Annotated in this window: 41 protein-coding genes, 1 tRNA gene and 2 pseudogenes (1 of these 44 running past the window's edge); 19 read left to right on the forward strand and 25 right to left on the reverse strand. The window is 70.0% G+C overall.

The genetic code is table 11. The annotated features are described in order from the left end of the window. Positions 1 to 118 precede the first annotated feature (118 nt). From ABT009_RS40960 to afsR, 3 genes are all read right to left on the reverse strand, one after another. Positions 119 to 250, reverse strand: a complete 132-nt coding sequence (locus ABT009_RS40960) for a hypothetical protein (protein WP_351306672.1) — start codon at positions 248 to 250, stop codon at positions 119 to 121. A gap of 208 nt (positions 251 to 458) precedes the next feature. Then, positions 459 to 620 (reverse strand): hypothetical protein, encoded by a 162-nt coding sequence (locus ABT009_RS40965; RefSeq protein WP_351306674.1) that lies wholly within the window; start codon positions 618 to 620, stop codon positions 459 to 461. 200 nt (positions 621 to 820) lie between these two features. Then, a complete protein-coding gene (gene afsR, locus ABT009_RS40970; RefSeq protein WP_351306676.1) occupies positions 821 to 3,772 on the reverse strand; it encodes an SARP-family global regulator AfsR in 2,952 nt (983 codons plus the stop codon). Between the two features lie 250 nt (positions 3,773 to 4,022). On the opposite strand from afsR, the gene ABT009_RS40975 reads away from it, so the two are divergent. From ABT009_RS40975 to ABT009_RS41000, 6 genes are all read left to right on the forward strand, one after another. Continuing rightward, on the forward strand, positions 4,023 to 5,249 hold the full coding sequence (locus tag ABT009_RS40975; RefSeq protein ID WP_351306746.1) for an amidohydrolase family protein: 1,227 nt from the start codon (positions 4,023 to 4,025) through the stop codon (positions 5,247 to 5,249). Positions 5,250 to 5,251: 2 nt separating this feature from the next. After that, a complete protein-coding gene (locus ABT009_RS40980) occupies positions 5,252 to 6,187 on the forward strand; it encodes an LLM class F420-dependent oxidoreductase (protein WP_351306678.1) in 936 nt (311 codons plus the stop codon). A gap of 56 nt (positions 6,188 to 6,243) precedes the next feature. Beyond that, the gene (locus ABT009_RS40985) at positions 6,244 to 7,023 is read left to right on the forward strand and encodes an SDR family NAD(P)-dependent oxidoreductase (RefSeq protein ID WP_351306680.1); all 780 of its coding nucleotides are present in this window, start codon (positions 6,244 to 6,246) and stop codon (positions 7,021 to 7,023) included. 103 nt (positions 7,024 to 7,126) lie between these two features. Then, positions 7,127 to 8,245: an LLM class flavin-dependent oxidoreductase gene (locus ABT009_RS40990; RefSeq protein ID WP_351306682.1), complete on the forward strand. Its 1,119-nt coding sequence runs from the start codon at positions 7,127 to 7,129 to the stop codon at positions 8,243 to 8,245. 45 nt (positions 8,246 to 8,290) lie between these two features. Beyond that, positions 8,291 to 10,030, forward strand: coding sequence for an N-acyl-D-amino-acid deacylase family protein (locus ABT009_RS40995; protein ID WP_351306684.1), 1,740 nt, complete (start codon positions 8,291 to 8,293; stop codon positions 10,028 to 10,030). A 20-nt stretch (positions 10,031 to 10,050) separates the two neighbouring features. Next, complete coding sequence (locus ABT009_RS41000) at positions 10,051 to 11,484, forward strand: aldehyde dehydrogenase family protein (protein ID WP_351306747.1); 1,434 nt, start codon at positions 10,051 to 10,053, stop codon at positions 11,482 to 11,484. 86 nt (positions 11,485 to 11,570) lie between these two features. Here ABT009_RS41000 and ABT009_RS41005 read toward each other — a convergent pair whose 3' ends face one another. Next, the gene (locus ABT009_RS41005; RefSeq protein WP_351306686.1) at positions 11,571 to 13,079 is read right to left on the reverse strand and encodes a CehA/McbA family metallohydrolase; all 1,509 of its coding nucleotides are present in this window, start codon (positions 13,077 to 13,079) and stop codon (positions 11,571 to 11,573) included. 264 nt (positions 13,080 to 13,343) lie between these two features. Between ABT009_RS41005 and ABT009_RS41010 the strand changes: the two genes are divergently transcribed. Continuing rightward, entirely contained in the window at positions 13,344 to 15,971 is a 2,628-nt protein-coding gene (locus tag ABT009_RS41010) for a bifunctional FO biosynthesis protein CofGH (RefSeq protein ID WP_351306688.1), read from the forward strand. Positions 15,972 to 16,045: 74 nt separating this feature from the next. On the opposite strand, the gene ABT009_RS41015 is transcribed toward ABT009_RS41010, so the two are convergent. Beyond that, on the reverse strand, positions 16,046 to 17,464 hold the full coding sequence (locus tag ABT009_RS41015; RefSeq protein ID WP_351306690.1) for an FG-GAP-like repeat-containing protein: 1,419 nt from the start codon (positions 17,462 to 17,464) through the stop codon (positions 16,046 to 16,048). 293 nt (positions 17,465 to 17,757) lie between these two features. On the opposite strand from ABT009_RS41015, the gene ABT009_RS41020 reads away from it, so the two are divergent. Further along, positions 17,758 to 18,876, forward strand: a complete 1,119-nt coding sequence (locus ABT009_RS41020; protein ID WP_351306691.1) for an ADP-ribosylglycohydrolase family protein — start codon at positions 17,758 to 17,760, stop codon at positions 18,874 to 18,876. 51 nt (positions 18,877 to 18,927) lie between these two features. Here ABT009_RS41020 and ABT009_RS41025 read toward each other — a convergent pair whose 3' ends face one another. Next, positions 18,928 to 20,493, reverse strand: a complete 1,566-nt coding sequence (locus tag ABT009_RS41025) for a sodium:solute symporter family protein (protein ID WP_351306693.1) — start codon at positions 20,491 to 20,493, stop codon at positions 18,928 to 18,930. A 348-nt stretch (positions 20,494 to 20,841) separates the two neighbouring features. Further along, complete coding sequence (locus ABT009_RS41030; protein ID WP_351306695.1) at positions 20,842 to 21,624, reverse strand: SDR family oxidoreductase; 783 nt, start codon at positions 21,622 to 21,624, stop codon at positions 20,842 to 20,844. A 95-nt stretch (positions 21,625 to 21,719) separates the two neighbouring features. Here ABT009_RS41030 and ABT009_RS41035 point away from each other — a divergent pair, with 95 nt between their 5' ends. Continuing rightward, positions 21,720 to 22,595, forward strand: coding sequence for a hypothetical protein (locus ABT009_RS41035; protein WP_351306696.1), 876 nt, complete (start codon positions 21,720 to 21,722; stop codon positions 22,593 to 22,595). 137 nt (positions 22,596 to 22,732) lie between these two features. On the opposite strand, the gene ABT009_RS41040 is transcribed toward ABT009_RS41035, so the two are convergent. From ABT009_RS41040 to ABT009_RS41050, 3 genes are all read right to left on the reverse strand, one after another. Continuing rightward, positions 22,733 to 22,942: a DUF397 domain-containing protein gene (locus ABT009_RS41040; RefSeq protein ID WP_351306698.1), complete on the reverse strand. Its 210-nt coding sequence runs from the start codon at positions 22,940 to 22,942 to the stop codon at positions 22,733 to 22,735. A 280-nt stretch (positions 22,943 to 23,222) separates the two neighbouring features. Next, positions 23,223 to 24,080 carry a helix-turn-helix domain-containing protein gene (locus ABT009_RS41045; protein ID WP_351306700.1) on the reverse strand — a complete coding sequence of 286 codons (858 nt, stop codon included), beginning with the start codon at positions 24,078 to 24,080 and terminating at the stop codon, positions 23,223 to 23,225. A gap of 374 nt (positions 24,081 to 24,454) precedes the next feature. Next, positions 24,455 to 25,195, reverse strand: coding sequence for a GOLPH3/VPS74 family protein (locus ABT009_RS41050; protein ID WP_351306702.1), 741 nt, complete (start codon positions 25,193 to 25,195; stop codon positions 24,455 to 24,457). Between the two features lie 193 nt (positions 25,196 to 25,388). Between ABT009_RS41050 and ABT009_RS41055 the strand changes: the two genes are divergently transcribed. Together ABT009_RS41055 and ABT009_RS41060 are read left to right on the forward strand one after the other, a co-directional pair. Beyond that, positions 25,389 to 28,541 (forward strand): D-alanyl-D-alanine carboxypeptidase, encoded by a 3,153-nt coding sequence (locus ABT009_RS41055; RefSeq protein WP_351306704.1) that lies wholly within the window; start codon positions 25,389 to 25,391, stop codon positions 28,539 to 28,541. A 579-nt stretch (positions 28,542 to 29,120) separates the two neighbouring features. Then, positions 29,121 to 30,791, forward strand: coding sequence for a DUF8823 domain-containing protein (locus ABT009_RS41060; protein WP_502990064.1), 1,671 nt, complete (start codon positions 29,121 to 29,123; stop codon positions 30,789 to 30,791). Positions 30,792 to 30,873: 82 nt separating this feature from the next. Here ABT009_RS41060 and ABT009_RS41065 read toward each other — a convergent pair whose 3' ends face one another. From ABT009_RS41065 to ABT009_RS41085, 5 genes are all read right to left on the reverse strand, one after another. Next, positions 30,874 to 32,292 carry an extracellular solute-binding protein gene (locus ABT009_RS41065; protein ID WP_351306707.1) on the reverse strand — a complete coding sequence of 473 codons (1,419 nt, stop codon included), beginning with the start codon at positions 32,290 to 32,292 and terminating at the stop codon, positions 30,874 to 30,876. Beyond that, positions 32,289 to 33,518 (reverse strand): GlnX family signal transduction membrane protein, encoded by a 1,230-nt coding sequence (locus ABT009_RS41070; RefSeq protein WP_351306709.1) that lies wholly within the window; start codon positions 33,516 to 33,518, stop codon positions 32,289 to 32,291. The genes ABT009_RS41065 and ABT009_RS41070 overlap by 4 nt, the downstream gene beginning before the upstream one ends. A 38-nt stretch (positions 33,519 to 33,556) precedes the next feature. Next, the gene (locus ABT009_RS41075; RefSeq protein ID WP_351306711.1) at positions 33,557 to 34,867 is read right to left on the reverse strand and encodes a vWA domain-containing protein; all 1,311 of its coding nucleotides are present in this window, start codon (positions 34,865 to 34,867) and stop codon (positions 33,557 to 33,559) included. 242 nt (positions 34,868 to 35,109) lie between these two features. Next, positions 35,110 to 37,569: a tetratricopeptide repeat protein gene (locus ABT009_RS41080; protein ID WP_351306713.1), complete on the reverse strand. Its 2,460-nt coding sequence runs from the start codon at positions 37,567 to 37,569 to the stop codon at positions 35,110 to 35,112. 152 nt (positions 37,570 to 37,721) lie between these two features. Beyond that, positions 37,722 to 39,818 (reverse strand): trypsin-like peptidase domain-containing protein, encoded by a 2,097-nt coding sequence (locus ABT009_RS41085; protein WP_351306715.1) that lies wholly within the window; start codon positions 39,816 to 39,818, stop codon positions 37,722 to 37,724. Between the two features lie 75 nt (positions 39,819 to 39,893). Between ABT009_RS41085 and ABT009_RS41090 the strand changes: the two genes are divergently transcribed. Continuing rightward, positions 39,894 to 40,202: a trypco2 family protein gene (locus tag ABT009_RS41090; protein ID WP_351306717.1), complete on the forward strand. Its 309-nt coding sequence runs from the start codon at positions 39,894 to 39,896 to the stop codon at positions 40,200 to 40,202. 169 nt (positions 40,203 to 40,371) lie between these two features. On the opposite strand, the gene ABT009_RS41095 is transcribed toward ABT009_RS41090, so the two are convergent. The 4 genes from ABT009_RS41095 to ABT009_RS41110 all read right to left on the reverse strand — a co-directional run bounded on the left by ABT009_RS41095 (position 40,372) and on the right by ABT009_RS41110 (position 42,576). Further along, a complete protein-coding gene (locus ABT009_RS41095) occupies positions 40,372 to 40,914 on the reverse strand; it encodes a glutathione peroxidase (RefSeq protein ID WP_351306718.1) in 543 nt (180 codons plus the stop codon). A gap of 104 nt (positions 40,915 to 41,018) precedes the next feature. Next, positions 41,019 to 41,384, reverse strand: coding sequence for a PH domain-containing protein (locus tag ABT009_RS41100; RefSeq protein WP_351306749.1), 366 nt, complete (start codon positions 41,382 to 41,384; stop codon positions 41,019 to 41,021). A gap of 67 nt (positions 41,385 to 41,451) precedes the next feature. After that, complete coding sequence (locus ABT009_RS41105) at positions 41,452 to 42,036, reverse strand: GrpB family protein (protein ID WP_351306720.1); 585 nt, start codon at positions 42,034 to 42,036, stop codon at positions 41,452 to 41,454. 90 nt (positions 42,037 to 42,126) lie between these two features. Next, entirely contained in the window at positions 42,127 to 42,576 is a 450-nt protein-coding gene (locus ABT009_RS41110; RefSeq protein ID WP_351306722.1) for an SRPBCC family protein, read from the reverse strand. Between the two features lie 155 nt (positions 42,577 to 42,731). Here ABT009_RS41110 and ABT009_RS41115 point away from each other — a divergent pair, with 155 nt between their 5' ends. Further along, a complete protein-coding gene (locus ABT009_RS41115) occupies positions 42,732 to 43,553 on the forward strand; it encodes a polysaccharide deacetylase family protein (RefSeq protein ID WP_502990065.1) in 822 nt (273 codons plus the stop codon). Between the two features lie 551 nt (positions 43,554 to 44,104). Here the strand turns inward: ABT009_RS41115 and ABT009_RS41120 are convergent. The 5 genes from ABT009_RS41120 to ABT009_RS41140 all read right to left on the reverse strand — a co-directional run bounded on the left by ABT009_RS41120 (position 44,105) and on the right by ABT009_RS41140 (position 51,077). Beyond that, the gene (locus ABT009_RS41120; RefSeq protein WP_351306726.1) at positions 44,105 to 46,585 is read right to left on the reverse strand and encodes a carbohydrate binding domain-containing protein; all 2,481 of its coding nucleotides are present in this window, start codon (positions 46,583 to 46,585) and stop codon (positions 44,105 to 44,107) included. A gap of 182 nt (positions 46,586 to 46,767) precedes the next feature. Beyond that, positions 46,768 to 47,625 (reverse strand): glycoside hydrolase family 43 protein, encoded by an 858-nt coding sequence (locus tag ABT009_RS41125; protein WP_351306728.1) that lies wholly within the window; start codon positions 47,623 to 47,625, stop codon positions 46,768 to 46,770. Positions 47,626 to 47,868: 243 nt separating this feature from the next. After that, a complete protein-coding gene (locus ABT009_RS41130; protein ID WP_351306730.1) occupies positions 47,869 to 48,819 on the reverse strand; it encodes a carbohydrate ABC transporter permease in 951 nt (316 codons plus the stop codon). A gap of 23 nt (positions 48,820 to 48,842) precedes the next feature. Continuing rightward, on the reverse strand, positions 48,843 to 49,715 hold the full coding sequence (locus tag ABT009_RS41135) for a carbohydrate ABC transporter permease (RefSeq protein WP_351306732.1): 873 nt from the start codon (positions 49,713 to 49,715) through the stop codon (positions 48,843 to 48,845). A gap of 93 nt (positions 49,716 to 49,808) precedes the next feature. Then, a complete protein-coding gene (locus tag ABT009_RS41140) occupies positions 49,809 to 51,077 on the reverse strand; it encodes an ABC transporter substrate-binding protein (RefSeq protein WP_351306734.1) in 1,269 nt (422 codons plus the stop codon). A gap of 438 nt (positions 51,078 to 51,515) precedes the next feature. Here ABT009_RS41140 and ABT009_RS41145 point away from each other — a divergent pair, with 438 nt between their 5' ends. After that, positions 51,516 to 52,538 (forward strand): LacI family DNA-binding transcriptional regulator, encoded by a 1,023-nt coding sequence (locus ABT009_RS41145; protein WP_351306736.1) that lies wholly within the window; start codon positions 51,516 to 51,518, stop codon positions 52,536 to 52,538. Positions 52,539 to 53,004: 466 nt separating this feature from the next. On the opposite strand, the gene ABT009_RS41150 is transcribed toward ABT009_RS41145, so the two are convergent. Beyond that, the gene (locus tag ABT009_RS41150; protein WP_351306738.1) at positions 53,005 to 53,850 is read right to left on the reverse strand and encodes an alpha/beta fold hydrolase; all 846 of its coding nucleotides are present in this window, start codon (positions 53,848 to 53,850) and stop codon (positions 53,005 to 53,007) included. An 18-nt stretch (positions 53,851 to 53,868) separates the two neighbouring features. Here ABT009_RS41150 and ABT009_RS41155 point away from each other — a divergent pair. The 5 genes and pseudogenes from ABT009_RS41155 to ABT009_RS41175 form a co-directional block, all read left to right on the forward strand. Continuing rightward, positions 53,869 to 53,946, forward strand: a tRNA-Ser gene (locus ABT009_RS41155). A 529-nt stretch (positions 53,947 to 54,475) separates the two neighbouring features. Next, positions 54,476 to 55,080: pseudogene (locus ABT009_RS41160) on the forward strand (aldo/keto reductase). Positions 55,081 to 55,333: 253 nt separating this feature from the next. Next, on the forward strand, positions 55,334 to 56,239 hold the full coding sequence (locus tag ABT009_RS41165) for an SMI1/KNR4 family protein (protein WP_351306740.1): 906 nt from the start codon (positions 55,334 to 55,336) through the stop codon (positions 56,237 to 56,239). 533 nt (positions 56,240 to 56,772) lie between these two features. After that, positions 56,773 to 57,279, forward strand: a complete 507-nt coding sequence (locus ABT009_RS41170) for an NUDIX hydrolase (protein ID WP_351306742.1) — start codon at positions 56,773 to 56,775, stop codon at positions 57,277 to 57,279. A 201-nt stretch (positions 57,280 to 57,480) separates the two neighbouring features. Further along, a pseudogene (locus tag ABT009_RS41175) lies at positions 57,481 to 57,671 on the forward strand (transposase); its annotated part runs 148 nt beyond the window's last position; the annotation flags it as partial.

Below are 57,671 nucleotides of genomic sequence, written 5' to 3' on the forward strand. Positions count from 1 at the left end.
GACAACACAACATGCCATCACTGCCGCACGACAGCGGAACTATGTCTGACCAGCAGAAACACAGCCGTCACTCTCGGAAAGACAACGGCTTCTTAGCCCCCGTTGCGAGCTGGCTTGATCAGCTGGCGTGCTCGTCCTGCGGGGTGACGACCGTGGCGTGGTTGTCCTGCGGGGTTGCGGTCATGTGCTCGTCAGCCATCGCGGAACCAGCCGTCCCGAGGGCTGCCGCCGCTGCGACGGCGACAGTCACGAGGATCTTCTTGGTGCGGTCATTCCAACTCCTTGGGGAGACGGGACTTCCGTGCGCAGAGGGACCGTAGCGACAGCAGTGGCAGCTGTTCGAGCTGCCTGCACGGTTCTCGCCAGTGATTAGGCCTGATTCTTTCCCCATACATGCATCGGCCGCGACGGCTCCCCTCCGCGCCGCCGCGGCCGATCCCCCGTAGAAGAGAGGTCTGCTAGGCCGTCTCGTCCGACATGTGGTCGTCCAGTGGCTTGACCACGCCCTCAGTGCCGCCCGACATGTGGTCGTCGAGCGGCTTGACCACGTCTTCGCCGCCACCCGACATGTGGTCGTCCAGTGGCTTGGGGTCCTGTACGGGCTTCTCGGTGTCACTCATCGTTGTCTCCGCAGGGTGTCGTCGTGATCGGCAAGGCCCGTCCGGCGGCTCCCCCGTGGGTCGCCGGACGGGCCACTCGGAGCCGTCCAACATAGTGGTGCGGCCTCCTGGACAACCCGTCTGCCCCCCGATGCGACGGATCGACACCGATGAGAATGGCGGTCGGCGATAAACGAACGATGAACGCCCGGGCGGCGGCGTCAAGCTGCGGCGGCTGGGGCGAGTAGGGCACGCACGTCGGCTGCCTCGACGGACCCCAACTCTTCGAAGATTGCGAGCGCTTCGCCCCAGCACGCGCGCGCTCGATCGACCTGGTTGAGGCCCTGCAGCGCCTTGCCCAGCACTGTCAGTACTGTCCCCCTGCGCCACTCTCCGCCGATGCCGCGCAGGGCGATCGCCTGCTCTGCATGCGAGGCGGCGAGGGCGTAGCGGTGCGCTGCCAGGTGCACTTCTGCCAGCCGGAAGTATGTGACGCCCTCCCAGAGGGGCTGCCGATTCTCGTTGAAGATGCCCAGCGCCTCGGTCAATTGGTCCAGCGCCTCCCCGAGACGCCCGGCCCCCGTCAGGGCGATGCCGAGGGCGTATCGGCCGTTGGCGAGTCGCAGGGAGAGTCCTTGGCGGTCGTAGATTTCGACGCCCTTCTTCGCCAGTTCAACGGCAGTAGGGGTGGAACCCATGGCCAGGTGTGCTCGCGAGAGATTGCACAGCGCGGCGGCCTCGCCGGGCAGATCCTTCTCCGCACGGAAGTTGGCGAGGGCCTGGCTGAGGTATTCCTCGGCCTCCCGATAGCGATTCTGATAGACCGCGATGAACCCCCTGATATTCGGGGCGACACAGTTCGGTATCGGATCGCCTTCGGCGCGGGCCAGTTCAATGGCCAGTGCTGCCTCCGTATCTGCCTGGTCAAAGCGACCAGTGACGTGGAAGACGTTCGCAAGGGCAGTGCGTGAGCGAGCTTCCGCTCGCGGGCTGCCGGCTTGCTGGGCAGCAGCGCGCATCGCCAGAGTGGCTCGTTCGTAGCGCAGTGAGTTTGCCCCGGACTCCGACAGGTCCTTCGCCGCCAAGAGGAGATCTGCGGAGCGATGCAGCAACTCGTCGCTCGTGGACTGCTGAGCGCAGGCGAGGAGGCAGTCCGCCTCAGTGTGCAGCCAATCCAGGGCCTCTTTGCGGTCGGCGAAACTGAGCCCCTGGTGGCTGGTCGGCGACAAGTGATCCACCAACCGATCCCCCGGCCGCTCAATCGCATAGACCCCCGCCGCCGTAGCCAGATAGAAATCCAGCAGCCGCGACATCGCCGCATCCCGCTCGCTCGGCGGCTGTTCGTCGCGTTCCGCGCACGCACGCGCGTAGAGGCGGACCAGGTCGTGGTAGCGGTAGCGGCCCGGTGCCGCGGATTCCAGCAGGGACGTGTCGACCAGGGACTCCAGCAGGTCCTCTGTGTCCTCGACCGGGAGGTCCAGGACTGCCGCCGCGGCGGCAAGCGAGATGTCCGGGCCGTCTGCCAGCCCCAGCAACCGGAACGCCCGCGCCTGCGCCGGCTCCAGCTGGCCGTAGCCCAGCTCGAACGTCGCCTTGACCGCCAGGTCTCCGGCCTGGAGTTCGTCGAGGCGGCGGCGCTCGTCCGCGAGCTTCGCCGCAAGCACCGACACCGTCCACGTCCGCCGCGACGCCAGGCGGGACGCCGCGATGCGGATGGCCAGCGGCAGGAAGCCGCACGCCGCCACCACGTCCAGGGCCGCCTCCCGCTCCGAAGCGACCCGCTCCTCGCCCACGATCTTCGTGAAGAGCTGGAGGGCCTCCTCGGGCGACATCACGTCCAGGTCCACCAGGTGCGCGCCCGCCAGGTCCACCATCCGCACCCGCGCCGTCACCAGCGCCGCGCAGCCCTCCGTGCCGGGCAGGAGGGGCCGGACCTGGGCCGCGTCCCGGGCGTTGTCCAGGAGCACCAGCACCCGGCGGCCGTCCAGGACGGAGCGGTACAGGGCCGACCGCTCCTCCAGGGAGTCCGGGATCGCCGAGTCCGCCGTGCCGAGCGCCCGCAGGAACGCGCCGAGCACCGTCTCCGGCTCCGCCGGCCTCGGGCCCGCGCCCTGCAGGTCCACGTACAGCTGTCCGTCAGGGAAGGACCCGCGCGCCGCATGCGCCACGTGCACTGCGAGGGTCGTCTTGCCGACGCCGCCGATCCCGGCCAGCGCCGAGACCGCCATCACGCGGCCCTCCGCGCTGGACAGGACGTCGCTCAGTTCGGATACGAAGGACGCCCGGCCCGTGAAGTCCGGGACGGTGGCGGGGAGCTGGGCCGGTCGGACCGGCCCAGCGGCAGGCTCCGGTGCCGGAGCCGACGGTTCCGCCAGGGCCGGGTCCGCCTCCAGGATGCGCTGCTGGAGTTCCCGCAGGCCGGGGCGCGGGTCGACGCCCAGTTCGTCGGCGAGCAGGCGGCGCGTGTCCGCGTACACCGCCAGGGCCTCCGCCTGGCGGCCGGACCGGTACAGCGCCAGCATCAGCAGCTCGCGCAGCCGCTCCCGGAGCGGATGCGCGGCCGTGAGGGCCGTCAGCTCCGAGACCGCCTCCGCGTGGCAGCCCTGTTCCAGGTCCATGTCCAGGCGGGATTCCGACAGCTGCAGCCGCCACTCCTCAAGCCGCGTCCGCTGCGTGTCCGCGTACGGCCCCGGTACGTTCGCCAGCGGCTCGCCGTCCCACAGGCCCAGCGCCTTGTTGATCAGCGCGCGAGCCTGGCACAGGTCACCGGCGTTCCGGGCCTTCTCCGCGTCCGCCGACAGCTCCTCGGCGAGCGAGAGGTCCAGGGCCTGGCCGCCCGTACGGATCGCATAGCCGCCCGACTCGCTGAGCAGGACGCCCGGGTCGAGGATCTTGCGCAGCCGGGACGCGTACGTACGGACGGCCGCCAGGGCCTGCGACGGGGGCTCGTCGCCCCACAGGGCGTCGATCAGTTCGTGGGCCGTGGCGGTGCGGCCCTCGCGGAGCAGCAGGGCGGCCAGCAGGGCGCGTTGCTGCGGCGAGCCCGTGGGCAGAGGCTCGGCACCACGCCAGGCGCGTACCGGTCCGAGCACGCTGAAGCGCAGGTCCGGCTGCTCGGGGTCGGGCCCCGGTGCCGGACTCCGCAGCTCCGCTACTCGCGGTACATCGTCCATCGCTGTCCCCCTGCACGCCGTCCTGCCCGCGTCCTGCACGCCCGTCGCCACAGCCGTCCATCACACCTGTCATGACGCGCCCGTCATGCGCACCGTCAGTTTGCCTTGTTCATGGCGGATGCGTCAGCTCTGGGGGGCCGCCTCTCACAAGGTCATCACTGGTGAGTCAGTCCACGCACGGTAGCTGACGGTTCGTCAGATCGGCGCTACCGTGAGCCCTATGGAGACCATGGAGACCTTGGAAAAGACCCTGGACCCCTTCCCGAAGATCATCTCGGTGGACGACCACACGGTCGAGCCGCCCAACGTCTGGCAGGACCGGCTCCCGTCCAGGTACCGGGACACCGGACCGCGTATCGTCCGGGCGCCGCTGAAGGAAATGACCTTCCTGGGCGGCAAGTTCGCGCCCGTCATGGGCGGCAAGGGTGACGACGGCCCGATCGGCGACTGGTGGGTCTACGAGGACCTGCACCGGCCCCTCACTCGCCTCGACACCGCCGTCGGGTACGACAGGGACGAGATCAGGCTCGAGGTCATCACGTACGAGCAGATGCGCCCGGGCTCGTACGACGTGCGGCAGCGGCTCGCCGACATGGACGTCAACCATGTCCACTCCGCCGTCTGCTTCCCCACCTTCCCCCGGTTCTGCGGGCAGACCTTCACCGAGGCCAAGGACCGCGAACTGGCACTCCTCGGCGTCCGCGCCTACAACGACTGGATGGTCGAGGAGTGGTGCGGGCCCGACGCGCAGGGGCGGCTCATACCCCTCACCCTCATCCCCCTCTGGGACGCCGAACTGGCCGCCGCCGAGGTCCGCCGCAACGCCGCCCGCGGCGTACGGGCCGTCGCCTTCTCCGAGATACCGCCCCACCTCGGCCTGCCGTCCATCCACACCGACGACTGGGATCCGTTCCTCGCCGCCTGTGACGAGACCGGCACCGTGATCGCCATGCACATCGGGTCGTCGAGCAAGATGCCGTCGACGTCCGCCGACGCCCCGCCCGCCGTCGGCTCCACCATCACCTTCGCCAACTGCTGCTTCTCGATGGTCGACTGGCTGATGAGCGGGAAGTTCGAACGCTTCCCCAACCTCAAGATCATGTACGCCGAGGGGCAGATCGGCTGGATCCCCTACATCCTCGAGCGCGCCGACGTCGTCTGGGAGGAGAACCGCGCCTGGGGCGGTGTCGCAGACAAGGTCCACCGGCCGCCGTCCGAGCTCTTCGCCGACCACGTCTACGGCTGCTTCTTCGACGACGCCTTCGGGCTGCGGAACCTGGACGCCATCGGGGTCGGCAACGTCCTGTACGAGACCGACTACCCGCACTCCGACTCCACCTGGCCGAAGTCCAAGGAGGTCGGCGAGGCCCAGATGGGCCACCTGCCGCCGGACGTCGTCGACCGGATCGTACGGCGCAACGCCATCGACCTCCTCGGGCTGACGGAGGACGGTCTCTGGGCGGGGCCGGGGGCGTAGCCATGGCCCAAGGTTCCGCGCTCGTCTATGGAATGCAGCTCCCTGTCCAGTCGCAGAGCACGATCTACGCCGAGCCCTGGGAGGCCGGCGCCGGCCCCGCAGACCTCGCCGAGATCGCCCGGGTCGCCGACCGCACCGGGTTCCACTACCTCGCGAGCTGCGACCACGTCGCCATCCCGCGGCGGCTCGCCACCGCGATGAGCACCGTCTGGTACGACCCCGTCGCCACCCTCTCCTTCCTCGCGGGGGTGACCGAGCGCGTACGGCTCCTCAGCCATGTCGCCGTCGTCGGGCTCCGCCACCCCCTCGTCACCGCCAAGCAGTACGCGACGCTCGACCACCTCTCCGGCGGCCGGCTGATCCTCGGGGTCGGCGCCGGGCACGTACCGGAGGAGTTCGAGGCACTCGGGGTCGACTTCGCGACACGGGGAGCCGTCCTCGACGAGACGCTCGACGCGCTGAAAGCAGCCCTCGGGCCGGACGAGTTCCCCGAGCACCACGGGAAGCTCTACGCGTTCGAGGGGCTCGGGCAGCGGCCCCGGCCCGCCCAGGACCGAGTCCCGATCTGGGTCGGCGGGTCCTCGCCCGCCGCCGTACGCCGGGCCGCGCTCAAGGGCGACGGCTGGCTGCCGCAGGGCGACCCGCGCGACCGGCTGCCGCAGCAGATCGCCCGGCTCAGGCGGCTCCGGGAGCAGGCCGGGATCGCGGACCCGGTCACCATCGGCGCCGTCACCGAACCCCTGTACGTGGGCGAGCCTGGCTGGGACGTCGGGCGCCGCACCCTCAGCGGCCGTCCCGACGCGCTCGCCGAGTCGCTGCGGGCGTACGCCGCGATGGGCGTGCACCAGATCCAGGTGCGGTTCCGCAGCCGCAGCCGGACCGAACTCACCGACCAGATGGCGGCCTTCGGCACCGACGTCGCGCCGGACCTCACCTGATCCGCACCGCACCGCATCCAAGCCACACCGCACCGAACACACACCTAAGGAGCGTCATGGGCAAGCTGGACGGCCGCGTCGTCATCATCACCGGCGCGGCACGCGGGCAGGGCGAACAGGAGGCCCGGCTCTTCGCGGCCGAAGGGGCCAAGGTGGTCCTCGGGGACGTACTCGACGACCAGGGCGAGGCGCTGGCCAAGGAGCTGGGCGGCCTCTACTTCCACCTGGACGTGAGCCAGGAGTCCGAGTGGCAGTCCGCCGTGGCCGCGGCCAAGAGCGCGTACGGCCGGATCGACGGGCTGGTCAACAACGCCGGCATCCTGCGCTTCAACGAGCTCGTGAGCACGCCCCTGGACGAGTTCCAGCAGGTCCTCCAGGTCAACCAGGTCGGCGTCTTCCTCGGCATCAAGGCCGTCGCCCCGGAGATCGAGGCGGCGGGCGGCGGGACGATCGTGAACACCGCCTCGTACGCGGGGGTGACGGGCATGGCCGGCGTGGGCGCGTACACGGCGACGAAGCACGCCATCGTCGGCCTCACCCGGGTCGCCGCCCTGGAGCTGGCCGCGAAGAACATCCGGGTCAACGCCGTGTGCCCGGGCGCGATCGACACCGCCATGAGCAATCCCGCGCAGCTCGACCCCGGGGCGGCGAACTCCGAGGAGATCTCGGCGGCCGTCGACGAGCTCTACCGCAAGGTCGTGCCGCTGGGCCGGATCGGCAAGCCCGAGGAGGTGGCGAGCCTCGCGCTCTTCCTGTCCACCGAGGACTCCTCGTACATCACGGGACAGCCGTTCGTGATCGACGGCGGGTGGCTGGCGGGGGTCAGCATCATCTGACGGATGGTCAGCTATTGACGCTTCGGTGGTGCGGTGCGACAGTCGGCGCTAGTTGAATCTGACGGTACGTCAGAAACACTCTGACAGGGGACGGTGAACCTCCTTGGAATTCGGGCTCTTCGTACAGGGATATCTGGGCAAGCGGGCCGAGACCGACCCGCTCGCGGAGCACAAGGCGCTGATGGAGGAGACCGAGTACGCCATCCAGGCGGACAAGTCCGGCTTCAAGTACGTCTGGGCGTCCGAGCACCACTTCCTGGAGGAGTACTCGCACCTCTCCGCCAACGACGTCTTCCTCGGCTATCTCGCCCACGCCACCGAGCGCATCCACCTCGGCTCGGGGATCTTCAACCCCCTCGCGCAGGTCAACCACCCGGTGAAGGTCGCCGAGAAGGTTGCGATGCTCGACCACCTCAGCGAGGGGCGGTTCGAGTTCGGCAGCGGCCGGGGCGCGGGCAGCCACGAGATCCTCGGCTTCCTGCCCGGCATCACCGACATGAACTACACGAAGGAGATCTGGGAAGAGACCATCGCCGAGTTCCCGAAGATGTGGCTCCAGGAGGAGTACGTCGGGTTCCAGGGCAAGCACTGGCAGCTGCCGCCGCGCAAGATCCTCCCCAAGCCGTACGGGAAGTCGCACCCGGCGATGTGGTACGCGGCCGGGTCACCGCCGTCGTACGCCATGGCGGCGAGGAAGGGGCTCGGGGTGCTCGGCTTCAGCGTGCAGAAGGTCTCCGACATGGAGTGGGTCCTTGAGCAGTACAAGTCGAACATCGCCAAGGCCGAGCCGGTCGGGGACTTCGTCAACGACAACGTCATGGTGACGACGACCGCCGTGTGCGCGCCGACGCACGAGGAGGCCGTCCGGATCGCGGCGAACGGCGGACTGCACTATCTGCCGTCCCTCGTCTTCCGGTACCACGACACCTTCCCGCGCCCCGAGGGCTTCCCCGAGTGGCCCGAGACGCTGCCCGAGTACAACGAGGAGATCATCGAACTCCTCATCGCCGAGGAGCTGCTGATCTGCGGCGACCCCGACGAGGTGCTCAAGCAGTGCAAGCGCTGGGAGCAGGCGGGCGCCGACCAGATCTCCTTCGGCCTGCCGGTCGGGATCTCGCGTGAGGACACGCTGCAGTCGATCCGGCTCATCGGCGAGCACGTCATCCCGAAGATCGACACGGATCCCGTGCACCGGACCACCCGATTCCGCCAGGCCGCCTGAGGCCCGCCAAGACCCCCAGGGCTGCCAGGAGAAAGGGGCGCCGCCATGCTCGACCACCTCATCAAGGGCGCGACCGTCGTGGACGGCACGGGCGCGCCCTCGTACCCCGCCGACGTCGGCATACGCGACGGCCGCATCGCCGTCGTCGCCGAACCCGGCACCGTCACCGAGGAGGCCAGGACCAGCGAGGACGCCACCGGACTCGTCCTCGCACCCGGCTTCGTCGACCCCCACACGCACTACGACGCACAGCTGTTCTGGGACCCGTACGCGATCCCGTCGCTCAACCACGGAGTGACGACCGTCGCGGGCGGCAACTGCGGTTTCACGCTCGCGCCTCTCAATCCGGAGCGGCCCGAGGACGCCGACTACACGCGGCGGATGATGTCCAAGGTCGAGGGCATGTCCCTGGTGGCGCTCGAGGAGGGCGCGCCCTGGAACTGGCATACCTTCGGCGACTACCTGGACGCGCTGGAGGGACGTATCGCCGTCAACGCGGGCTTCATGGTGGGGCACTGCGCGCTGCGGCGGTACGTCATGGGGGCGGACGCGGTCGGCGGGCATCCGACGCCCGCGCAGCTGGAGGAGATGCTCCGGCTGTTCCACGAGTCGATGGACGCCGGCGCCTGGGGCCTGTCCACCACTCAGTCCTCAACGCACTCCGACGGGGATGGCAAGCCCGTCGCGTCCCGGCATGCCGGGCCCGCCGAGCTGATCGCCCTGTCGAAGGCCGTCGGCGAGCACGAGGGCACCCAGCTCGAAGCGATCGTGGCCGGCTGCCTGGACCAGTTCTCGGACGACGAGATCGACCTCTTCGTGGAGATGAGTGCGGCTGCCGGACGGCCTCTCAACTGGAACGTGCTGACGATCGACGCGGCCGTGCCCGAGCGCGTGCCGCGCCAGCTGATCCCGAGCGAGCGCGCCCGCAAGGCGGGAGGCCGGATCGTGGCGCTGACCATGCCGATCCTCACGCCCATGAACATGTCGCTGGGCACTTTCTGCGCGCTGAACCTCATCCCCGGCTGGGGCGAGATTCTCGGCCGGCCCGTGCCCGAGCGGATCGCCAAGCTCCGCGATCCGGACGTACGGGCGGAGATGCTGCGGCGCGCCGACTCGAAGGAGGCCGGGGTCTTCCGCAGGCTCGCGAACTTCGGGCGGTACGTCATCGGCGACACGTACACCAAGGAGAACGAGGGCCTCACCGGACGTGTGGTCAGGGACATCGCGGCCGAGCGCGGCCAGGACGCGTTCCAGTGCCTGGTGGAGATCTGCGCCAACGACGACCTGCGGACCGTGCTGTGGCCGATGCCCAGCGACAACGACCCGGCCTCGTGGGCGCTGCGCCAGGAGACCTGGGCCCACGAGGACGTCCTGCTCGGCGGCTCCGACGCGGGCGCCCATCTCGACCGTATGTGCGGCGCCCCGTACACGACGCGCTTCATCGGGGATTGCCTGCGGGGACGGCGGCTCGTCCCGCTGGAGCAGGCCGTGAAGATGCTGACGGACGATCCGGCGCAGCTCTTCGGCCTGCGGGAGCGCGGGCGTATCGCCGAGGGCTGGCATGCCGACCTCGTCCTCTTCGACCCCGAGCGGATCGAGGCGGGCCCGGCCACCCTCGTCCACGACCTGCCGGGCGACAGCCCGCGGCTCGACGCCAAGGCGATCGGCATCAACGCGGTCTGGGTCAATGGCGTCGAGGCGATCCGCGAGGACGTGGTGACCGGCGCCGTGCCCGGACAGGTGCTGCGCTCCGGCCGCGACACCAGGACGGTGAGCACCAGGTGACCGACTCACAGCGGCTGTTCATGGGCGGGGAGTGGGTCGAGCCCGACTGCGGGCACTACGAGGTGACCGACCCGGCGACCGAGGAGGCCGCCGGGCTCGCACCGGAGGCGAGCCGCGCGCAGGTGTACGAGGCGGCGCGCGCGGCCCGCGAGGCCTTCGCCTCCTGGTCGCGTACGGCACCCGAGGAGCGCGCCGCGATCCTCGACCGGGCGGCGGACGAGATCCAGCGCAACTTCGCCTCGTACGCGGACGTCGCCCAGGCCGAGAGCGGCGCCACGACGGGGACGGCGCGCGGCATGCAGGTCGGGGTGAGCGTGGCCCGCTTCCGGCGGTACGCCAAGGGGGCGCTGGAGCCAGTCGAGACCCCGCTTCCGCCGCAGATCAACGAGGCCGGCCCGATGGGGAAGGCGGGCGTCATGGGCGCCCTGGCCGTACGGCAGCCCGTTGGTGTCGTCACCTGCATCACCTCGTACAACAACCCGTGGGCGAACCCGGCCGGGAAGGTGGCGCCCGCGCTGGCGATGGGCAACACGGTGGTCGTGAAGCCCGCGCCCCAGGACCCGCTGTCCGTGTACCGAATGGCTGAGGCGCTGGAGGCGGCCGGTGCGCCGCCGGGCGTCGTGAACGTCGTGTCCGGCACGGACGTCAGCGTCGGCGAGGCTGCCGTCGACTCGCCGGACGTTGACATGGTGAGCTTCACCGGCTCGACCGGCGTCGGACAGCGCATCGCCGAGGTGTGCGGCCGCGGCATGAAACGGCAGCTGATGGAGCTGGGCGGCAAGGGCGCCGCGGTCGTCTTCGACGACGCGGACCTGGATCAGGCCGTGGCGGGCATCGGCACGACGTACGCCTTCTACAGCGGCCAGATCTGCACCGCCCCGACCCGCGTGATCGTCCAGCGCTCCGTCCACGACCGGCTCGTCGAGAAGCTGGTGCAGTACATCGGCTTCATGAAGGTCGGCGACCCGAGGGAGCAGGGCACGGTCGTCGGCCCGGTGATCTCCGCGGCCCACCGGGACCGGGTCGAGTCGTACGTGGAGCTGGGCCGCAAAGAGGGCGCGCGGGTGGTCGCGGGCGGTGTCCGGCCGGAGCTCGACAGGGGCTTCTACATCGCCCCGACCCTCCTCACCGACTGCACCAACGACATGCGGGTCGTCCGGGAGGAGATCTTCGGCCCGGTCGTCGTGGTCGTCCCCTTCGACGACGAGGAGGAGGCCGTCGCCCTCGCCAACGACAGCGACTACGGGCTGATCGACTACGTCTGGTCCGGCGACGTGGCGCGCGCCTTCCGCGTCGCACGGCGGCTCCGGGCCGGCGGGGTCGGCGTCAACACGGTCGGGCGCAACATGGAGGCGCCGTTCGGGGGGTTCAAGAAGTCCGGGGTCGGGCGGGACGTCGGTTCGTACGCCCTTCATGCGTACGGCGAGCTGCAGGCGATCGTGTGGCAGGGGTGAGGGCTCGCGGGGCGCTGTGATCGCGAGGGCGGCCCTGGGGACGGGCCGCCCTCGTTCATGTGCCGGAAGTGCCTCTCGGCTCTGGTCTACCGGCCCAGGAAGATCGGATTGGTGAACGCCGCCAGAGGTCCTGGCAACCCCGCCACCACGGGCGCGTGCCGCACTTCAGCCCGTACGTAGGCCGCGTACGCCGCCGTCGTCCGCCACTCGGCCGCGCCCGAGCCGGAGTCCGGGAGCGCGGGGGCGGTGAACAGGACGCCCTGGTCGGTGACGAAGCGGACCGTGCAGCCGGGAGCGCCCGTCACCTCCAGACGGACCGTCACCGGGGCATCGGAGTCGACCGGCAGGCGCTCGCCGATGCCCGCGTGCTCGCCGCGGCTGCCCGAGGCGCTGAAGGCGAGGGAGACCGACTTGGACTCGGCCACGTAGGAGCGGCCCGCGCGCAGGCCGTCCAGGATCGCCTCGCGGGTCAGGTCGTCGGCGAGGACGACCGTCTGCGGGGTGCCGACCGGATCGGGGTCGCGGTGTGCGTCGCTGTTGCCCATGGCCGGAATCCACGCGCGGCCGGCGCGTACGGAGGCGACGAGCATGCTGTCCCAGTCGGCCAGCGCCACCTCGTCGTCGGGCGTGTAGGGGCCGTTCCACACCTCCACCACGTCCGCGTCCCCGAAGCCGAACTTCCAGTTGCAGCCGATGCAGGTGGCGTGCGGGTGCGCCGGTACGACCAGGCCCCCGGTGCGGCGGATCTCGCGGGCGTACTTGCCGAAACGGTTGTCGCGCGCCCGGTAGCGCCAGTCGACGAACGTGCCGGGATCGGTGCCGAGCGCGACCACGTGCCCGTTGCGCGTGGTCACCTCCTCGCCGAGCAGGATCAGCAGGTCGTCGCCCGCCTGGTCGGCCCAGTGGGCGTGTGCGGAGTGCGTGTTGTGCTCCGACGTGTTGATGAAGTCGAGCCCGGCGGCGCGTGCGAGCGCCGCGATCTCGGCGGGGGTGCGCTTGCCGTCCGAGTACCAGGAGTGCAGATGGCAGTCGCCGCGGTACCAGGCGCGGCCCCGGCCCTTGGCCCGCTCCGGCGGGTACACCGGCTTCGGCGTCTCGCCCGGCTCACCGTAGGTGAGCGTGATGGTGACCTCGTAGGTCAGGCCCTGCGGGGCGACCGTGTAGGGGCCGAGGGCGATGTTCCATGTGCCCTCGTGGATAGGGCCCGGGATGTAGCCGGGCGTCGCGTCGTCCGCGCGGACGAAGAACTCGCCGCGGGCGCCGCCCGACCAGCCGCGGAAGCCCGCGTCGCCGAGCTCCGTGCCGCGCTCGTCGAAGATCCCGATGTCCAGGGCGTTGCCCTGGGTGCCGGTGGGCACGGCCGGCTTGTCGTAGGTGTAGGCGACGTGGATCTCGCTCACGCCGCCGGGGATTTCCAGAGGGAGATAGACGAAGTCGGGCGAACCAGTCGGAAGGGTGCCGCGAACCGTCTTCTTCTCCTGTGCCGCCTTGGGGCTGTCGGCGGCACTCGCGAAGCTCACGCTGCCCAACGTAAGGGCGGCGGCAGCTCCTGTCACGAACAGTGCACGTCTTCCGATGTCGTGGTCCTCGCACATGCAGGCTCCCAGGAGTCGTCGGTGACGGTGGGTCGTACATGCAACCCTGGTAGTGAGCCGAGAACGCCCTTGTAAGGGAAGGGGAGCGGCAGGTTTCGCCCAGCAGTCGCCCCTCTCGGCCGGAAGGCCGACCGAGGGTGGCTCCGCGCGCCACCGCCGACGGCCGTGAGCGAGACGAAACGTGAACGGGCACATGAAACGGCGTGATCAGCAGCACTCGATGCGTCGGAGACGATGTCGGTGCGCGCTCGTATGCTCGGGGGCATGACTGATCCGCAGCCTGCGCGAACGCTCGGAAACCAGCCCGCCGACGGGGCCGCCCCCACCGCGAACGCCATGCGCCGTGCGCTGAGGCGGGCGCGGGACGGCGTCGCGCTGGACACCGCCGAGGCGGCCGTGCTGCTGCAGGCGCGCGGGGACGATCTGCGGGACCTCACGGCGTCCGCGGCGCGCGTGCGGGACGCAGGCCTGGAAGCCGCAGGCCGGCCGGGCGTCATCACGTACTCGAAGAGCGTCTTCATCCCGCTCACGCGCCTGTGCCGCGACAAGTGCCACTACTGCACCTTCGCGACCGTGCCGGGCAAGCTGCGCCGCGAGGGCCACGGGATGTTCATGTCGCCGGACGAAGTCCTCGACATCGCCCGCCGCGGTGCCGAACTGGGCTGCAAGGAGGCCCTGATCACCCTCGGCGACAAGCCGGAGGACCGCTGGCCGGAGGCCCGCGAGTGGCTGGACGCCCACGGGTACGACGACACCATCGCGTACGTCCGGGCCATGGCGATCCGCATCCTCGAGGAGACCGGCCTGCTGCCGCATCTCAACCCGGGCGTCATGTCGTGGACGGACTTCCAGCGGCTCAAGCCCGTGGCGCCCTCGATGGGCATGATGCTGGAGACCACCGCCGAGCGGCTGTGGAGCGAGCCGGGCGGGCCGCACTACGGATCGCCAGACAAGGAGCCGGCGGTCCGGCTGCGCGTCCTGGAGGACGCGGGCCGCTCCTCCGTCCCCTTCACCAGCGGTCTGCTGATCGGCATCGGCGAGACGTACGAGGAGCGCGCGGAGTCGCTGTTCGCGCTGCGCCGCGTCGCCCGCTCGTACCACGGCATCCAGGAGCTGATCATCCAGAACTTCCGCGCCAAGCCGGACACGGCGATGCGCGGCATGCCGGACGCGGAGCTCGACGACCTGGTCGCCACGGTCGCCGTCGCCCGGCACATCATGGGCCCGTCGGCCTGCCTGCAGGCCCCGCCGAACCTGGTCGACGCGGAGTACGAGCGGCTGATCGGCGCGGGTATCGACGACTGGGGCGGCGTGTCCCCGGTGACGATCGACCATGTGAACCCGGAGCGGCCGTGGCCGGGGATCGAGCTGCTGGCCGAGCGGTCCGCCGCCGCCGGTTTCGAGCTGAGGGAACGCCTCTGCGTCTACCCGGAGTTCGTGCTGCGCGGCGAGCCCTGGCTGGACCCGCGGCTGCTGCCGCACGTGCGGGCGCTGGCGGACCCGGAGACGGGCCTGGCCAATCCGGATGCGGAGGTCGTGGGCCGCCCCTGGCAGGAGCCCGACGAGGGGTTCGTGGCCAGCGGTCGTACGGACCTGCACCACACCATCGACACCGAGGGGCGCACCGCCGACCGGCGCGACGACTTCGACGAGGTCTACGGCGACTGGGAGGCGCTGCGCGAACAGGCGGCGCCCGGGATGGTGCCGTCACGCATCGACGGCGACGTCCGCGCCGCCCTTGCCACGGCGGCCGACGACCCGACGAAGCTGACGGACGACGAGGCGCTGGCGCTGCTGCACGCGGACGGCCCCGCGCTGGACGCCCTGTGCTCCATCGCGGACGACCTGCGTAAATCGGTCGTCGGCGACGACGTGACGTACATCGTCACGCGGAACATCAACTTCACCAACGTCTGCTACACGGGCTGCCGTTTCTGCGCCTTCGCGCAGCGCCGCACGGACGCCGACGCGTACACGCTGTCGCTGGAGCAGGTCGCCGACCGCGCCGCGCAGGCGTGGGACGTGGGCGCGGTCGAGGTGTGCATGCAGGGCGGCATCCACCCGGACCTGCCCGGCACGGCGTACTTCGACATCGCGCGCGCCGTGAAGGCCCGCGTGCCCGGCATGCACGTGCACGCCTTCTCGCCGATGGAGGTCGTCAACGGCGCGACGCGCACCGGCATGTCGATACGGGACTGGCTGGCGGCCGCGAAGGAGGCGGGCCTCGACTCGATCCCCGGCACGGCGGCGGAGATCCTCGACGACGAGGTGCGCTGGGTACTGACCAAGGGCAAGCTGCCGACCGCGACCTGGATCGAGGTCGTCCAGACAGCCCACGAGCTGGGCATCCGCTCCTCGTCCACGATGATGTACGGGCATGTGGACCAGCCGCGCCACTGGCTGGGCCACTTCCGCACCCTGACCCGCATCCAGGAAGCCGCTCTGTCCAAGGGCGTCGCGGGCTTCACGGAGTTCGTGACGCTGCCGTTCATCCACACCAACGCCCCGGTGTACCTGGCGGGGATCGCCCGCCCGGGCCCGACCACTCGCGACAACCGCGCGGTGACGGCCATGGCCCGTCTCCTCCTCCACCCGCACATCCCCAACATCCAGACCAGCTGGGTCAAGCTCGGCACGGAGGGCGCGGCGGAGATGCTGCGCTCCGGGGCGAACGACCTGGGCGGCACGCTGATGGAGGAGACCATCTCCCGTATGGCGGGCTCGAGTTACGGCTCGTACCGCTCCATCAAGGACCTCGTCGCGATCGCCGAGGCGGCGGGCCGCCCGGCCCGTCCCCGGACGACGCTGTACGAGGAGGTTTCGGAGGAACGGCAGCGGGCGGCGGCGTCGTCGGACGGGCATCTGCCGGAGCTGCTGCCGGTGCTGGACTGACCAAGGCCCGTCCCGGATCACCGGGACGGGCCTCTGGCCTCTGGCAGTACTGATGGCGATGTGCGGGGATCCGCCTACCGCGCGAAGCTGTCCCCGAAGCGCGCCTCCTTCTGCGGTGCGCCCAGCGCCCGCGGACCGAACGACGTGATGTTGGTCGTGGTCAGGCCCGACTTGGAGCCGCGCACGACCCACACCGCGCCCGAATCCGCGTAGGTGCCGTCCTCGTACGGGGTGGCCACCGCCAGGTCGGCGCGGTTGTTGGCGTTGACGTCGCCCAGGAGCACGCTCCGGCCGAAGTAGTCGCCCTTCTCGGAGATGCCGGGCACCCCCGAGGTCGACTGGTGGAAGGCCTGCGCGCCCTTGCCGGTGAGGCCCGCCGCGCCACCCTTCAGCAGGACGACGGCGCCCGCCTCGCGGACCGAGCCGATGTCCTCGCCGGGCACGCCCACGGCGATGTCCGGGTAGCCGTCGCCGGTGACGTCGCCGGCCGCGAGGGAGTAGCCGAACTGGTCGCCGGAGTTGAGGTCGTGGTCGCCCTCCTCGCTCACCCCGGGGACGCCGGGCGTCTCCTGGGTGATCTTCGCCGTACGGGTGGAGGGACCGGACGCGGAGCCGTAGACGACGCGGATCGCCCCGGCCTCGTAGTCCCGGTCCTCCGAGACCTGGTCGGTCTGCAGCGCGAGGAAGTCGCCGTAGCCGTCCTTGTCCACGTCCGCGATGATCCCGCCGACCGTGTAGTAGCCGGTGGTCTTGAAGGTGTGGCTGAGGCCGTCCTTCCCGCCGGCCCAGAAGCGGGACTTGCCCTGCATCTCCTCGAAGCCGTGGGTCGTGACGATGTCGTCGGCGCCGTCGCCCGTCATGTCGCCCACTGTGATGGCCTGAGGCTCGTCCCCTTCCCCGAAGGGGAGGGTCTCCGTGGAGGCAGGGACTCCGGCGCGGGAGAAGGGGCCGTAGCGCACCTCGAGGCCCCCGTTGGCGTTGGTCAGGAGGTCGGCGTGGCCGTCGCCGTTGATGTCGCCCGCGGCCAGCGTGTAGGCGGGCGCGGGGAGCGCGGTGGCTGTGGTGAGGCCCTTCGCGGAGCCCCAGAGCACCGTCGGGGCGGCGAAGTCGCCCACGACGAGGTCCGTGTAACCGTCGCCGTCGAGGTCGCGGGCGGCCGTGGTGCGACCGAAGGAGTCGTACTCCGCGACGTCCCCCGGCACGCCCGCGGTCGCGCGCGTGATCAGCTTCGGGTGCGCGGTGTCGATACCTGCCGAGGAGCCGTACACGACCGAGATGTAGCCCGCCTCGGGGATGCCGGACACGGTGCCGCCGGGCGCGGAGACGGCCAGGTCCGCGTATCCGTCCCCGTTGAAGTCGACCAGGGCCGCCGCCCCGGTGGTGGCGGCCGCCGGTGCGGCGAGAGCGCCCGACACCAGGCAGGGGGCGGTCAGCAGGGCGGCCACGGCGGCACACCGGGCGGCGACGGCCCGGCGGCGGGAGGGATGAGACATCGGCGTCTTCTCCAGTACGTCGGTTCGCCGGCAGTAGCGCTTGTGGGCACCGGCAGTTGGTCCTGTGTACGGCGGTCGTTCACCTTGACCGCCAAGTCCGGCAAACGGTTGTGGTGTTCGCGCCGACCGGAGCCGCACCCGTGCAAAAGCGATCAGCGAGACGACGCTCTTGTCACCGAAGTGATCGACTCGGTGACGTTCCGGATACTGATCAAGGCCCTGAACCGGCGATTCCCGTTCGATTACAGTGCTGCGCAGTCAGCCGTACGCGGGAGGGCAGGAAGGAGGGCCCGATGAGCACAGCAGTCGGTGCCGTCTGGGGCCGTGCCGAACAGCAGGACTTCCGCAGCCGGGTCCGCGGGGCGCTCCTCGGCGTCGCCGTGGGCGACGCCCTGGGCGCACCCGTAGCGGACCTCTCCCTCGAGGGCATCCGGGCCGAGCACGGCACGGAAGGCCTCACCGATCTCGCCCCCGCGCACGGCCGCCGCGGCGCCGTCACCGCGACGACGCAGCTCACCCTCTTCACCGTGGACGGGCTCATCCGCGCCCAGGTCCGGCGCGACACCGGAGCCTGGCACCCGCCGACCGACCTGCACCGCGCCTACCGCCGCTGGGCCGCGACGCAGAGCGACTGGGGCCCGGACGAGCGACGCACGGACGACGGCTGGCTGGCCCGCGAAGAGTGGCTCTACGCCCGCCGCGACCCGTCCCGCGCCTGCCTCACCGGATTCGGCGACGACATCATGGGCAGCCTCGAGACGCCGAGGAACCCCGAGGAACGAGGCGTCGGCGCGGCCCTCCGCTCCGCGCCCTTCGGCCTGCTCGTCGGCTGGGAGCCCGGGCTCGTCGCGCAGCTCGCCCTCGAGTGCGCCGTCCAGACCCACGGCCACCCCGTCGCGTATCTCTCGGCGGGCGCGTACGCGGTGATCGTGCATGCGCTGGCCCGCGGCGAGAGCCTCGACGCCGCCGTGCAGCGGGCCCTGTCCCTGCTCGCCGCCCGCCCGGGACATCAGCCCGTCACGGACGGCCTGCAGCACGCACTGGGCGCGGTGCGGCAGGGCATGCCCACGCCCGCGCGCGTGGAGGAGCTGGCCGGGCCGCCCGGCACCGCGGAGGGGCCGCTCGCGGCCGCCGTCTACTGCGCGCTCGTCGCCGAGGAAGTACGGCACGGGCTGTGCCTGGCCGTCAACCACGGCGGCGACTCGGGCGCTGTGGGCTCGCTCGCCGGCGCGCTGCTCGGTGCCCTGCACGGCGAGACGGCCCTCCCGCCCGGCTGGCTCGCCGAACTGGAGGGCCGTCCCACGCTTCTCGAACTCGCCGACGACTTCGCGATGGAGATGACCCAGGGGCCCGCCCTGCACGGGCCTGCCGGGTCCTCTCCCGGGTGGCTGGCGCGGTATCCGCGCGGGTGAGGCGGGGGCACCGGGCGGGGTGCCGAAACGATGCCCCGCAGCCTGCACCCCTCACTCCTTGGCCCGCGTCCCCAGGGTGTCCTCCACCGGACCCGCCGGTGCCGGAACCGCCGCGGCGGCAGAGTCGCCGTCCACATTGATGAGGTCGATGATCGCGTCGCGCTCGGGTGTGTTCTCGGGCTTCACGAAACCGATCACGATGTACAGGACGAGCGAGATCGCCAGAGGCACGGAGACCTGGTACTGCAGCGGCACATCCGCCCGCTGGGAGAAGTCCAGGTTGTAGTTGATGAGGAAGAACGCGAGCAGACCCGCGGCCCAGCTGGTCAGCGCGGCCGTCGGGCCCGACCTGCGGAACGTCCCCAGCATGCCCAGCATGAACGGGATCGCGATCGGGCCCATCAGCCCGGCGACCCACTTCACCACCACCGTGATGATGTCCTTGAACGTGGGCGAGCTGACCTGCGTGGCGATCGCCATGGACAGCAGCAGGAAGGTGATCGTCGACCAGCGTGCGGCCACCAGACCCGCCTTGTTGGACCAGCTGCGCGCCCTCTTCGCCAGCGCCGGGGCGATGTCCCGGGTGAAGACCGCGGAGATGGCGTTGGCGTCGGAGGAGCACATGGCCATCGTGTGGGAGAAGAACCCGACGATGACCAGGCCGAGGAGGCCGTGCGGCAGCAGCTGCTCGGTCATCAGGGCGTAACTGTCGGAGGCGTCCGGCTTCTGGGCCTTGACCAGCAGCGGAGCGCACCACATCGGGAAGAACAGGATGAGAGGCCAGACGGCCCACAGGATCGCCGAGAGGATCGCGGACCGTGTCGCCTCACGGGCGGAGCCCGTGGCCATGTAGCGCTGGGCCTGGTTCCACATGCCGCCGCTGTACTCGAAGGTCTTGATGAAGGTGATCGCGACGAAGAACGTCACCGTGTACGGACCGGCCGTCGGCTCCCCGTGCCCCTCGGGCAGCTTGTCCCAGATGGTCCAGAACGTGGAGACGCCGTCCAGTTCCACGAGCACCGCCACCAGCATTGCGATACCCGCGAAGAACTGGATGACGAACTGCCCCATCTCCGTCAGCGCATCGGCCCACAGGCCGCCCACCGTGCAGTAGATGCCGGTGATGAAGCCCGTGATGAAGATGCCCTGCGTGATGGAGATGCCCGTGTAGATGGACAGCAGGGTCGCGATGGCGGCCCACTTGGCGCCCACGTCCACGATCTTCAGCAGGACACCGGACCAGGCGAGCGCCTGCTGCGTGGCGATGTTGTAGCGGTCCTTGAGGTACTCCAGCGGCGAGGCGACGCCGAGGCGCGAGCGCAGCCGGTTGAGCCGGGGCGCGAACAGCCGGGCACCGATCGCGATACCGATGGCGATCGGGAAGGACCAGGTGACGAAGGACGTGATGCCGTACTGGTACGCGATACCGGCGAAGCCCGTGAACATCACCGCGCTGTAGCCGGACATGTGGTGCGAGATGCCGGACAGCCACCACGGCATCTTCCCGCCGGCCGTGAAGAAGTCGCTGACATTGTCTACGCGTTTGTGCGACCACAGTCCGATCGCGATCATCACGCCGAAGTAGCCGATGAGCACGACCCAGTCGAGACTGTTCATGTGCCCCCTCCAGGGGTCCGCCTTGTGAACGTTGCGGCTCTTCGTCAGTACGTCCGTTCAGCGGGCGCCCCCGTGCGGGAGTTGGGGACTTGGGGGATTCAACTCTCGGTTCCGCGGACCGGTCAAGACGTCATTTCGGTCATGGACATGAACGAGGATCAGAAAGTCGAACCATTTTGCTTGTTCTTGACCTTTCGAAGCGTTGTCGTGTGCGCGACGAGGCCCGCACCATGAGCGGGCGCTTCGTCAGGCGCCGTGCAGCTACGAGGGTCCCGAGGGCACAGACGTACGACCGCGCGGGATGCGGGTCCCGTGCGGCCGAGAAGGAGGTGACGCGAACGCCTTTCGCTACCGCATGAGTTCCCCCGCGTTCACGAGCAGCGACTGGCCGGTGATCGCCCGCGCACGATCGGACGCCAGGAACACCGCCGCGTCCGCCACATCCCCGTCCGTGGCCAGCTCCGGCAGCGCCATCCTGTCGGTGAGCCTCCGCAGCACCTCGGCCTCCGGCACCCCTTCGGTGAGGGCAGTGAACTGCACGTACGCCTCGACCGGCGGGCCCCACATCCAGCCCGGTAGCACCGTGTTGACCCTGATCCGGTGCGGGCCGAGCTCGTGCGCCAGCGAGTACATCGCCGACGTCAGCGCGCCCTTGGACGCCGCGTACGCCGCCTGCCGCACCTGCGACGGCGCGGCCACCGACGACTGCGTACCGATGATGACCACCGACCCGCCCTGCTCCTTCAGGGCCGGCAGGCAGGCCCGGGTCATCCGCAGCGTCCCCAGCAGGTTCACGTCCATGACCTCCTGCCAGGTGGCGAAGTCCGCGTCCTCCAGGCCGCCGAAGTAGCTGTCCCACGCGGCGACATGGATGACCGCGTCGATCCGCCCGAACCGCTCCCGCGCCCGCGCCGCGAGCGCCTCGCACCGGGCCTCGTCCTTGATGTCGGTCGGCAGATACGCGGTGTGGACGCCGTCCGGGTCGATCTCGGCGGCGGCCTTGGCGAGATGCGCCTCGGTGCGCGCCCCGAGCACGGCGTTGCCCCCGTCGCGTACGACGGCTGCGGCGACGCGGTGACCGAGTCCGGCGCCGACACCCGAGACGACGACGGTCTTCCCCTGCAGCAACACATGCGCCTCCGGGGTCTGGTGGATTTTCTGACGGAGCGTCAGAGTGGGCGGGGGTCAGGTTAGGGCCGCCCGGCGGAGGAAGGAAGGGGACAGCCATGAACGAGGAATCAGCCGCAGGGGCCGCCGCGGAGGCGACCGCGGGCACCCGCAGCGACGTGTACGCGGAGCTGGCCGCCGTAGGGCCGTACGGCGTGCACCCCGGCCACGCCCTGATCACCATGGTGGAGCCGCATCCGGGCCACGAGTACGCCTACAACCGCTGGTACGAGGACGACCACTTCTACGCGGGTGCGATGGCGATGCCCTGGATGTACGCCGGACGCCGCTGGGTCGCCACGCGTGATCTGCAGCTGTTGCGCTACCCGGAGAAGTCGGTGGTCGCCGAGCCGGTGACCGCGGGCTGCTACATCTCGGTGTACTGGGTCACCGAGGGCCGCTACGACGAGCACATGAAGTGGACCGTCGGCATCAACAAGCGGCTGAACAGGGACGGCCGGGTCTACCGGGAGCGCACGCACGTCTTCACGGCGTTCCAGGACCACGAGGCGACGGTCTACCGGGACGGGGCGGCCGGCCCGCGCGACTTCCATGCGCTCGACCATCCGTATGCCGGGCTGGTCGTCGAGGTCATCGACACGGAAGGGCCCGGGCGGCGGGCCGAGTTGCTGGAGTGGCTGCGGTCGCGGCACCTGCCGAACCGGCTGGCAGGCTCACCGGCCGCGATGGTCACGGTGTTCCGCCCGACCCCGCTGCCCGGCGACCGGATGACGTATGTGAAGCAGGTCGAGGGCGTCGACACGCGGCTGACACTGCTGTGGTTCCTGGAGACGGACCCGAGGGAGTGCTGGGAGGAGCGCTTCGGGGGGCTGGATGCGGAGGTGGCGGAGTCGGGGCTGGGCCGGGTGGAGTTGGTGGCGCCGTTCGTTCCTACGGTGCCGGGGACGGATCGGTACGTGGACAACTTGCGTTGATTGGGTGCGCTGTCTTCCCGGAGGCGAACCGAGCTCTAAAAAAGGGGAGGCCCCCTCGGCCGGGACGGCGGGCCAGTCGAGAGGGCTGTCGGGTGGTGCTGTGCAGTTGTCGGTTATGGCCTGGTGTGAGCGCTGCATCACCCGAGGTCGAAGGCTCCCCGGCTCACCTCGGACACGAACGTGTTCCAGGAGTCAGGCGCGAAGCCCAGGGCGGGGCCTTCGGGAACCTTCGAGTCCCGCACGGCGATCGCGTGCAGAACCGGGGACTTGACCTCGATGCATGCGCCGTTTCCCGTGGAGTACGAGGACTTGACCCACGTACCCGTTGCGCCCTGCTGAATTGCCATGTTTGCTCCGGTTTACCCAGTTGTCGAGTTGCTCCCGCAGTGCCGTGCGGATGCTGGTCGATGACCAACGCCCTCTGGACTGTGCGGTGTGCGCCAACGTTCTTGCACGATGGCGTGATCGACGCTACCCGCCAACATCCGGGGCCGAAGCTGCCATTCACTCGACCGGATGGCATATTCCACTGGAGGCTTCCGCCCTGATGTGGCGAAGGTGTACTGTGCGGCACCTTCCCGATTCGGGCGGATCCATGTCCCCTTCGCGGCTCTTACGGCTTTTTCGTCAGCGGGCGTAGTCCTTGGCGATGTCCGCGATGAAGTGCCGCGACTGCTCCACGTTCAGCGCCTGCGCCCGCAAGTGCTCGTACATGACGCTGTACTTGTGGACGTCGTTCGCCTTCTCCAGGTAGAGGTCGCTGGTGACGCCCTCGATGTAGACCACGCTCGAGTCGGCCGCGTCGGGGAACTCGAGGATCGCGTACTGGCCGTTCAGGCCCGGGTGGGCGCCCATGTCGAACGGGATCACCTGGACAGTGACATGCGGCAGTTGGGACTGCTCCACGAGGTGCTCGAGCTGGTCGCGCATCACGTTGCGGCTGCCGACGACGCGGCGCAGTGCCGCCTCGTCCAGCACGGTCCACAGCCGCAGCGGATTGCTGGGCGAGGAGATCCGCTCCTGACGGCGCATCCGCACCTGAACGCGCTTGTCGATGTCGGTGGGCGCGGTCTCCGGCAGCGCGCCGGCGATCAGCGCCTCCGCGTACGGCCGGGTCTGGAGCAGGCCGGGCACGACCTGCGGGTCGTACACGCGCAGGGACGCCGCGTCCGTCTCCAGGCCGATGTAGACGCTGTAGGGGATGTCGCCGAAGGAGTGCCACCAGCCCTGCTGGCGGGAGTCCTTGGCCATCTGCATCAGCGAGTCGACTATGCGGTGGTCCTCGACCTCGTACACACCGCACAGGTCACGGACGTCGCGCTGGCTGATGGAGCGGCGGCCGTTCTCGAGGCGGCTGATCTTCGACTGTGAGACGAGCAGCCTCTCCGCCACCTCCTCGGCGGTCATGCCCTTCTGTTCTCGGAGCCGGCGCAGCTCCTGGCCCAGTCGGCGTCGCCTGACGGTGGGATTGACATTGGACGCCACGGGACGTGCACCTCCGGCTGCGGGCCTGTCAACTTTGCGTATCTGGTGCTCAGCAGATTGCCACCAACGTGCTTCCTACCGCTGGGAAACGGCGGATATGCGGCGCATACGCGTCAGTTGTACGGGTCGGCGGTACGCGCGTCGGCCCTGTGAGAGCCCCGGGGCCGGTGATGCGGCCCTTGACGGGGCCTTGAACGCGGCCGCGCGGGGCGGTGCGCCGAGGGTCGTCTCCCCGGGCGTCACTGCCCCGCGCGGCCCAGCGGCTCCCGAACCGGGTCTGGGGACTGCGGTGCGGCGCTGGTGCGAGTGGTGCGGTGATGCGGTGTTGCCGAGCTGCGGCGGTTGCTGTGCCGCGGTGGTGCGGGCGGTGCTGCTCAGTGGGCCACGGCGCGTGCCATGGATCCATGGTGCGTCTGCATCGGAACCCTGCCGGGCTCCGCCGCCCTGCCGCCCTGGCGGCCGCCGGGGGCCGCACCTCGGCGGGGCTGCGCACCCACACCGTTCTGGACGTCCATCACGGCGTGCGCCACGAGGCCGCCCATCGGGTCGTGCCTGATCAGGTCCCGGAGGCGGGAGCGCGACGAGCGGCCCTCGTTCCCCGGGTAGAGGTGCTTGCCGAGTCCGACCGCGTGGGCCAGCGCGGCGAGCGCCGCGGTCCGTGGGTCCGGCGGCACGCCGGTACGGATCGCCGAGTCCAGTCGGGCCTTGATCTCCCGGCTGATTGCCGTCTCCGTCGCCTGGTAGCGAGTGGTCGGCAGTACCCCGCACATCTGTCCCGGCACGGCATGCACCATGCCGCACCGCTCGAGATGCGAGAGATACGTCTGGCGCAGCCCCAGGCGGGGCCCGCCGATCCAGTGGACGGCCCGGACTGGAGCGCCGCGCCTGCGCAGCAGCTCCAGTGCGGAGTCCAATGTCGGATCTCCTGTCGGCCGTGGTACCACCACGGCGATACGATCCCCGTCTGGGGCTATACGTCCGGCCAGCGCCAGCTCCACTAGCTGTGCTCCGGCCAGACCGAGGTCGAGCGACTGCGGCTGCGCTGTGGTACCCGTGGCCGGGTCCAGAGCGAGAAGCAGTAGCTCCTCCGGAATAGTTCTGCGGCTCCTGCCCATCCATGCCTCCCCGCGTGGATGAATGACAGGGTGACCCCTCTCACAACGGTCTGTCGAGGGTGCGTGACCGGTTCGTAAGGGAACCGGTAGGTATGTCGTTCTCGTCTAGCAGCAGGGCCAAGCCCTCACACAGGACACTGGTACATGGTTCGGACAGCGGGTTCGGCACACTGAGCGGTTGGGTGCTGGGCGTATGAAGGAGGCATCGGTGGCGGGCGAGTCCCCCGACATGTCGGAGCAGCAGAAGTCGTCGGGGGATCCGGCCGCGGCGCCGGTTCCGGCGCCGTCCTCGGGCGGTATCGACCCCCGGCTCGCGGTCGCCCGCGAGGTCTCCATCCGCGTCGACCAGCCGACGGCGGTCTTCACGACGCGGACACGCGGGGAGGCGTCGTCTGCGACGGAGAGCGCGGACGCGACGGCTTCTTCGAACACGAGGACGACGACCGACACCGACACGGTTGTGCCGGCCGGGTCGGAGGGCCCTGCCGGGGCGGGCTCCGACGGGGAGAGCGGCACTGCCGCTGCCGAGGCCGCCGGTGACGCCCGGCTGCGCGCGGCCGTCGCTGCGTGGGTGACGGGCGCTGACGCCAAGGAGGCGACGGAGGCGACCGAGGCGGCCGAGGCGGCCGAGGACTCCGCCGGAACGGCCAGTGGTTCCGCCGTGGCTGAGGCGGCGACGGCGGACGACGCGGCGGACGCCGACGGCCTGGCGTCGGGAGATGTCGTTCCGCCGACTGGCGATGGCGACGCGAGGGACGCGGACGTGGACTCGGATGCTCGTGGAGGCGCGGGCGCGGGTGCGGGCGCCGAAGGCTCGGGCTCTGACGCCGGCTCGGGGTCGGTGTCGGAGTCGGACTCGGGTTCTGGCTCGAGCTCGGGTGAGGCTCAGGAGGCGGTTTCGTCGTCCGAAGCCGAAGCCGAAGCCGAAGCCGAAGCCGAAGCCGAAGCCGAAGCCGAAGCCGAAGCCGAAGCCGAAGCCGAAGCCGGCGGCCGGTTCCAGCGCGCGGCGCAGGCCGCCGACGAGCGCGAGTCCGCGAATAGGGCGGCGGGTACGGCCACCGGCGCGGGCCACGCGGCCGACGCCGACGAAGAGCCGCAGGAGTCGGGTGTGGAGGCCGGGCCTGCGGAACCAGCCGCGGACGAGTCCGCGCAAAGCGCAGACACGCGTCGGGATGCCGAAGCCGAGCCGAAGTCCCGTTCAGGGGCCACGTCCATGTCGGGGGCTGAGCCTGCGGGATCCGAGCCTTCGGTCGCGGCCGGGCCTGGGCTGCGGGCGGACGCGGATGCGTCGCCTGCAACAGCGGCACAGGCCGCCGAGCCCCGGCCCCGCGCGGGTGCGGAGCCGGACTCGGCGCACGACGAGCCGGGCGGTGCCGATGGCGCCGGCTCGCGTTCGTCTTCCGGGCCCGACTCCGGCTCCAGCTCTGGCCCCGCCGCTGACGCCGGCTCACGAGCTGACGGCGGCTCCGGTGCCGATGCCGAGGCGCGCGTCGAAACCGACTCCGACTCCGCGGCTGACGCCCCGTCCCGCCCCGGAACTCCTTCCGACGCCACCGCCACCGCCACCGCCACCGCCACCGCCACCGCCGACGCCGACGCCGACGCCGACGCCGACACCGGCGACCGTGGTGACTCCGGTTCCGGTGTCGATCAGGCCACCGCCGTGTTCCGGGCCGTCCGGCCTGCCGTCGATCAGCCGACGGCCATGCTGAAGATCGGTGGCCGGAAGCCAGGCGAGAAGGCGGCTGACGATCGTGCGGGGGAGTCGGGCCCCGACGAGAAGCAGGCCGATGGGGCGCAGGGTGCCCCGGTCGGCGGTAAGAGCGGTGGTCCCGGCGCGTCCGGGAGCGGGGAGGCGGCTCCCGGCGCCGGGCGTCGCAAGGACGAGCCCGATGCCGAGCGGACCAGCAAGTTCGTGGCGCTCAAGCCGCTCGACGACGAGCCCGCCGCGCCCAAGAAGCCGGGCGCAGCCGCCCCCGCGGGGTCCGCGATGCCCGCCGCCCCGGCGCCCGCCGTCCCCGGGAACGCCGGTCCCGAGCGGACCGCGCAGCAGCCCTTGCCGCCGATGCCGCCGCTCGACCTGCTGGCCGAGCTGACGAACACGCCTCCGCCCCCGGAGACCCCGCTGCGTACCGCCGTGCGGCGGGTCAAGATCTGGACGCCGCTGGTGGTGCTGCTCGCGATCGTGTTCGCAGTCGTGCAGGCCGTGCGCCCGCTGCCGACGCCGACGCTCACGCTGACCGCCGACTCGGAGTACGCCTTCGACGGCGGCAAGGTGACGCTGCCGTGGCCCCAGGAGGGCCAGGGCTGGATGGACGTCACGGGCCTCGGCACCATGGACCGTTTCGGTGAGCAGAAGTCCGTACCGATCGGCTCCGTGGCCAAGGCCATGACCGCGTACGTCGTGCTGCAGGAGCACCCGTTCAAGTCCGGCGCGAACGGCCCGTCGATCACGGTCGACGCGCTGGCCGAGAAGGAGGGCGGCTACGACGCCGACGGCGAGTCGACGCTCAACACCGTCAAGGAGGGCGACAAGCTCTCCGAGAAGGACGCCCTCGCGGCCATCATGATTCCGTCCGCGAACAACATCGCGCGGCTGCTGGCCCGTTGGGACGCCGGTTCGGAGGAGGCGTTCGTCAAGAAGATGAACGCCGCCGCCAAGAAGCTCGGGATGACCAACACCACGTACACCGACCCCTCGGGGCTGAAGGAGACCACCGTCTCCACAGCCGAGGACCAGGTGAAGCTCGGCAACGAGCTGGTGAAGATCAAGGCGCTGACGGACATCACCAAGCTGCCCACCTGGAAGGACCCTTCGGGCAAGGTCTGGCAGAACTACAACCGCCTGGTGCCGTACGACAACGCGATCGGCATCAAGACCGGCTCGACCACCAAGGCCGGCGGCAACCTCCTCTTCGCCGCCACCAAGGAGGTCGGCGGGGAGACGGTGACCGTCGTCGGCGCGGTGCTCGGTCAGCACACGCCGCCGATCATCGACACCGTCAACGCGGTCAGCAAGACGGCGATGCTCGCGGCCCAGACGGCCCTGAAGGGGCAGACGATCCTGAAGAAGGGCGATGTCGTCGGATACGTGGACGACGGTCTCGGCGGGCAGACGCCGGTGGTCGTCACGCAGGACGTGTCCGCGGTCGGCTGGGCCGGGCTCACCGTGCGGCTGAAGCTCGGCGACGACGGCACCACGATCCCGCACACGGCGAAGCCCGGCACCAAGGTCGGCGTGCTGAGCGTCGGCGACGGCTCGGGCACCGCCGTCGAGGTCCCCATCGCGCTCCAGGACGAGCTCAAGGAGCCCGCCTTCGGCGCCAGGCTGACCCGGGTGGGCTGACCCCACGGGCCATTCGGCTGGCCCCGCGGGCCATTCGGCTGAACCCGGCCGGGCTGCGCCCGCAGCCCGTCCGGTTGCCCGCCGTTCACCCCCGGGGCGGTGTCCCCGGGGTGACGGCGAACTGTCCGTGAGATGACCCGGGACCGTCCCCGGGCCGAACCGTCAGGGCGCCGCGCGGCGACCCCCGTGCTAGCGTCGCGGGGATCGGGGCGGGTGCCGGGGCGTGCCCGGGGCGGACGGACCCCGGGCCCCCGGACGAGGACTACACACGTACGGGGAGTGTCTTGAGTGGCCACTGCGGAGCCGACGCGGGCCGACGACGCCGAGCCGGATGACGGAAAAGGTGCGCGAATAACGCTGCCCGCACAGCGGTGCGAGCAGCGCACCGCCGCAACCGACCAGATGCACCAATTGACCCAGCCGTCCCCGTCTGAAGCGCCCCCACCCCAATCGCCTCGATCATCCCCGCTTCAAGCGTCCCCACCGCAATCACCCCGATCGCCCCACACCCCCTCCGGTGACAGCGGACGTCCTGGCCTGCCCGCGCTGCTGCCGTTGCTCCGCCACCCGGTGACCTGCGTGACCGCCATCGCGGCCGTCCTGCACATCGTGTGGTTCTTCGCCTTCGCGAACAGCGGGGGCGACCTCGCGGCCCAGGACGCCTGGGCCGAGTTCGTCGGGCAGAACCCCGACTCCGCGTACAACCTCGCCTGGTACGGCGGCATGCACCCCGTGTCGTACAGCGTCGTGTCGCCGTATCTGATGTCCGTGCTCGGTGTGCGGACGACGATGATGATCGCCGGAACGGTCTCCGCCGGGCTGGTCACGCTCATACTGCTCCGCAGCCGTGCCGTGCGGCGGCCGCTGTGGGCCGCGGCCGGCGGGGTCTTCGCGCTGCTCTGCAACGCGGCGTCGGGCCGCGTGACATACGGCCTGGGCACGATGTTCGGGCTCGCGGCGGTGGCCGCCGTGTTCTGCTGGCCCTACCGCTGGCGGTACAAGCGCTGGGCGAAGGCCGCCGTCGCCGCCCCGCTCGCCGGTCTCGCGACCGCGTCGTCGCCCGTCGCCGGGCTCTTCGTGGGGCTCGTCGCCGTCGCGCTGTTCCTGCAGAAGCGACGGCCTGGCGCCTACGCGCTGGGGCTCGCACCGGCCGCCGTGGTCGGCCTGTGCGCCTGGCTGTTCCCCTTCTCGGGTACCCAGCCGATGGGGTTCGGGTCGGCCGTGCTGCCGCTGCTGTTCTCGGGCTTCGTCTTCTTCCTCGTACCGAGGGAGTGGACGACCGTACGCCTCACCACGGCCGTCTACGCCCTCGCCGTGCTGCTCACCTGGCTGATCAGCTCCCAGATCGGCTCCAACATCACCCGGCTCGCCATGCTGTTCGCCGGGGCGGTGCTGCTCGCCGCACTGCCGTTCGCCAAGCCGCGTACGCGCAAGTGGTACGCGATCGTCGTCGCGTTCGCGGGGTCCGTCGCCTGGATCGGCTTCAAGGCGGTCGACGACGTGGTCCACACGACGCCCGCCGCGTCCTGGGCGCGGGAACTCGCCCCGCTCGTCAACCAGCTGCAGGTGGTCGGCGCCGAGAAGGGCCGGGTCGAGGTCGTCCCGGCCCGCTCGCACCGCGAGGCGTCCGCGCTCGCGCCGTACGTGAACCTCGCCCGCGGCTGGAACCGGCAGGCCGACATGGAGCGCAACCCGCTCTTCTACGACGACACTCTGAACTCCGCGAACTACAACGACTGGCTCAGGCGCTGGGCCGTCCACTACGTCGTCCTTCCGAAGGACGAGCCCGACGGGCACGGCGGCGAGCGGGAGCGCGAGCTCGTGCTGCGCGGACAGCCCTATCTCGAGGAGGTCTGGGCCGACGCCAACTGGCGGCTGTTCGCCGTCAAGGACCCCACGCCGCTCGCCGAGCCCAACGCCACCGTCGACCGCGCCGAACAGGGCGAGCTGACCATCGAGGTGAAGCAGGCGGGACGGGTGCTCATCCGCATCCCGTACTCGCCGTGGCTCGGCCTCGTCGACGCCGAGGGCAAGAGCGTCGAGCCGCCGAAGGAGACGGAGGAGTCCAAGCAGCGCGAGGAGGGCACCCCGAAGACCTTCCGGAACGAGTACGGGTGTCTGATGGAGACCGAGGAGGACGCGGCCGGCGACAAGTGGACCGAACTCCTCGCCCCGCGCCCCGGCGTCTACCGGCTGGCCGCGCCCTACCAGCTGCCTCGCGGGACGCCCTGCCCGGAGGAGCTGCGCTGAGCGTCCGCGGACCGCTTGGGTGCGCCTCCTCGCGTCCGCCGACCCTTCCCGTCCGCCGACCCCTCGCGTCTGGTGAGCCCTCCTAGCCCACCGATGGCGCGCAGATGCCCTCGGGCGGGCGGGTCGTCGTCTCCTGCCCCTCGTCGCCCGCGGACGACGAGTCGGACGAGTCGGACGAGCCGGTCGCCGCTTCACGGACCGAGTCCAGCTTTTCGAGCAGACCCTTGAGGCGCTGGTCCGTGGGGTTGCGGAAGTACTCCAGTACGGCGCGGTGGAAGGCGTCACGCAGCGAGGGCGGCATGACGTCGGAGGCGTCGAAGCAGAGCGTGTTCTTCTGGTCGGTCAGGATGCCGGCGATCTTCCGGCCGATCGGGTCGGTCGGCTTCGGATCGTCCGAGGCGGGGAAGAGCGGCTGCGGTTCCGGCTGGGACACCTTGCTCGCCATGTCCCGCCACAGCCTGCGCGCTCTGGGGCCGGAAAGCCGCTCGACCAGCTCCTGGGCGTCGGGGTTGTCGCTGAACACGGCGGCCATGTCGCCCGACACCTCGTACGTGTCCCTGAATTTGTCGTCGCCCTGCAGGAAGCCGGCCGACGGTTTGACGCGGACGTCGTCGCCGGCGTACAGGTAGCGGACGAACGCGCCCTGGTGCTCGTGTGTGCAGTCGAGCGAGTTCAGCAGCCCGCGCGAGGCGCCGCTTTCGTCGGCCGTGCCCTCGAAGGAGGTCTTGAGGGACTCCTCGACCGAGTGCGGCGATCGGCGGCCGAGCAGCTCGGCCCAGGTCCTCCAGGCCCGCTCCACGGCGCTGTTCTGCCAGCTCAGCCTCCCGGTGGCCCAGTCCGTGTAGGTGGTCGGGCCGGCCTGGTGCAGGAGGATGTCCTCGATCCAGTCGGTGCCCGGCCAGCCGGACGTGGCCTGGGACGCGAGGCCTATGCACCACTTCGGTCCGGAAGTGCCGACCGACGAGCCTTTCTTGCTCCACACCAGGCTCTTGAGGTCCACCTTCAGCGGCACCCAGTAGGTGTGGAGAAGGCCCTTCACCCGCAGCCCGCCCGCCCAGGGCGCGAAGGCGCGCTCGGCCGCCTTGTCGAGGGGCTTGAGCCTGCCTCTGCGTGCGTACTCGGTCAGTTCGCCGATGCTGTTGAGGATCGCCACGTCGGGCGGGGCGTCCGCCTCGAGCTGCGCGACGAGGGTCTCGCGCAGGGAGCTGGTCCCCTCGTACGCGTACGTGTACCCGGTGTCGTCGTCGAGCTTCTTCAGCATCGCTTCGAACGCCTTGCCCTCCGGGCCCGTCCAGGGGCCGAGGACGACGAGCGTGTCCCTGCCGTCCTGCGTGCAGCCGCCGGAGAGCGCGGCGAGGGCGAACAGGGCGCAGGCCAGGGCCAGGCGGAGGACGGGGCGCGGGCGGGTCCGGTGCGGACGGCGGGGCGCGCGCGGGTGACGGCTGGGGTGCGGGCGGCGGCTCACGAGGTGGTTCGTGAGGTGGTTCATGAGGCGGTTCACGAGGCCGCTCCCGGGCGGGCGATGAGGAGGTACTCGCGGCGGTACGTGTGCAGCGCGCCGCCGATGACGGCCGCGCCGACCACCCCCACGGGCATGACGAAGGGCGCCACGCCGTCCAGGAAGGAGAGGCGGCCCGCGGCCAGCTCGTCGTCGACCGACGACTCCAGCGCGTCGATGGCATGCGGGCTGAGATTTCCGGCCCACTGGTCCTCGGCGAGCACCTCGGTGTCCGGCGACGTTCGGTCGGAGAGGTCGTCGGCGCTCGGCACCACCTGCTGCTGTGCGTGGTACGCGAGCACGGCATCGGCCGCCAGCATCGGCACCGCCGCCAGCGGCAGCGCGGCCACCAGCAGCGGCAGGCTCAGCCTGATCCGGAACCGGTGGCGCAGGAAGACGACGGTACGGGCCACCCCGACGGCGAGCAGGACGAAGGCGACGGCCGCGACGGCCAGGGCGGCCAGTACGCCCCCGCCCCATGCCGCGCGCGCCTCCAGCCGGCCGCGCAGTCCCCGCTCCAGGGCCGAGATCCGGTCCACGATCGTGGTCGCGGTCGCCGCGGAGCCGGTCGACCGCCGGCACTCCGGGTATGTGGTGTCGTCGCCCGTGCCGCCGCCTGTACCGCTCTCCGTGTCTTTGCCCGCTGTGTCGCTGCCCGTGTCGTTGCGCGGGTTCGTGTCGCACAGCATGTTCTGTGCGTACGTGAGTTCGGCCTCCCGCAGTGTGCGGTCGTCGTCCGCCTGGGCGCGGTTGATCCAGCCGCTGTAGTCCACGAGCAGGCCAGAGACCACATCCAGCTTCTGCTGCTCGGACACGGTGAGGGCGCCGTGCTGCGCGACCTGGCTCAGGCTCTGCGTGGCCCGCTTCATCCGTGTCCGGTACCGCTCGCTGAGCCCGCTGAGCTCCACCGCCCCGTCCTCGTCCAGCAGGGCCCTGCCGGCCTCCGCCTGCGCGATCTGCAGCGACACCCTGGCCTCGGCGAGATCCACCAGCGCGGGCGCGATGTGGTCGCGGAGGTACGCGGAGTCCCCGCGGACGTCGGCGTACGCCCAGCCGAACGCGCCGAAGGCGATCACGGAGAGCAGCGGAAGGGCGATCAACCGATCCCGCAGGTAGGCGCGGTTGCTGCGGCCCGCGGGTGCCGGCCATGCGTACCGCCACAGGCGCCTGCCCATCTCGGCGCCGACGGCAACCACTGCGCGGACGCCTTGTAAGACCCGCTGGCTCACCGGTGCTCTTTCACGGCTCACCGGTCCTGTTCCACCGCTCACTGGTCCCGCTCCGCAGTCGGGAGGACGCTTGTGCTCGCCTGGATGCGGGCCGCCTCGATGTCGAACCGCTCGATGGCGGGGCGGAGCCGGACAGCCGGGCCCTCAGCGCGGCGTCGTACGTCGACGAGTCTGCGGAGGTGGTCCTGCATGGCCGTGTCGCCGGTGCGGGTCGCCAGGGTCCAGGAGCGGCCGAAGTGGGCCTCAGCGGCCGCCGTGTCGCCCTCCCGGAGTGCGGTGCAGCCCTGCTCGAACGTACGGTGCAACTCGTCTTCGTGGAGGTAGTGGGCGACTCTCGGATCGAGTCTGCTGTACAGGTCCGCCTCGTCCGACCAGCGCATCAATACGGCGGCGGGTTCCGGGAGTTCGACGTCCGCCCCCGCGGGCCCGGCCACGTCGACCTCCACCTCGGTCAGGAACAGCACCTTGCCCAGCTGGTCGGGGCGGTACGGAGCACTGACGCAGAGCAGATAGTCGCGCGTCTCCTCGCCCCACGCCCCGGTGGCGTACTCCTCGATCGCTCCGCCCGCCCCCGACTCCACCGCGGACATGTCCACGTACACCGGCCGCAGCGCGACCCGTGTGGGATGCACCTGTTCGAAGGAGTGCAGCGTGACGTCGGCCCGGTGGTGCAGGCGCAGCCGCAGCCCGGTGATGTCGCGGTCCGCGGCCCGCTCGGTGAGCGCCGCGAACTCCCCGGAGAGCCGCGCGAGATCCCCTACGGCGCTGGCCCGGCCGCTCAGCTCGCGGGTGATCAGCAGGAGTTCGTCGGTGTCCCAGGCGTCCCCGATGCCGACGGCGTCGCAGGTGAACTCCGACGCACAGGTCTCGACCCGCTCGCGCAGCTCGTCGTGCGACTCGTATCCCGGTTCGTTCCGGCCGTCGGTGAGCAGTAGCGCATGCCGTACGAAGGCGTCCTGGGCGGGCACATCCCGGAGCTCGCGGAACAGCAGGCGCGCCCTCTCCAGCCAGGTACCCATCGCCGTGCCGCCGCCCGGGGTGCACGCGTGCAGGGCGATCCGTGCGTCGGCCCGTGAACGGGCGTCCGCGACAGCGAGCCCGAACCGCTGCGGGTAGATCATTCCGGCCCGGTCCCGTCCGGCGACGACCGCGAAGCGCGCGCCGTCCGGCATCCGGTCGAGTGCGGCAGCCGCGGCCTCACGGGCGGCGGCCAGCCTGCTCGGCGGGTTGACCATCGAGGAGGAGTGATCGATGAGCAGCACCTCGGCGAGCCGCGGCGTGGCGTCCGACGCCGGCCGGGCCACGGCGCGGGGGCGGCGGCGTACGGAGACGGTGATCACCGCGTACATGCGGGGGGTGTCCTGCGCGTTGGGCGCGCGTTTCGCGCTTGGGCCTGACGCGAGTGTCGTGCCTGGCCCTGGCCCTGGCGTGCGTGTCGTAGTCGTGGGCGGCGGGCCGGCACTTGGCGCGCCCTCCGCGCCTTCCGCGCCTGTCCCGTCCGGGCCGGCCAGGGCCGGTCCCGGCGTCGGACCCGCGGGTCCCCGTCCGGGGCCCGCGACCGGCCTGGGGCGCGGTAATTCGACGACCTGGCTCACCTCGAGTCCGATCGTGGTGGCCGGACCCTCGGCGAGGTGAGCGCCGCGGCCCGCAGCCAGTTGCTGATCCTCTTCCCCAACCATGGGCTGTCCCTGTTGTGTCGGTAGGCGAACGGGCGTACTTGGTAGGCCCGGTCCAGCAGCCGCTCGGCGAGCCGCGCACCGTCCGGTGCGTCGGAGCGCGCCGCCTGCTGGGCGAGGCCCAGGTAGAACCGGGACAGATCCTTGCGCAGCCGGCGTTCGTCGCCGGGGAAACCGATCCGTGCGGCGTCCGGGGCGACGGAGAGCGCACCGAGCTGCCGGGCATCGATGGCGCCGCGCGCCAGCAGGTCCTGTGCGGCCTCCCAGACCTCCGCCTTCATCCGCACCCGGGCCTGCTCGTCGGTCAGCCCGTGCTCGTGGAAGAGCCTGGCGAGGCGCCGGAGCACCGCGCCCAGCTGCCCGGCGTCCTGCGCCTGACTGACGCCGATGCGCACGGCGGCGGTACGAGCGGCCGTGCGGTGGCGCGAATGCTGCGGCACGGCGTCCAGCGCCTCCACGGCGTGCGCGTCGGCCTGCGGCCCGCCCTGCGCCAGCCAGGCCCGCGCAACACCGAACGCCGCGCCGCCCAGCGACGGATTGCGCAACCGCACCGCCTCGTGGAACGTCAGCGCCTCATGCCGGCGCCCCAGCCGCTCGGCGCAGTAGCCGAGGGCGAGCTTCGGCGCGTACTCGCCGGGGATCGCCGCGTAGACCCGGTCGAAGTGGTCCCGGGCATCCTCGACCCGGTCCCGCGCGAGCGCCAGCAGCCCGCGATGCCAGTCGACGCGCCAGTCATGCCGGGCACGCCCGGCACCGATGGCCTCGACGGCACGCAGCAACTCGCCTTCAGCATCGGCGAGATGGGGCTCCGTGACGGGCGGGCGCTCGGCGGCGGGAGCGTCGGGCGCCCGTAGCGCCACCCTCAACTCGAGTCGGCACCGCAGCAGATGCACCTCGGCAGAGCCGGACCAGCCCTTCGTATGCTGCAGCAACGCCGCCGGATCGGCGTCGGAGAGACGGCTGAGCTCGGCATGGCGCGTGTCGTCCGGATCCGGCCGCGGCACCGGCATCCGCTGGGACACATCCGCCGCGGACGGCGCCGCGTGCAGGGGCGCCCGCGGCCCGTCGTCCTCGGGCGGAGCCGCCCACCGCGACAGCCGCGGCGCGACACCGAGCGCGCCCTCGAGGGCGTAGGGCGACTGCAGGAACAGCGGTGACGGCTCGAACGTCTCCAGCCCCGTCCGCAGCGACCGCAACTCCCGGAAGACACCCCGGAGCTGCTCATCCATCTCCCGCGCCGTCGCGAACCGGTCCGCCCGCTCCTCGCGCGTGGCCCGCTGCAGCACCCGGGCCAGTGAGACCAGCCCCAGGCCCTGCGGCGCGGAAGCGGTCATGTGGAGGGCGGCGCGGGCCGTCACCTCGTCGGGGCCGGCCGAGGCGAGCCGGTCCAGGGCGCCGAGCGCGGCGAGATCGTGCCGCGACTCACCCAGCCCGCACACGCTGCGCAGCGTCTCGCCGAGGCTGAACAGGTCGTCCTGGCTGGTGGACGCCCCTGTCGCGGTGTGCACGGTCGGCGCGCGATAACCGGTGGTGGTGAGGCCGGGCGCCCGCTCGCCCCGGATGCTTCCCACGTCGATGAGCTTCGTGGTGGTGCCGTCGTGCATCACGTTCTGCGGCTTCAGATCGCCGTAGACCTTCCTGCGCTCGGGCGCGTGCAGATGCTCGAGCGCGGACAGCACACGGACGCCGTACGCGAGGACGAACTCGTGGAACCGCGCGCCCCCGAACCGCTCGGGCTCCCGGCTCGCCAGAGCACGCACCTCTTCGAGGTTGAGCCCGTCCACGTACGGCAGGACGAGGAAGTCCCCGACGCCCTCGTGATGCCCGTAGTTGAACACCGGGATGATGCCCTCGTGGTTGAGGTCGGCGAACGCCTGCCGCTCCTTCGCCAGCGCGCCCCGCGCGACCGCGGCCTGCACCGGCCGCAGGACCTTCACGGCCACCTCGCGGTCGTCGACCTTGGTGTCGAGCGCCAGATGGACCTCGCCCATGCCGCCGTGGCCGAGCGGCCTGACCACCCGGTACTGGTCGGCGAGCAGCTGCCCGCTCAGCGCGTCCGCGGCGCCCGGGGCATCCGGGGCGTCCGGCGAGCGTTGGGCCTCCGGCGTGCGCGGAATGCCCGGCGGCCCCGGCGGCCCCGGAGTACCCGGAGTGCCCGGGGGTGCCGCCCCGTCCCGCGGCCTGATCTCCGGGAGCAGCGTGGGATCCGGGCTCTCGTCCGGGAGCTCGACGTCGGCGGTACGGCCGGCGCCGGAGCCGGTGCCCGCCTCGACGATGTACCACGGCTCGGACTGCTCCGGGGCGTCGGGCGCCGGGACGGCGGAGGAGCTCATCGCCAGGGTGGCTGAGGGTTCCAGGGCTGCTGAGGGCTCCATGACCCCGGTGGGTTCCAGGGGCGCTGATGGCCCCGGAACCGCCCCCGCCGCGGACGAATGAAGCCGGGCCACGGGGTCGACGCGCTCGCCGGAGACCCGGCAGTACCCGGACGGGGTGACCGTGCCGGGGCACCCCGGGTGCGGACACGGGATCACTGGTCACCGACCTCGCGAGGGGACTCAGTCGCCGTGCCGGCGGCTCCCGCCGTCCCCACCGAACCGGCCTCTCCCGCCGAACCGTGCGCTCCCGCCGTACCCCCCGCATCCGCCCGCCCCACCCCCCGCAGACCCTCATGCGTGAGTCGGCGCACCACCCTGGCGAACGCCTCCACCGCGCGCTCCGCGTCGGTGAGGGGGCAAGGGCCGCCCATCAGCAACTGCTGGGCCCTGCCGAAGGCGCCGACGGCGTCGGGGTGCTCGGCCAGGCCCTGCGCGTCGAGACGCGCCTGCTGGGCGGCGAGCAGACCGCGCAGCCGCAGATGCGCGTCGAGTACGCCGCGCAGCTCCCGCTCGGCGCGTTCGGCGCGCAGCAGACACGTTTCCACGGCCTGTTCGGCGTACGAGAGCTTCTCCAGGAAGGCCGCCCGCTGTGCCTCCCGGCCGGCCGCCGGAGGGCGGGGCGCGGCGGGCGGATGCCGGTCCTCCGTGCCCGCCTCACCCGCGAGCTGCACCGTCCACACCCGGGCCCGTGCCCCGTACGCCGTCGGACGGGGCGGGTCGACGACGTGGCGCTCCACCCGGCGGTACACGTCCCTGGAGCGCTCTTCGGTGGCGGCCAGCAGGGAGACGCGGTCGACGATCCGCGCCAGCCAGCGCTCGGCACGGTCTTCCGGCAGCAGCCGGTACGCCATCTCGTCCGCGAACCCTTGCCCGCCACCGCCACCGCCACCGCCACCGCCGCCGACACCGTCAGCTCCTCCTCCGCCTCCTCCGTCGCCGCTGTCGCTGTCGCGTACCACCAGCAGTAATCGGGCGCCGCGGTCCGCCAGTTCACGCAGGGCACGCACGGCCGCGACCGGCTCACTGGCGGACAGGTCGGCGCCGAGGACGGCGACGGCGGGACGGGCGCCGCGCTGCCGCGAGTGCCCCAGCTCGTGCCGCAGGGCGGCCAGGGCCTCGCCGACCGCGGGCTGCTCCGGTTCGGCGCGCTCCAGCGACGCACCCGTCACGTCCAGCACCAGACTGATGCTGCCCGCGCGGGGTTCGATCCCGGCCTGCGACAGGTGCGGGGCGCCGGTGCCCGGGTCCGGAGGCCCCTTCGGCGACCCGCGCGACAGCTGGTGCGGCCCCGTCCCCTCCGCCGGCGTGACCGACAGCTGCGGCGACTGCTCGCGGTCGGCCATGTTCAGCACGACGTGGAGGGCCTCCCGCGCCCGCGCGTCGTCATCGCGGAGGAACAGCACCTCGATGTCCCAGCAGCAGGGTTCCTCGTGCAGCCAGCGCATGACGGTGCGCTGCAGGCCGTGGGGCCGGGCGTCACGGGCGGCGTCCGGGGACACGGTGTGCCGGGCAGGGACCGCGGGCGGTCCGGTGACGTAGGACCTGCCCACGTCGCGGAAGTACTTGGCGACGGTCGCTGCCGGAATCATGTACGCGTATCCCGCGCGCTCATCGGCCTGCACGACGATGCCCAGCAGCCGTCCGGTCCCTTCCTCCAGAACGCCCGCCCCGCTGAACCCGCCCGTCAACCGCGGCCCCGGCTCGCGCGGATCGGCCACATCGATCTGCACCCGCTCGTCCCCGTGCCCGCCGGGCCCCATACAGGCGCCCGTGAGCCACTGCCCGCCCGACCGCTGCTCCGGGAAACCGTCGATGAGAACGGGCGCGCCCCGGTAGTCCAGCGTCCGGTGCAGGGTGACCGGTGACGGCACCGGGGCGGGCTCGTCCAGCACGAGCAGCGCGAGATCCCCTTGCGCCTTCCCGAACGGCGGCACCCAGTGACCGTCCAGCACGGTCGCCGTGCGGCGCTCGGTCCGCGGCAGGCCCTGCAGCAGGGGGAAGTCGACCTGCACGCGGCCGGGGCGCTGCCCCGTCTCCGGGTCGCGGATCACATGCGCGCAGGTGAGCACCCGGTCGGCCCCGAGCAGCACGCCGGCGCCGAGCACGTCGCCGCTGCCGGACACGCCACCACGGCGCAGCCGCACCCGCCAGCTGCTGTGACCATGAAAACTCGGCGCGGACAGGCGCCAACCACCTTGATCATCAAGGCCGTTGACTCCCCGGGCGCCCTCGTCCAATTCCCCCTCCATGCTTCCTCAGGATAGGCGTGGCGTCGGACAATGACTCCTGAGCTGCATGAGGCAGGGGCACGGGGAGGTAGTGCAATGGGGCACGGAACCGACGAGGACGCGGCGGTGGCAGGTCTCGCCGACGTGATGAGCCAGGTGCGGGAGGAACTGGAGGAGGCCCAGCGCAGAGGCGCCGACAGCCCGGTGCGCTTCAGCGTGGAGAGGGTCAGCCTCGAGTTCGCCGTGCAGGTACGACGAGAGGGGTCCGGCCGGGCGGGCCTGCGCATCGGCGTGGTCACGGCGGGAGCGGGCGGCGCGCTGTCCCGTGACACGGTGCATCGCATCCACGTGGAGCTGCAGCCGCGCCGCGGCGACGGCCGGACCCTGGACGTGGGGCGGGACTGAACGCTGGTGCGTTGCGGGTACCTCGGCCGGAGGAATCCGAATGTACTCCGGCCGGAGGAAGCCGGACGTACCTCGCCAGCCGAAGACGGGCCACGGGCCAGGGGCCACCCAGCCCGCGGCCCGTGGCTGATCCGTCCTCGATGGTGCTGGTGCTGGTGCAGGAGACCCGTCAGGCGGAGAGGGGAAGCACCTTCTCGATCGCCGCCACGACCTCGGCCGACTCCGGCTCGGCCCGCGGCGAGAAGCGCGCGACCACGGAACCGTCCGCGGAGACCAGGAACTTCTCGAAGTTCCAGCGGATGTCCCCGGTGTGCCCCTCCGCATCGGCGAACCCGACGAGCCGCTCGTAGAGCGGGTGCCGTCCCTCCCCGTTGACCTCGACCTTCTCGGTCAGCGGGAAGGTCACGCCGTACGTCGCGGAGCAGAACTCCGCGATCTCCTCGGACGTCCCCGGCTCCTGGCCCATGAACTGGTTGCAGGGCACCCCGAGAACGGTGAACCCGCGACCGGCGTACTGCTCGTGCAGCCGCTCCAGCCCCGCGTACTGGGGTGTGAGCCCGCACTTCGACGCGACGTTCACGATGAGTGCGGCCTTCCCGCGGTACTGCCCGAGATCGGCGGAGCCGCCCTGCAGCGACCCGATCTCGACGTCGTACACGGAGCCGGAGCCGTCGACGTCTCCGACGTTTTCCACAGCGTTGTCAGCAGTCATGCCCGGATGCTAACTCCGCCGCCGATCCCCCGCCGATCCGCCGTCGGTCAGGCGCCGGTCAGGCGCCGGTCAGGCGAGCGTCCCGGCCGCCGGACGACCACCGGCTACCTCGCCACGAACTGGGTGAGAATGGCCTGTACTTCGTAGATGTCCACACCCTTGGTGAAGGTCTTCTGGACCGGGGTGGGGTTTCCGGAGATCCAGATCTTGAGCTCCGCGTCGAGATCGAAGGTTCCGGCGGTCTCCACCGCGAAGTGCGTGATGCTCCTGTACGGGATGGAGTGGTACTCCACCTTCTTGCCGGTGATCCCCTGCTTGTCGACGAGGATGAGCCGACGGTCGGTGAAGAGCATGGTGTCCCGTATCAACACGTACGCGGCCTGCACCTGCTCGCCCTGCCCCAGCAGCCGCGCATACTCCTGCTGCGCTCCCGCCGAATCGACGGTGTGCGCGTTCCCGAACAGACCCACGAAAGCCCCCCAGTTGTCGATGTTGCTCGACTTTCTCACACCGAAGCGAGGTATGGGCGGCTCCGGTTCAGGCATCGCCGCTCGGAGCCGGCTGCCAGCTGGTCACGGCTGCCCAGCGTTCGGCTGCCGTCATCAGTACGGCCGTGGCCGGAGCCTTGATCTGGCCGTAGTCGAGCAGGTCCGGCACGCTGAGGGCCAGGCGCTTCTTGAATGCTCCCCAAGCCCGGCGGGCAGCTTCGTCGGCGCGCAGGTAGTCACGGAACAGGAGGGCGAAACGGACGTTGGGTCCGCCGTCCTCACGTAGATGGACATTGCAGCGTCGCTCGCCGATCGGCGGCGCGAACGCGAGCTTGCGGCACTCCTGCCCGCCGGAGACTTCCGTACGGTTCCACGGTTCCGGCCGGCAGCGGAAGCCGATGGCGGCGAGCAGGCGGACCTGCTCGGCCTCGTCGATCGTGCCCACGCGGACCTGGATGTCCACGCAGTCCTTGGCCGCCAGACCCGGCACCGCGGTCGATCCGACGTGGTCGATCGTGTGCGCGTGGTCCCCGAGGGCGGTACGCAGTGTCGCGGCCAGTTGCTCGAAATCGATCGCCCACTGTGGTCGGTACTCCACCACGGCGACTGGAGTCGATTCATCGGGAAAGGGCATGCTGCCAGTTTCGGGGGCCGCTCAGGTTTCGATGGCAGAGGACCAGGCTTCGATGGCGCTTCGTCTCCGCCGACCCCTGCCGGGGACGGGCTAAGCCGACGACAACAGCCGCTCCAGCTTGTCGAGGCTCTGAGTCCAGCCTTCCTCGTGAAGAGCTCGGCGTCGCTCAGTGGCGAAGTCGCCCTGACTCAAGACCAGTTCGGTCCCCGTAACGTCGATGTCGCGAAGGGACAGCGTCACCACCGTTTCCCGATCCTCGGGGTCGGGATCCTCCCACCGGAAGGTGTAGGACAGGCGTTCCGGAGGGTCGACCTCAAGGAATTCCCCGACCAGATAAAACAGATCGCCTTCCGGAGGCTGCATCGCGATCCGATAGCCACCTCCGGGCCGAAGGTCGCTTTCCACACTCGGGATGGTGAATCCGTCAGGGCCCCACCACTTGGCCAGTTCCTGCGGCGCGATCAACGCCTGGAAGACGACCGAGCGCGGTGCGCGGAGGACACGCTGCATATGAAGCCGCAGCCCGCCGTCGTGCGTCATCACGAACCTCCAATGGTTGGAATGCCAGGAGGAAAAATACTCCCTTCAGGGATTGTGATTCACGTCTGGGCCCTTGGTCGGAAAGGAATCGTTCCGAGAACCGATACGGTCCGCTCATGCGAGCCAGAGCGGCGGTACTTCTCTCGGCGGGGACCATGTGCATGTTCACGTCCATGGTCATGTCGGGGTGCGAGTCGAGCCACCCGGCGAAGAATCCGCGGACTGCGACACGGGAAGCCTCGACCTCGTCCGTACCCGATTCTCCAAGGCCCTTGCCGGGCGCCGGCCAGAACCGCAGGGCGGCCGCCTTCCGCAAGTGGGGACTCGAACCGTTGCCTGCGCCGCCCACCCCGCCCAAGGCCAAACCCGTGAAGCTACCTCTCGGTTCTGTACCGGTAATCCGAGATATCCCAGTAAAGGACAAGGTGGTCTTTCTCACCTTCGACGACGGCGGCGAGAAGGACCCTGAATTCGTCCGGATGATGCGGGACCTGCAGGTCCCCTTCACCATGTTCCTCACCGACGCGGCCATCAGGAACGGCTACAACTATTTCAAGCCCCTGCAGTCCCTCGGTGACACCATCCAGAACCACACCCTGACCCACCCGAATCTACCCGCACTCCCGCACTCCGCTCAGGCGAACGAGATCTGCGGTCAGCAGCGAAGGCTGGCCGAAGAGTACGGTACGACCCCGCGATTCTTCCGCCCGCCGTACGGCAACTGGAACGAGGGAACGCGCGCAGCCGCAAATTCCTGCGGTATCCAAGCCATCGTTCTCTGGCGCGAGACCATGCAGATCACGAACATGCGCTATCAACGTGGTGACGGCAGGCTGCACCCAGGCGACATCATTCTCGCCCATTTTCGGGGAACGAAAGAACTCAAGGGCACCACGCTGACCGACATGACACTGACCTTGCTCAGGCGCATCCAAGAACAGGGCTTCACTGTGGCGCGCCTGGAGGATTACCTCTGAATACTCCTGATACCTCAAGGCGGCGCGGGAGGCACTCGGCCCCGGATCGCCACGAGCCTCCGGTGCCGCAGCCGGCGACCAGCGCGACGACAGCGACGAGGACAAGCCGACCGGCGGCACGCGACTGAGCATCGCGGGATCCTACGGCCCGGCTTCGCCGCGCCCCAGAAGGGCGAAGTGAGGCGAGTTGGGGCCTGGCCTGCGGGTCGCCGACGACAGGCTCTGTCCGCGCGGGCGCCCGTTGTGAACGACTCCGCTGCCGCCTGGATCCCAGCGACGTACTCACGCCACCAAGCTTCGTCTCCCACCGCGTCGTGATCCGGGCCGGCGCGCCCGTCGATGAGCTCTCGGATCACATCGGCATGGCCGGCATGCTGCAAGCTGGCCAGAGCTGCTTTGGCGCGAGCGATCACGGCCCCGTAACGGCCGCGAGGCGCTGCGGGCCAGGGGCCGTCGGTGACCGATGCTCGCGGCGTTGGTGGGGTAGGCGGGCCGGGTGGCCCCGGCCCGCCTGTCTGATGGAAATCTCTCCCCTGTTGGGTCGGCGATGTTCAGGAGAGCTTGATGAGCGTGTAGTCGTCGCAGTATCCGGCTGAGGCGCCGGCGTTCTTGTAGCAGTAGGCCGTGGCCGAGGTGTTGGTGCTCCCGGTGGTGAAGAAGACGGGCTGCTGGGAGTAGGCGGTCGTGGAGGTGCGCAGGTAGGTCTCGGTACCGCCGAAGCTCTTCACGCCCACGGAGACCTGCTCGCTGCCGTCGGCGGCCTTGGCCCAGCCGGCCAGCAGGTAGGTGGCGCTGGAAGCGAGACCGGTGGGGGTCTGCTCGACGCCGCTGTTGGCAGCGCCGGTCTGCAGGGAGTACGTGCCGGTGCGGGCGCCCGAAGCGACCACGTTGGACGCGGTACCGCTGCCGCTGCGACTCCACGGGCTCAGGGAGCCGGTTTCGAAGCCCGCGTTCGTCAGGGTGTTGGCCGGCGTGGACATACGTTCCACCGCGAGGTCGTCGCAGTTGCCGGCGCCGGTGCCGCCGGTGTTCTTCCAGCAGTAGATCGTGCCCGAGGTGTTGCTGCCGCCAGTGGTGAAGAGCACGGCGGCCTGAGAGTACGACGTGGTGGACACGTTGGTGAACGTCTCCGCGCCGCCGTAGTTCTTGACGCCGATGGCGAGGGTCTCACCGGAGTTCGCCACCTTGGCCCAGCCGGTCAGCAGGTAGGTGGTGTTCGGGTTGAGTCCGGTCAGGGTCTGGTTGGCGCCGCTGCCGCTCGCCTGGGTCGTCAGTGCGTAGCCGCCGGTGCGGGCGCCCGAGGAGGTGACGGAGGGGGCGGCGCCGCTGTTTGTCCAGGGGCTCATCGAACCGCTCTCGAAGCCCGCGTTGGAGACGAGGTTGCCGCCGGTTCCGTTGTAGGCCCCGATGTTGGGCGCGGCCGTGGCGGAGACGGTGTTGCCGAAGGCGTCCTTGCCGCCGTTGTCGCTGATCACCGCGCCTGCCCGGACCACGGGAGAGGACGGGTGGACCTGGTAGGCGTCGACGCCGGTGTACGAGGAGGAGGCGTCAGCGTTGCCCGGATTGCGGAACTCGGGATCGGTGACGACCTTCGCCGAGTCGGCCGGCTCGGAGGACGGGTGGGTGCCGTAGAAGAGGTTGTTGGAGTAGACGGATCCGGCGCTGGTGGTGAAGTAGCCGCCGGTGCCGTAGTTGAACACCGCGTTGTTGCGGAAGGAGAGGGTGCCCGTGACGCTCCCGCCCCGGCGCGAGTACAGGATCGGGGTGTTCAGGCCGCTCTTGTTGACGTAGATGGTGTTGTTGTAGATGAGCGGGACGGCGCCCGAACTGCCGCTCTTGTTAGGTATGTTCCCCACGAAGTGGAAGACGCCGGTGCCGTGGGTCGGGGTGCCGGAGGTGGGGCAGCCGGCGTTGGTCCCGTCGTTCTCGCTGATGTTGTAGCGGATCACCGTGCCGTCGCTGGGGACGGTCGAGGTGGGCTCGTTGGCGATCGAGAAGGGCGGCATCACGAGCATGAAGCCGCCGAGGTTCTGGTGGCTGTAGTTGTACTGGAACGTGGTGTTGTGGTTGCCCCAGTCGACGTCGTAGCCGGTGCCGTCGGCGCCGTTGACGTGGCAGTAGACCTCGTTGTTCTGGACCACGGTGTTCGAGCTGCCGGACATCCAGATGCCGGCGGAGGCTCCGTTGCAGTACTGGCCGGAGGGCGGGCACTGGTTCTTCGCGCCGCCGTAGCCGGCCTTGTTGCCGTCGATGAGGGCGCCGTCGTTCTTGACGACGAGGATGTCGTCGGCACCGTCGTAGGTCATGGTGTTGCCGCGGATGACCGTGCCCGTGGTCAGGCCGGTGCCCTGGCCGTCCCCGTCCGGGGTGACCGCGACGGCGATGCGGTCGACGTGGTCGAAGGTGTTGTTCTCGACCACGACGTCGTCCCAGGTGGAGACCGGCGTGGTGTGGTCGGTCTGGACGCCGACACCCGCGTTGGTGGAGTACCAGCCGCCGGGCCAGCCACTGATGTGGTGGATGTTCATGTCGTGCACCCGGATGTGGTGCAGGACGCCGCCGGAGCTGTTCTCGGCCAGGACGCCGGAGCGGTAGGCGGGCGAGGAGGCCGCGTTGGTCAGCTCCAGGTTGCCGATCTCCCAGTACTGCTGGTTGAGCAGGTGGATGACCGGGCCGGTGGCGCCGTTCGCGTCGATCACCGGCTTGGCGCCGCTGCCGTACGAGCCCACGGTGATGGGGCTGCCGGAGGCGCCCGAGCCACCGGGGGTGAGCTGACCGGTACAGGTGCTGCCTGCGGCGAAGAGAACGTTGTCGCCGGGGCCGAAGGTGGTGTTGTTGACGCTGCTGACGGAGTTCCAGGGGCTGGACTGCGTGCCGTTGCCGTTGGCCGAGGCCGAGCAGTCCACGTAGTAGGTGGTGCCCGCGGCCATGGCGGCGTGGGCAGGCAGAACGAGGGCGCCCGCCAGTGTGGCGAGCAGGGTGAGGACGCGGGACGCCCGGCGTACCGGACGGTCCGATCTGCGACGCTTCATTGCGACGCTCCTTGCTGGGTGAATGTGTCCTCCGCGTAGCGAATTGCGACGCGGATCTTCCTGCACCGGGCGGGCCGGCCGAAGCGGATACGCCCGGAATCGGTGGCGGGGCCATCGCGGTGCTCGCCCATGCGGGCGGCTCATGAGAGGCAGGGCCTGAGCCGCCTTGGCGAGCGGCTGCTTCACCGAGGTGGGAGGGATGTCAGGAGGGACGTCTCGAGGACGGAGGCGTGTCGCATATCCGGCGGCAGGTCCAGGGAGACGGGCTCCCAGTCCACGCCGTCCTTGCTGCGGACCGCTCCGTACCTCCCTTCGAGGAAATGGTCGAAGATCATGATCCATCCGTCTCCGCGGCGGAAGATCGACGGTCCTTCCACGATTGAGGGAGTGACCGGTCCTCTGGGGGAGGTGTACGGACCTCCAGGGGTGTCGAAAGTGGTCAGGTGGATGTCTTTGTGAGCGGTGGCGAGGTCATTGGTGCCGCGTTCGTCCTTGAAGGCCATGAGGAATCCGCCGCCGTCCAGCTCCTGCACGGTGGCGTCGATGACCGAGTGACCGGGGTCGAAGAAAAGACCGGGGGCCGAGAACGTTCTGAAGTCCTCGGTGGTGCAGTGCCAGATGCGGTGGTTCTGGCTGACGTGTTCGAAGTCGCGGCCCTCGGCCGTGCTCCCGGAGTCGACGACCGACGACCAGATGAGGTGGTACAGCCCGGTCCTGCGGTCCAGGAAGAACTCCGGGGCCCAGGCGTTGTGGGCTCCCTCCACGCCGGCCATGACCGGGACGAGTTCCTGATCCGACCAAGTGAGAAGGTCGGCCGAGGTGGCGTGGACGATGCAGGGGCTCGTCCAGCCGTCGGTGGCCAGCAGATGGAACAGACCGTCGGTGCCCACCCCGATGAACGGATCCCGCAGTCTGCCGGTGCCGACCGTGCCCCGCAGGACGGGCCGACCGCCGTTCATCGTCGCGAAGTCCTCGCCGTCGTGGCTGTAGGCCAGGTGTAGCGCCTCGTCGGCGTTGGTGAAGTAGGAGACCACGTACATCAGTGGGATGGTCCTTCCGGGAGGTCGGGGCGGAGGGCGCCCCCCTGGACGGTGAGGTCGTCGTGTGCCTTGGAGGCCGAGCGGACGCGCTTGCGCGCCGAGTGCACGCGAATCAACAGGCGAGTGCGTGGACGACCGAGGGAACGGGTGCGATCGGACGGGCGGTTGAGGGCCCGGGTTTCGAGAACGCCGCGGCACCGTCCGTGAGGGCGGGGCAGGTGGCACCGTCGGCCGTGCCCGCGTTCATGACTTGACCGCCCCGGCGGACATGCCGGCGACCACCTGGCGCTGGAAGAAGACGAAGATGGCCAGCAGCGGCAGGACACCGAGCAGGGCGGCCGGGAACAGGGTGGTCGGCTGCACGGTGTGCGGGTCGATGAAGGCGTACGCGTTCACCATGACGGTCCGCTTGCCGGGGTCCTGCAGGAACACCAGCGGAACCAGGAGGTCGTTCCAGATCTGCAGGGAGATGAAGGTCAGCAGCGTGCTGGTGACCGGTCGCAGCAGCGGCAGGATGATCGTGAAGAACGTGCGCAGGGCGCCGCAGCCGTCAATCGCGGCCGCCTCCTCCAGGTCGACCGGGATCGAGCGGATGAAGCTGGTGTAGAAGAACACGGCGACCGGGAGGTTCAGGGCCGTGTAGATGAACACCAGGCCCGCGTAGGTGTCCAGCAGGTTCAGGTCGCGCATCAGCAGGTACAGCGGCGCCACCACGACGAACACGGGGACGGACGTGCCCAGGATGAACAGCCGGTACACGGCCGTGGACCAGTGCTGGGTGATCCGGGCCAGCGGATAGGCGGCGAGCGAGCCGATCACGGTGATGGCCACGCACGACAGCCCGGTGATGATCAGGGTGTTGAGGGTGCTGGGCCCGTAGTGGATCTGGCTGAAGGCGTCGGAGAAGTTCTTCAGGGTCAGCGAGTGCGGGATGCCCAGGGGGGAGCGGGCCACGTCCGCCGCGGTGCGCAGCGAGGTGACGACCGTGAAGAGGAACGGCAGGACGAACAGCAGCGTGCCCAGGCACAGCAGTACGGTGCCGAGGCCGCCGGTGAGGCGGCGCAGCGTGGGGCGCGACGTCCCGGACGTCGTACGGGTGCGGGTGGGTGGCCGGTTCTCGGTCTTCCGGGCGTGCCCGGGCCGGGTCCCGGTCACCGGCGAGGAGACGTCCGGCGAAGTGATGTCTGAAGTCATGGTGGCGATCCGTCAGCTTCCCGTCAGATTCGTCGCTCGCGGAGCCGGAGCAGAGAGGAGGTGGCGCTGGAGAGGACGACCACGGTCACGAGGAGGACGACCGACAGCGCGACTCCGTAGGCGAACTTCCCGCCGCCGAAGACGTTGCGGTACACCAGCAGGGTCAGCGTGTCCGTGGCGCCGGCCGGGCCGCCGTTGGTCAGGACGAGGGGGAACTCGAAGACCTTCAGCGAGCCGATGAGGCTGAGGGTCACGTTGACGGTGAGCGCGGGAGCGAGCAGCGGCCACTCCACACTGCGGAAGCGCCGCCAGCCGCTCGCTCCGTCGAGCGAGGCCGCCTCCAGCAGTTCGGCCGGCAGGTTCATGTAGCTGGCGAGGAAGATCGCGCAGGAGTAGCCGGTGAACATCCAGATGTTGACGGCGGCCACCGCGTACAGGGCGGTGGAGGTGTCGCCGAGCCACACGTGGTTGAGGCTGTGGAGGCCGACCAGGTCGAGGAGCGCGTTGATGCCACCGCTCGGGGCGAACAGGTACGACCAGATGAAGGCGGCCATCACCGGTGAGATCAGCGTCGGCGTCAGCAGCACGACGTTGAGCACCTTGCGGACCCTGGGGCGGCGGAACAGCATGCTCGCGAAGAGCAGCCCGAGGCCGTTCTGCACGACCACGACCACGGCGGCGTACAGCACGGTGTGCCACAAGGCCGCGGTGACGCCAGGGTCGTCGGCCATGGCACGGTACTGCCGGGTGCCGACGAAGTTCGCGAGCGGGCCGCCGAGGCTGTCGGTCATGCTCAGATAGATGCCGCGGGCCAGCGGATACAGCATGAACACGCCGTACACGACGATCGCCGGAAGCAGGAAGGCGGCCATGGTGGCACGCCGTCGGTGGAACACGGGGATCCTCCTCTTGCCCGGGTGGGCCGTGGCGGGGGCGGTCAGGAGCCGCCGACTACGCCCCTCACCACGGCTGACCAGGGGGTGGCCGGGTTACTTGGCGGACGCCGCGGTCTGGATGTCCTTCAGGGTCTGCGCGGCGGACGCCTTGCCCAGCAGGTACGCCTGGACCTTGGAGCCGCTCGCGGTCTCGGCCGCCGAGCCGAGCCAGGTGTTGGACGGGAGGATCCGGTAACGGCCTTCCTTGAAGGCCGTGGTGAACGGCGTCGTCTCGGTGGCCTCCGGCGTCGTGCCGCCGGTGAACGGCGAGACCGCGTGCTCGGCCTCCAGGTACTTGGCCAGGTTCGCGCTCTGCGACCAGAACTTGACGTACTCGCGCGCCGCATCCGCCTGCTGGGACTGGGAGTTGACGGCCCACATCGTGCCGGAGAAGAGCATCCCGTTGGGCTTGGTGCCCGCTGCGCCGCCCGGCCAGGGCGCGAAGGAGACCGGGAAGCCGGCCTTCTTGACGTTGGAGACCTGCCATGCGCCCTGGTACCAGAAGGCGCTCTTGCCGGCGCTGAAGTCCTGCGGGCCCTGCGCCCACTCGTCGACGCCGAGCTCGTTCTTCCAGTTGACGTACCCCTTGTCCTCAAGGGTCTTCAACTGCTGCAGCGGCGCCTTCCAGTCCGGGTCGAAGGACGCCTTGCCGTCCAGGAAGTCGGAGTCCCACTGCTTGTTCTTCTGGTAGACCAGGGTCGATCCGCTGGCCTGGAAGACGGAGCTGCCGGTCCAGCCGGACTTGTCGGGCAGCGCGATGGGGTTGATGCCGGCCTTCTTGACCTTGGCGAGGTCCTTGAGGAACGTCGGCCAGTCGGCGGGGACTTCAGTGATGCCGGCCTTCTTCAGCAGGTCCATGTTGGCGTACAGGCCGATGCCGATCAGCTCCATCGGCATGGCGAGCGTCTTGCCGTCCACCTGCGCGAAGGGCTTGGCGTCAGGGGCTATACGGCTCGCCCACGACTCCCCGGACAGGTCGGCGAGGTAGCCGGAGGCGCCCCACTTCTTCATCTTGTCCGTGTCGACCATGATCACGTCGCCGGCCTTGCCGCCGAGCAGCTCGGGCTGGAGCTTCTGCGTGTAGGTGTCGTTCGCGGTGATGTACTCGAAGTCGACCTTGATGTTGGGGTGGGCCTTCTCGAACGCCTTGTTGATCTCCGCGACGTTCGCCGGCTCCGCGCCGCCGCCCTTCCAGGCCTCCACGTGGATGGTCACCGTGCCGTCGCTGGAGGCACCGGACGACCCCCCTCCGCACGCGGCCAGCGATATCGCCATGGCGGCGACCGTGGTGGCGACCGCGAGACGTCTCCCAGAGCGCTTCATTGCACACCTCACCCATCGTCGGTACGGACCGACTTGTCATGTCTGAAGGGTTTTTGACCGGTCAGCCTGTTTCCGTGGGGGCACAGCGCTGACACGCGTGGAAAGGGACCGGTTAGACCCGAGTTGCGGCGAACGTTACGTGCCGATGGCGGGGACTGTAACGCAAAACTTAGAGGACATCTATACGTAACTTTCCGTGCTCGGCTCACTCGACTGAGGTTGCCGTGCCCCCCTTGCGTACGCTCTGTTTCGTTGACGTCTCTTCTGCCTTATCGTTACAGTTTCCTCAGTGTGTCGTGGGGCGGGGCAAGAGCCGCCCAAGGTCTTCGCGTGCCGGGCTTCGCCCGGCAGGGCGCGCCTTCGACAAGGCGGCACCTCGCCCGGGGATTAGATGAGCGGATTCGGTTCGACCGAAGTCGGCAGGCAGAAGGAGTTGGCGTGGCAGGGCGTGTGACCATCGCGCAGGTGGCCGAGGAGGCCGGCGTCTCCGCGATGACCGTGTCCAATGTCATGAACGGCAAGCCGGGGGCCTCCGAGGAGACCCGACGCCGCGTCATGGAGGTGGCCGGGCGACTCGGATACCGGCCGAACGTCTCGGCCCGCAATCTCAAGGCTGGCCGTACCGGGCTCGTCGGCCTCATCGCCCTGGATCTGACCAGCCAGTACGGACTGGAAATCCTGCGCGGCGTTGCTGACGAGCTGGCCAGTGCCGAGCAGGAGCTGCTCGTCAACGCCACGTACCACGACGCGGCGCGGGAGAAGGACCGGATCGAGTTCCTGGCGCGTGGCCTCGTCGACGGTGTGCTCATGATCGCGCCTGTCCTGGAGGACGAGACGGTCGAGTTGCTGCGCCGGCAGAATCTGCCCTGCGTCATCATCGATCCTCGGCGCCTGGACGTACCGCTGCCCCGTCTGAGCGCCGACAACTACCACGGGATGCGCCTCGGCACGCAGCACCTGATCGACCTGGGGCACAGCCGGATCGCCTACCTCCGCGGCGAGGAGGACCTCGAAAGCACCTCCATCCGCTTCCAGGGCTTCCAGGACGCGATGCGGCTCGCCGGGCTGGACGTCGACGAACGGCTCGTCGCCTCGTGCGACTTCTCCTATGCGAGCGGCTTCCGCGCCGCCGCTTGCCTGATCGACGATCACCATCCGTCGGCGATCGTCGCCGGTGCCGATCTGATGGCGCTCGGCGCCATCGACGCCGCACGGGCGCGCGGCCTCAACGTGCCCACCGACTTCTCGGTCGTCGGCTTCGACGACCTCCCGCAAGCGGCGCAGAGCTTTCCCGGCCTGACCACCGTGCGTCAGCCGCTGCACGACATGGGCCAGAAGGCAGCGCGTGCGCTGCTGTCCGTCATCGAAGGACAGAAGTTGCTCATGGAGCACATGGAGGTCGGTACCAACCTCGTGGTACGCAACTCGACCGCCCCGCCACCCGGCGGCGGTCCGGCGTGACCCACGCGATGTCGCACCAGCTCTTCCGGTACACCACGGGGCGCAATTTGCAGGCCTTCGGAACCCACGCGACGAAGCTCAACGGGTCGCTGTTCACCTACAACGCGCAGGCGAGGCCGACGCGGGGCAGGCCAGATGCAGTGTCAGGCGAGGTCGTGCAGCGTTGAAACCTCCGCTCCGAATCCAGCCCGTGCGCTGACGGCGCGCCCGACGGAACGAGCAGTGGCGGACAGCTCACGGAGGCATTCCCGTGACCCCTGGCTCGTGGCTCGTGGTGTTGATGTCAGGGCTGGATGCCAAGGGCACCCACCCAGACCGGTAGGTGCCCCTTCATCGTGTGCCCCCGCATCGTGTGCCCCCGGCAGGATTCGAACCTGCGACACCTTTTACGAGCGAGGTGGGGCGAGGGCCAACCTCGGCACCGGCGGTCGCGATGGTTGCAGTACTTCGCTGCTGTATCCGACAGCTACCTGCGGTCGACGAGGAAGTCGCCGGCCACGGTCCGGAAGCCGTTCGGGTCTTCCACCCAAGGAAGGTGCCCTGCGCCGTTGAGCGTCTTCCGCGAGACCCGGGGCAGGGCCTGTTCCAGTGAGTCAAGCGCCCAGTTCGGGCGGATGTCATCGGCTCCGTGAACGATCAGCACGGGTACGTCCAACTTTTCGCATGCCGCCCGCAGCTCCGGTGTTCCCGAGGTGCGGTTGACTTCGGCGTTGATAGTCGCGCTGCACTCGAAGTTCACGCCGAACCAGGGTGTGGCCGCAGCTTCGGCCCGTTCCAGCGCCTGCTCCCGGCCGCTGTAGTCCGCGGACCACTGCAGCACGCAGAGTTCCCGGTCTTCTGCTTCGGTGCGCTTCCGGCTGTCCAGCGTTTCCCAGCGTTCCAGGTGTTTCCCGAGGTTGGCGCGCAGGTTCTGCTGGTAGGTCGGCCGCCAGGTGTCACGGTTGTCGATTCCGGTGCCGGAGACGTAGACCAGCTTGCTCACGCGCTCGGGATGGTCCAGCGCGTACTGCAGTGCCAACTGAGTGCCATACGAGTGGCCCAGTAGCGCCATCCGGTCCAGCCCGAAGTGGCGGCGGACGGCGTCCAGGTCGGCCACGGACTGGGCGACCGAGTACGGCCCGCGCCGTTGCGACCGCCCGCATCCCCGTTGGTCCCAGCGGTGCACGGTGGCACGGTCTGCCAATAGCTCGGCCAAGTCGTCCAAGAAGTCCCAGATGCCGGGTCCGCCGTGGCAGAAGACCACGGGAGTGCCCTCGCCACCTCGGGTTGCCCACAGCCGGACCCCATCTTCGGTCAGCGCCGTCTCATCCACGCCCGCAAGTCTGAAGCAAGTCGAGCGCCCATAAGTCGACGATCTTGAAAACCGTCGTGGCGCAAGTCGCCGTGGGTTCAAATCCCACACGCACCACAGTGGTTGAGAGCCTCTGACCAGCAATATTGATCGGAGGCTCTCCCGTCTTTAGCTCGACCATGACTCACCGCTCTTCCCCGTGGCCCCCGGTCGGTCGGGCACGCGAGGGGCATGGCCTTCCCACACTGCCGGGCGCAACTCCCGGCCCTACCTTGGCCAAGGCTTCGATTAGTTCGCTGTTCCTGCGCGGCGGATCATCTCCACAACGTGCGCCGCCTGCTCTACGCGGACCCATAGCCGTACAGGTCCCTCGGACGATTCGCACTCGATCACCAGGACACCGGTTGGGAGCCACAAACTTTCGCGGAACGTCGTCTCGCGTGCGCCGACATAGCGCAGATCTGCCGGGAGTTCCCGCAGCTGAGTCCACGACCAGCGAGGCTCCCATCGGAACTCCCGGTTTGCTCGCACCCGGCCAAGGCTGTATCGACGCCCCTGTTCCGGCCGGTTGGCCCCGACCCGGAAGAAGACGGCTTCCCCCGCCCCGGCCGTCGTCGAGAACAGCCTCCGCAATCTGAACGTCGACATGACCGACGTGCTCTACCAGCACGGCCCCGACCCCAGCGTCCCGATCGAGGACGTGGTGGGCGTGATGAAGGAGTTCGTCGACGCCGGCCAGGTCAAGTACCTCGGCCTGTCCAACACCGACGCCGACTCCATCCGCCGCGCCCACGCGGTGCACCCGATCTCGGTCCTGCAGGACGAGTACTCGGTCTTCACCCACCACTCCGAGCCGCTCTTCCCGGTACTGGAGGAACTCGGCATCGGGTTCGTCGCCTACTCCCGCTCGCCCGCGGCTTCCTCAGCGGCGCCGTCAAGTCCCGCGAACACTACGACGCCCACGACTTCCGCCAGAACATTCCCTGGTGGAGCCCGGAGAACCTCGACCAGAACCTCTCCATCGTCGGCGCGCTCACCAAGATCGCGGAGAGCAAGGGCGTCACCCTGTCGCAGCTCGCCCTGGCGTGGCTGCTGGCGAAGAAGGACTACATCGTCCCGATCCCGGGATCGCGCAACCCCGAGCGTGTCGCACAGAACATCGCCGCCGCCGACCTCAAGTTGACCGCCGACGACCTCGCCCGCATCGACGAGATCGCACCCGAAGGCGCCATCGGCGGACGAGGTCTCTGACACCCGCACCCGCCCACCGGAGCCTCGCCGGCCGATACGGGCAAGCAACCCGCACACGGCATAGGCCTACTCCCTCGTCGGAACGGGAGTGGGCCTATGCCGTCATTTGTGGCCCGGCCGTGCTCAGCGGGCTCTGGCGAGCCTTCTCGACTCCGAGAAAGGACGTTTGTGTCCGGCGTCGTTCGTCCTCGTGGATGTCAGCTGGGTCGCGGTCCGGGCTCGTTGTCTGTGGCATGTGTTTCACTCTCTGGCCATGGACGAACAGGAGCTGCTCGCGGCCGTTACCTCCTTGGTCCGGCCGGGCGGGCAGGAGTTGGTGTGCAGCCAGTCTGGGCATCCAGCGGGGCATGTGTGCCTGGAGGCTTCCGACGCACTCAACCTATCCACTCTCCTCAAGGAGTTCGGCCGTTGGTACGGGCGGCCGCGCAACCTCGCCATGGGCAGCTACGTCGATCCGACGGTGACCGAGCGGACCGGGCTGCCGCTCCTTGCTCCCTTCGCTGGGGAACTGGTCGAGATGCGCGGGTGGGCGTCCGGCAGTCGGTGGATCGGCTGCGGTGCGGTCCGTGCCGGTGACGGCGAACAGCTGGTGGTGCTCGTGGCGGAGCGGGCTGCACCATCGTCAGATGCACCGCCGGAGGGAGCTTCCTGGGTGGACTCTCTTCTCCGTGCCACAGGTCGGGACGCGCGGGACGCCGCGCAGCCCTGGGCCGAGATCGAAGCGGAACTGGGAACCGAACTGCCCAGCGACTACAAGCAGCTGTGCCAGGCCTTCGGCGTCGGCGAGTTCTCGCAGGCGGTGTCGGTGCTGTGCGCAGACGAGACCCGCGTGGGGGATCTGCTGAGGATGTGGCGCGTTCTGCTGGAGGACGACGACCCTTCGGACGGCCCGTTCGCGCCGTACCCGATCCACGTGCCCGGGACGACGGGGGGCCTGATCCCATGGGGAGACTCGCGTGCCGCCGACATGTTCTTCTGGCAGGTCACGGACGGCCCGGTGGACGTATGGCCGGTCCTCGTCAAGATGGAGGATGCCGAGGACTGGGACCGTTACGAGATGACCGCCACGGAGTTCCTGTACCGGATCCTCACCGATCCCGGATTCCGGCCCTACTCTGTGGCCCAGACGGTGCCCGAGCCGTTCTTCGAGCCTGCCTGAACGGCCGGTGACGGAGGAGGGTCTTGCTGTGATGGGCGGGTGGGGGCGTCGAACTACGACGACAAGTGGCGGCTGTCGGTCGGCAATACCACCACTGGCAGCGCGCGGGCCCTGCTGAGGTTCCCGCTGACCGTCGTGCTGGCAGGCACCAAGCTGGACTCGGCCAGCCAGTTCATGGCGTCTCCTCGCCGCGCACTGTACAGAGCGGTCGGCGTAGCGACTTTGGCCGGGACTTTCAATGACCCCAGTCAAACGCCGCCGCGCTCGGATCCTGGAGCACCAGTTTGGAAGATCGCGTAACCGGATCTGGCCTGACCAGGCAAGAAGCTGACCTGCGCGTTCTCGGGAGGCTCGCCGATGTTCCCCGCTGTTCCCCGCGTGTGGCCGTCCGATCGGGCACGTAGGGGGCACACGTGGCCTTCTCCCGCATCCGCCACTCCCCCGGGTGGTGGGCGTTTCACGGTCCGCTGACAGGTTCTGCACTGCTGAAGAATCCAGCGGCGCGTCGCGTCTTTCGTGGCTAGCCTGCGGGGGTGTCCGATCAAGAGACTTATCGCCGTCGCTCCGCCCGTGTGGTTCTGGTCGACGAGGCGAACCGGGTTCTGCTGCTGAAGTGGCCTGTCGATCCGGATGAGCCAGGGAGCGGCTATTGCTGGTTCACTCCCGGTGGGGGCGTAGAGGACGGCGAGACTCTGGCTGAAGCGGCGGCCCGGGAACTGCGCGAGGAGACGGGGCTGTCCGTCAAGCCCGAGGCACTCGGTCCGCAGGTCGCAGAGACCTCCGGGTATGCGGACCTCGGATGGGCAGAGGGGATCTTCTGTGACACGTTCTTTCACCTTCGGGTCACGGCTCACCGGGTCGATGTCAGCGGGCAGGAAGCGCATGAGCGCAGATACCAGGCGGGGCACCGCTGGTGGACGCTGGATGAGCTGGCTGACACCCGCGAGGCCGTCTATCCCTTCGGCCTTGCAGAGTTGGCGGTCGAGCTCGTTGCCGGGCGCGTCCCTCGTGCGCCGGTTCAGCTGCCCTGGCATCACTGAGGGCACTGAGCCTGCTCGGCGCACACGCGGTCGGTGGAGCGGCTTTGGGCTGGAGCTGCTTTGGCGCGAGTGATCATGGTTCCTTACGCTGGCCCGCGGATCGGGCAGGTTTGTGAGCCTGCCCGTTAGGGCGCGTATCGAGTCCTGATCAATCTGCGGATTCGCCCTTGTGGTGGGGTCTGATCCTGTAGGTCGTCTCACGTGACGCGAGTGCAACTGTCGGATGCCGAGTGGGAGTTCAGCGACCCCTGCCTTCCGATCGGCGAGTACGGCCCGTACCCCGAGCGGCTTCGGCAGCAGTTCGAGGGCGTGATCTGGCGCTTCAAGACGGGCGGGCAGTGGCGGGAGATGCCACAGGAGTTCGGCGCCTGGTCGACCGTGCACAACCGCTT

Origin of the sequence: Streptomyces sp. NPDC002896 (assembly GCF_040295225.1) — a bacterium.
GTDB lineage: Bacteria > Actinomycetota > Actinomycetes > Streptomycetales > Streptomycetaceae > Streptomyces.

What these genes read in the sequence shown, in the direction of transcription:
- ABT009_RS40985 (WP_351306680.1), top strand. Translation starts at nt 6,244, where the DNA reads ATGGGCAAGCTGGACGGCCGCGTCGTCATCATCACCGGCGCGGCACGC.
- ABT009_RS41025 (WP_351306693.1), bottom strand. Translation starts at nt 20,493, where the DNA reads ATGAACAGTCTCGACTGGGTCGTGCTCATCGGCTACTTCGGCGTGATG.
- ABT009_RS40965 (WP_351306674.1), bottom strand. Translation starts at nt 620, where the DNA reads ATGAGTGACACCGAGAAGCCCGTACAGGACCCCAAGCCACTGGACGAC.
- ABT009_RS41090 (WP_351306717.1), top strand. Translation starts at nt 39,894, where the DNA reads ATGGGGCACGGAACCGACGAGGACGCGGCGGTGGCAGGTCTCGCCGAC.
- ABT009_RS41040 (WP_351306698.1), bottom strand. Translation starts at nt 22,942, where the DNA reads ATGGCAATTCAGCAGGGCGCAACGGGTACGTGGGTCAAGTCCTCGTAC.
- ABT009_RS41110 (WP_351306722.1), bottom strand. Translation starts at nt 42,576, where the DNA reads ATGACGCACGACGGCGGGCTGCGGCTTCATATGCAGCGTGTCCTCCGC.
- ABT009_RS40995 (WP_351306684.1), top strand. Translation starts at nt 8,291, where the DNA reads ATGCTCGACCACCTCATCAAGGGCGCGACCGTCGTGGACGGCACGGGC.
- ABT009_RS41140 (WP_351306734.1), bottom strand. Translation starts at nt 51,077, where the DNA reads ATGAAGCGCTCTGGGAGACGTCTCGCGGTCGCCACCACGGTCGCCGCC.
- ABT009_RS41075 (WP_351306711.1), bottom strand. Translation starts at nt 34,867, where the DNA reads ATGTACGCGGTGATCACCGTCTCCGTACGCCGCCGCCCCCGCGCCGTG.
- ABT009_RS41035 (WP_351306696.1), top strand. Translation starts at nt 21,720, where the DNA reads ATGAACGAGGAATCAGCCGCAGGGGCCGCCGCGGAGGCGACCGCGGGC.
- ABT009_RS41055 (WP_351306704.1), top strand. Translation starts at nt 25,389, where the DNA reads ATGAAGGAGGCATCGGTGGCGGGCGAGTCCCCCGACATGTCGGAGCAG.
- afsR (WP_351306676.1), bottom strand. Translation starts at nt 3,772, where the DNA reads ATGGACGATGTACCGCGAGTAGCGGAGCTGCGGAGTCCGGCACCGGGG.
- ABT009_RS41130 (WP_351306730.1), bottom strand. Translation starts at nt 48,819, where the DNA reads ATGACTTCAGACATCACTTCGCCGGACGTCTCCTCGCCGGTGACCGGG.
- ABT009_RS41120 (WP_351306726.1), bottom strand. Translation starts at nt 46,585, where the DNA reads ATGAAGCGTCGCAGATCGGACCGTCCGGTACGCCGGGCGTCCCGCGTC.
- ABT009_RS41015 (WP_351306690.1), bottom strand. Translation starts at nt 17,464, where the DNA reads ATGTCTCATCCCTCCCGCCGCCGGGCCGTCGCCGCCCGGTGTGCCGCC.
- ABT009_RS41125 (WP_351306728.1), bottom strand. Translation starts at nt 47,625, where the DNA reads ATGTACGTGGTCTCCTACTTCACCAACGCCGACGAGGCGCTACACCTG.
- ABT009_RS41050 (WP_351306702.1), bottom strand. Translation starts at nt 25,195, where the DNA reads ATGGGCAGGAGCCGCAGAACTATTCCGGAGGAGCTACTGCTTCTCGCT.
- ABT009_RS41095 (WP_351306718.1), bottom strand. Translation starts at nt 40,914, where the DNA reads ATGACTGCTGACAACGCTGTGGAAAACGTCGGAGACGTCGACGGCTCC.
- ABT009_RS41005 (WP_351306686.1), bottom strand. Translation starts at nt 13,079, where the DNA reads ATGTGCGAGGACCACGACATCGGAAGACGTGCACTGTTCGTGACAGGA.
- ABT009_RS41085 (WP_351306715.1), bottom strand. Translation starts at nt 39,818, where the DNA reads ATGGAGGGGGAATTGGACGAGGGCGCCCGGGGAGTCAACGGCCTTGAT.
- ABT009_RS41080 (WP_351306713.1), bottom strand. Translation starts at nt 37,569, where the DNA reads ATGGAGCCCTCAGCAGCCCTGGAACCCTCAGCCACCCTGGCGATGAGC.
- ABT009_RS41020 (WP_351306691.1), top strand. Translation starts at nt 17,758, where the DNA reads ATGAGCACAGCAGTCGGTGCCGTCTGGGGCCGTGCCGAACAGCAGGAC.
- ABT009_RS41010 (WP_351306688.1), top strand. Translation starts at nt 13,344, where the DNA reads ATGACTGATCCGCAGCCTGCGCGAACGCTCGGAAACCAGCCCGCCGAC.
- ABT009_RS41115 (WP_502990065.1), top strand. Translation starts at nt 42,732, where the DNA reads ATGTGCATGTTCACGTCCATGGTCATGTCGGGGTGCGAGTCGAGCCAC.
- ABT009_RS41105 (WP_351306720.1), bottom strand. Translation starts at nt 42,036, where the DNA reads ATGCCCTTTCCCGATGAATCGACTCCAGTCGCCGTGGTGGAGTACCGA.
- ABT009_RS40980 (WP_351306678.1), top strand. Translation starts at nt 5,252, where the DNA reads ATGGCCCAAGGTTCCGCGCTCGTCTATGGAATGCAGCTCCCTGTCCAG.
- ABT009_RS41165 (WP_351306740.1), top strand. Translation starts at nt 55,334, where the DNA reads ATGGACGAACAGGAGCTGCTCGCGGCCGTTACCTCCTTGGTCCGGCCG.
- ABT009_RS41000 (WP_351306747.1), top strand. Translation starts at nt 10,051, where the DNA reads ATGGGCGGGGAGTGGGTCGAGCCCGACTGCGGGCACTACGAGGTGACC.